The 57,671-nt window shown below is 56.4% G+C and carries 49 protein-coding genes (2 of these 49 running past the window's edge); 39 read left to right on the top strand and 10 right to left on the bottom strand.

The genetic code is table 11. From position 1 onward, the window contains the following. The 3 genes from IMW75_RS10385 to IMW75_RS10375 form a co-directional block, all read left to right on the top strand. On the top strand, window positions 1-578 hold the 3' end of the coding sequence (locus IMW75_RS10385; RefSeq protein WP_205892557.1) for an MFS transporter. It extends 613 nt beyond the left edge of the window; only the last 578 of its 1,191 coding nucleotides appear in the window; the start codon falls outside the window, past its left edge; it ends in the stop codon at window positions 576-578. Window positions 579-691: 113 nt separating this feature from the next. Then, a complete protein-coding gene (locus tag IMW75_RS10380) occupies window positions 692-1,828 on the top strand; it encodes a TDT family transporter (RefSeq protein ID WP_205892556.1) in 1,137 nt (378 codons plus the stop codon). A gap of 112 nt (window positions 1,829-1,940) precedes the next feature. Continuing rightward, window positions 1,941-3,815, top strand: a complete 1,875-nt coding sequence (locus IMW75_RS10375) for an MFS transporter (protein ID WP_205892555.1) — start codon at window positions 1,941-1,943, stop codon at window positions 3,813-3,815. Between the two features lie 44 nt (window positions 3,816-3,859). Here the strand turns inward: IMW75_RS10375 and IMW75_RS10370 are convergent, their stop codons facing one another. From IMW75_RS10370 to IMW75_RS10350, 5 genes are all read right to left on the bottom strand, one after another. Then, window positions 3,860-4,786 (bottom strand): GGDEF domain-containing protein, encoded by a 927-nt coding sequence (locus IMW75_RS10370; protein WP_205892554.1) that lies wholly within the window; start codon window positions 4,784-4,786, stop codon window positions 3,860-3,862. Window positions 4,787-5,160: 374 nt separating this feature from the next. Further along, a complete protein-coding gene (locus tag IMW75_RS10365; RefSeq protein ID WP_205892553.1) occupies window positions 5,161-5,901 on the bottom strand; it encodes a YciK family oxidoreductase in 741 nt (246 codons plus the stop codon). Window positions 5,902-6,009: 108 nt separating this feature from the next. After that, window positions 6,010-6,681, bottom strand: a complete 672-nt coding sequence (mupP, locus tag IMW75_RS10360; protein WP_122838019.1) for an N-acetylmuramic acid 6-phosphate phosphatase MupP — start codon at window positions 6,679-6,681, stop codon at window positions 6,010-6,012. Between the two features lie 4 nt (window positions 6,682-6,685). Further along, complete coding sequence (ubiG, locus tag IMW75_RS10355; RefSeq protein ID WP_045060585.1) at window positions 6,686-7,384, bottom strand: bifunctional 2-polyprenyl-6-hydroxyphenol methylase/3-demethylubiquinol 3-O-methyltransferase UbiG; 699 nt, start codon at window positions 7,382-7,384, stop codon at window positions 6,686-6,688. 57 nt (window positions 7,385-7,441) lie between these two features. Beyond that, window positions 7,442-8,776: a TRZ/ATZ family hydrolase gene (locus tag IMW75_RS10350; RefSeq protein WP_205892552.1), complete on the bottom strand. Its 1,335-nt coding sequence runs from the start codon at window positions 8,774-8,776 to the stop codon at window positions 7,442-7,444. Between the two features lie 107 nt (window positions 8,777-8,883). On the opposite strand from IMW75_RS10350, the gene mtnA reads away from it, so the two are divergent. The 26 genes from mtnA to IMW75_RS10220 all read left to right on the top strand — a co-directional run bounded on the left by mtnA (window position 8,884) and on the right by IMW75_RS10220 (window position 40,845). Continuing rightward, window positions 8,884-9,960, top strand: a complete 1,077-nt coding sequence (gene mtnA / locus IMW75_RS10345; RefSeq protein WP_122838021.1) for an S-methyl-5-thioribose-1-phosphate isomerase — start codon at window positions 8,884-8,886, stop codon at window positions 9,958-9,960. 424 nt (window positions 9,961-10,384) lie between these two features. Then, window positions 10,385-13,042 (top strand): DNA gyrase subunit A, encoded by a 2,658-nt coding sequence (gene gyrA, locus IMW75_RS10340; RefSeq protein WP_045060588.1) that lies wholly within the window; start codon window positions 10,385-10,387, stop codon window positions 13,040-13,042. 264 nt (window positions 13,043-13,306) lie between these two features. Further along, a complete protein-coding gene (gene serC, locus IMW75_RS10335; protein WP_045060589.1) occupies window positions 13,307-14,392 on the top strand; it encodes a 3-phosphoserine/phosphohydroxythreonine transaminase in 1,086 nt (361 codons plus the stop codon). After that, window positions 14,392-15,486 (top strand): prephenate dehydratase, encoded by a 1,095-nt coding sequence (gene pheA / locus IMW75_RS10330; protein WP_205892551.1) that lies wholly within the window; start codon window positions 14,392-14,394, stop codon window positions 15,484-15,486. The genes serC and pheA overlap by 1 nt, the downstream gene beginning before the upstream one ends. A gap of 12 nt (window positions 15,487-15,498) precedes the next feature. Continuing rightward, window positions 15,499-16,611: a histidinol-phosphate transaminase gene (gene hisC / locus IMW75_RS10325; protein ID WP_205892550.1), complete on the top strand. Its 1,113-nt coding sequence runs from the start codon at window positions 15,499-15,501 to the stop codon at window positions 16,609-16,611. A gap of 28 nt (window positions 16,612-16,639) precedes the next feature. Further along, on the top strand, window positions 16,640-18,847 hold the full coding sequence (locus tag IMW75_RS10320; RefSeq protein WP_237142258.1) for a bifunctional prephenate dehydrogenase/3-phosphoshikimate 1-carboxyvinyltransferase: 2,208 nt from the start codon (window positions 16,640-16,642) through the stop codon (window positions 18,845-18,847). Further along, a complete protein-coding gene (cmk, locus tag IMW75_RS10315) occupies window positions 18,844-19,533 on the top strand; it encodes a (d)CMP kinase (protein WP_045060592.1) in 690 nt (229 codons plus the stop codon). The genes IMW75_RS10320 and cmk overlap by 4 nt, the downstream gene beginning before the upstream one ends. A gap of 119 nt (window positions 19,534-19,652) precedes the next feature. Next, the gene (gene rpsA / locus IMW75_RS10310) at window positions 19,653-21,347 is read left to right on the top strand and encodes a 30S ribosomal protein S1 (RefSeq protein ID WP_045060593.1); all 1,695 of its coding nucleotides are present in this window, start codon (window positions 19,653-19,655) and stop codon (window positions 21,345-21,347) included. Window positions 21,348-21,684: 337 nt separating this feature from the next. Then, on the top strand, window positions 21,685-21,963 hold the full coding sequence (locus IMW75_RS10305) for a hypothetical protein (protein ID WP_205892548.1): 279 nt from the start codon (window positions 21,685-21,687) through the stop codon (window positions 21,961-21,963). 151 nt (window positions 21,964-22,114) lie between these two features. Next, complete coding sequence (ihfB, locus tag IMW75_RS10300) at window positions 22,115-22,411, top strand: integration host factor subunit beta (protein ID WP_003218804.1); 297 nt, start codon at window positions 22,115-22,117, stop codon at window positions 22,409-22,411. Window positions 22,412-22,438: 27 nt separating this feature from the next. Further along, the gene (locus IMW75_RS10295; protein WP_205892547.1) at window positions 22,439-22,675 is read left to right on the top strand and encodes a lipopolysaccharide assembly protein LapA domain-containing protein; all 237 of its coding nucleotides are present in this window, start codon (window positions 22,439-22,441) and stop codon (window positions 22,673-22,675) included. A 227-nt stretch (window positions 22,676-22,902) separates the two neighbouring features. Continuing rightward, a complete protein-coding gene (rfbB, locus tag IMW75_RS10290; RefSeq protein ID WP_205892546.1) occupies window positions 22,903-23,979 on the top strand; it encodes a dTDP-glucose 4,6-dehydratase in 1,077 nt (358 codons plus the stop codon). Continuing rightward, window positions 23,976-24,869, top strand: a complete 894-nt coding sequence (rfbD, locus tag IMW75_RS10285; RefSeq protein ID WP_205892545.1) for a dTDP-4-dehydrorhamnose reductase — start codon at window positions 23,976-23,978, stop codon at window positions 24,867-24,869. Before rfbB ends, rfbD begins: the two co-directional genes overlap by 4 nt. Next, window positions 24,866-25,756: a glucose-1-phosphate thymidylyltransferase RfbA gene (rfbA, locus tag IMW75_RS10280; protein WP_205892544.1), complete on the top strand. Its 891-nt coding sequence runs from the start codon at window positions 24,866-24,868 to the stop codon at window positions 25,754-25,756. Before rfbD ends, rfbA begins: the two co-directional genes overlap by 4 nt. Before the next feature lie 381 nt (window positions 25,757-26,137). After that, window positions 26,138-27,184 (top strand): LPS O-antigen chain length determinant protein WzzB, encoded by a 1,047-nt coding sequence (locus IMW75_RS10275; protein WP_205892543.1) that lies wholly within the window; start codon window positions 26,138-26,140, stop codon window positions 27,182-27,184. A 224-nt stretch (window positions 27,185-27,408) separates the two neighbouring features. Further along, a complete protein-coding gene (locus IMW75_RS10270) occupies window positions 27,409-28,710 on the top strand; it encodes a flippase (protein WP_205892542.1) in 1,302 nt (433 codons plus the stop codon). Continuing rightward, the gene (locus IMW75_RS10265; RefSeq protein ID WP_205892541.1) at window positions 28,695-29,513 is read left to right on the top strand and encodes a glycosyltransferase; all 819 of its coding nucleotides are present in this window, start codon (window positions 28,695-28,697) and stop codon (window positions 29,511-29,513) included. Before IMW75_RS10270 ends, IMW75_RS10265 begins: the two co-directional genes overlap by 16 nt. After that, window positions 29,506-30,723 carry a putative nucleotide-diphospho-sugar transferase gene (locus tag IMW75_RS10260; RefSeq protein ID WP_205892540.1) on the top strand — a complete coding sequence of 406 codons (1,218 nt, stop codon included), beginning with the start codon at window positions 29,506-29,508 and terminating at the stop codon, window positions 30,721-30,723. Before IMW75_RS10265 ends, IMW75_RS10260 begins: the two co-directional genes overlap by 8 nt. A 146-nt stretch (window positions 30,724-30,869) precedes the next feature. Continuing rightward, a complete protein-coding gene (locus tag IMW75_RS10255) occupies window positions 30,870-32,138 on the top strand; it encodes a hypothetical protein (protein WP_205892539.1) in 1,269 nt (422 codons plus the stop codon). Between the two features lie 37 nt (window positions 32,139-32,175). Then, the gene (locus IMW75_RS10250; protein WP_205892538.1) at window positions 32,176-33,210 is read left to right on the top strand and encodes a polysaccharide biosynthesis protein; all 1,035 of its coding nucleotides are present in this window, start codon (window positions 32,176-32,178) and stop codon (window positions 33,208-33,210) included. Between the two features lie 3 nt (window positions 33,211-33,213). After that, window positions 33,214-34,332 (top strand): UDP-2-acetamido-2,6-beta-L-arabino-hexul-4-ose reductase, encoded by a 1,119-nt coding sequence (wbjC, locus tag IMW75_RS10245; protein WP_205892537.1) that lies wholly within the window; start codon window positions 33,214-33,216, stop codon window positions 34,330-34,332. Window positions 34,333-34,353: 21 nt separating this feature from the next. After that, the gene (gene wecB / locus IMW75_RS10240; protein ID WP_205892536.1) at window positions 34,354-35,484 is read left to right on the top strand and encodes a non-hydrolyzing UDP-N-acetylglucosamine 2-epimerase; all 1,131 of its coding nucleotides are present in this window, start codon (window positions 34,354-34,356) and stop codon (window positions 35,482-35,484) included. 14 nt (window positions 35,485-35,498) lie between these two features. Beyond that, window positions 35,499-36,752, top strand: a complete 1,254-nt coding sequence (locus IMW75_RS10235; RefSeq protein WP_205892535.1) for a glycosyltransferase family 4 protein — start codon at window positions 35,499-35,501, stop codon at window positions 36,750-36,752. Further along, complete coding sequence (locus IMW75_RS10230) at window positions 36,752-37,720, top strand: UDP-glucose 4-epimerase family protein (RefSeq protein WP_045059625.1); 969 nt, start codon at window positions 36,752-36,754, stop codon at window positions 37,718-37,720. The genes IMW75_RS10235 and IMW75_RS10230 overlap by 1 nt, the downstream gene beginning before the upstream one ends. Further along, a complete protein-coding gene (locus tag IMW75_RS10225) occupies window positions 37,717-38,751 on the top strand; it encodes an MraY family glycosyltransferase (protein WP_045059622.1) in 1,035 nt (344 codons plus the stop codon). Before IMW75_RS10230 ends, IMW75_RS10225 begins: the two co-directional genes overlap by 4 nt. Before the next feature lie 99 nt (window positions 38,752-38,850). Further along, window positions 38,851-40,845: a polysaccharide biosynthesis protein gene (locus IMW75_RS10220; protein WP_045059626.1), complete on the top strand. Its 1,995-nt coding sequence runs from the start codon at window positions 38,851-38,853 to the stop codon at window positions 40,843-40,845. Between the two features lie 127 nt (window positions 40,846-40,972). On the opposite strand, the gene rfbC is transcribed toward IMW75_RS10220, so the two are convergent. Together rfbC and IMW75_RS10210 are read right to left on the bottom strand one after the other, a co-directional pair. After that, window positions 40,973-41,518 (bottom strand): dTDP-4-dehydrorhamnose 3,5-epimerase, encoded by a 546-nt coding sequence (gene rfbC, locus IMW75_RS10215; RefSeq protein ID WP_205892534.1) that lies wholly within the window; start codon window positions 41,516-41,518, stop codon window positions 40,973-40,975. 312 nt (window positions 41,519-41,830) lie between these two features. Continuing rightward, complete coding sequence (locus IMW75_RS10210) at window positions 41,831-42,934, bottom strand: acyltransferase family protein (RefSeq protein WP_205892533.1); 1,104 nt, start codon at window positions 42,932-42,934, stop codon at window positions 41,831-41,833. Between the two features lie 500 nt (window positions 42,935-43,434). On the opposite strand from IMW75_RS10210, the gene IMW75_RS10205 reads away from it, so the two are divergent. From IMW75_RS10205 to fabF, 3 genes are all read left to right on the top strand, one after another. Next, window positions 43,435-43,770, top strand: a complete 336-nt coding sequence (locus IMW75_RS10205; RefSeq protein WP_205892532.1) for a ComEA family DNA-binding protein — start codon at window positions 43,435-43,437, stop codon at window positions 43,768-43,770. Window positions 43,771-43,972: 202 nt separating this feature from the next. Next, window positions 43,973-44,767, top strand: coding sequence for an SDR family NAD(P)-dependent oxidoreductase (locus IMW75_RS10200; RefSeq protein ID WP_205892531.1), 795 nt, complete (start codon window positions 43,973-43,975; stop codon window positions 44,765-44,767). A gap of 22 nt (window positions 44,768-44,789) precedes the next feature. Further along, window positions 44,790-46,064 (top strand): beta-ketoacyl-ACP synthase II, encoded by a 1,275-nt coding sequence (fabF, locus tag IMW75_RS10195; RefSeq protein WP_205892530.1) that lies wholly within the window; start codon window positions 44,790-44,792, stop codon window positions 46,062-46,064. Here the strand turns inward: fabF and IMW75_RS10190 are convergent. Further along, a complete protein-coding gene (locus IMW75_RS10190) occupies window positions 46,061-46,618 on the bottom strand; it encodes a TetR/AcrR family transcriptional regulator (RefSeq protein WP_045058925.1) in 558 nt (185 codons plus the stop codon). The two genes, fabF and IMW75_RS10190, sit on opposite strands and share 4 nt — an antisense overlap. Before the next feature lie 186 nt (window positions 46,619-46,804). Here IMW75_RS10190 and IMW75_RS10185 point away from each other — a divergent pair, with 186 nt between their 5' ends. After that, window positions 46,805-47,656: an urea carboxylase-associated family protein gene (locus IMW75_RS10185; RefSeq protein ID WP_045058924.1), complete on the top strand. Its 852-nt coding sequence runs from the start codon at window positions 46,805-46,807 to the stop codon at window positions 47,654-47,656. Window positions 47,657-47,714: 58 nt separating this feature from the next. Here IMW75_RS10185 and IMW75_RS10180 read toward each other — a convergent pair whose 3' ends face one another. Continuing rightward, complete coding sequence (locus tag IMW75_RS10180) at window positions 47,715-47,882, bottom strand: DUF2897 family protein (RefSeq protein ID WP_082069155.1); 168 nt, start codon at window positions 47,880-47,882, stop codon at window positions 47,715-47,717. Window positions 47,883-48,111: 229 nt separating this feature from the next. Beyond that, the gene (gene eat / locus IMW75_RS10175) at window positions 48,112-49,476 is read right to left on the bottom strand and encodes an ethanolamine permease (RefSeq protein ID WP_205892529.1); all 1,365 of its coding nucleotides are present in this window, start codon (window positions 49,474-49,476) and stop codon (window positions 48,112-48,114) included. 405 nt (window positions 49,477-49,881) lie between these two features. Between eat and kdpF the strand changes: the two genes are divergently transcribed. The 6 genes from kdpF to IMW75_RS10145 form a co-directional block, all read left to right on the top strand. After that, window positions 49,882-49,971, top strand: a complete 90-nt coding sequence (kdpF, locus tag IMW75_RS10170; RefSeq protein WP_007899818.1) for a K(+)-transporting ATPase subunit F — start codon at window positions 49,882-49,884, stop codon at window positions 49,969-49,971. Between the two features lie 8 nt (window positions 49,972-49,979). Continuing rightward, the gene (gene kdpA / locus IMW75_RS10165; protein ID WP_205892528.1) at window positions 49,980-51,674 is read left to right on the top strand and encodes a potassium-transporting ATPase subunit KdpA; all 1,695 of its coding nucleotides are present in this window, start codon (window positions 49,980-49,982) and stop codon (window positions 51,672-51,674) included. A 10-nt stretch (window positions 51,675-51,684) separates the two neighbouring features. Next, a complete protein-coding gene (gene kdpB, locus IMW75_RS10160; protein WP_205892527.1) occupies window positions 51,685-53,742 on the top strand; it encodes a potassium-transporting ATPase subunit KdpB in 2,058 nt (685 codons plus the stop codon). A gap of 162 nt (window positions 53,743-53,904) precedes the next feature. After that, complete coding sequence (kdpC, locus tag IMW75_RS10155; protein ID WP_045058920.1) at window positions 53,905-54,450, top strand: potassium-transporting ATPase subunit KdpC; 546 nt, start codon at window positions 53,905-53,907, stop codon at window positions 54,448-54,450. A gap of 90 nt (window positions 54,451-54,540) precedes the next feature. Continuing rightward, window positions 54,541-57,192, top strand: a complete 2,652-nt coding sequence (locus IMW75_RS10150) for a sensor histidine kinase (protein ID WP_205892526.1) — start codon at window positions 54,541-54,543, stop codon at window positions 57,190-57,192. A gap of 36 nt (window positions 57,193-57,228) precedes the next feature. Next, a protein-coding gene (locus IMW75_RS10145; RefSeq protein ID WP_045058992.1) for a response regulator crosses the window boundary here: on the top strand, window positions 57,229-57,671 show its 5' portion. The gene runs 256 nt beyond the window's last position; the window shows 443 of its 699 coding nt (coding positions 1-443); it begins with the start codon at window positions 57,229-57,231; the stop codon falls past the right edge of the window.

Genomic DNA, 57,671 nt, shown 5'->3' with positions numbered 1-57,671 from the left:
CCCGGCGCACCTTGTGGATGGTGTTGCCGATCAACACAGCGGTCTGGGCCCTCGGTGGTTTCTACGCATCCCTGGCCCCTTCGCTGGTGCGCACCGCGACCGGCTCGACGTCGAACCTGATTGGCGGTGCGACGGTTGCGGCATTGACGGTGACCGGAGCGCTGATGATCTACTGCCTGCGCAACCGGCCAGGCGACAAGGTGCTGCAACTGGGCGCCACCCTGCTGCCAGCGGGCGTCGCGTTGATTCTGATCGCCGTGCACACTGCCAGCCTGTCGCTGTTCTTTGTCGGCACCCTGGTGGCAGGGTGCGGTTTTGGCGCGGGTTTTCTTGGCGCGGTGCGCAGCCTCGTACCGCTGGCCTTGCCCCACGAGCGGGCCGGTTTGATGTCGGCGTTCTATGTGCTCAGCTATCTGGCGTTCTGCCTGCCGGCGTTGCTGGCCGGCAGCCTGACTCGCACCTTTGGCCTGGTGGCCTCCACCGACGGCTATGGTGCGGTATTGATAGTCCTGGCGCTGGGGGCGTTGTTTACGCTGGTGCGCCAGCGGCCAGTGAAAGTGTGTAGCGAGGTCCGGTAACCGCTATGGTCTATATCTGCAAAACAGATAACAGTTAGAGATATTACCCGTTATATAGATATTCGATTCGGATCTACCATGAATTCCACCTCACCAGAGGACAGGAGTTCGCCATGACATGCACCACCCTCAAGCCCTTCACTCAGTTGCAGCACCCCCGCGAAGTCGTTCGCCAGTTCACGCCGAACTGGTTCGCCGCCACCATGGGCACCGGCGTATTGGCCCTGGCGCTGGCTCAGCTGCCATTTAACGTGCCGGGCCTGCGCGCTGCGGCCGAAGCGCTGTGGCTGTTCAATATCGGTTTGTTCGCGTTGTTCACCGTACTGTACGCGGCGCGCTGGACATGGTTTTTTCACGAGGCGCGGCGCATCTTCGGGCATTCCACGGTATCGATGTTCTTCGGCACCATCCCCATGGGCCTGGCGACCATCATCAACGGCTTCCTGGTGTTCGGCCTGCCGCGCTGGGGTGAGGGCGTGATTCAACTGGCCGAGGCGCTGTGGTGGCTGGACGTGGCGATGGCGCTGGCGTGCGGGGTGTTGATTCCCTACATGATGTTCACCCGGCAAGAGCACAGCATCGACCAGATGACCGCCGTCTGGCTGTTGCCGGTGGTCGCGGCGGAAGTGGCCGCGGCCAGTGGTGGCTTGCTTGCACCGCACCTGGCCGACGCGCATTCGCAGCTGGTGGTGCTGGTGACCAGCTACGTACTCTGGGCCTTCTCCCTGCCAGTGGCCTTCAGCATCCTGACCATCCTGATGCTGCGCATGGCCCTGCATAAACTGCCTCACGAAAACATGGCCGCTTCGAGCTGGCTGGCGCTGGGCCCCATTGGTACCGGTGCGCTCGGCATGTTGCTGCTGGGCGGCGATGCGCCGGCGATCTTCGCGGCCAATGCAATGGGCGGCATCGGTGAAATAGCCGCTGGCCTGGGCCTGATCGCCGGGATCACGCTGTGGGGGTTCGGCCTGTGGTGGATGCTGATTGCGCTGCTGATCACGGTGCGCTACCTGCGTGCGGGCATTCCATTCAACCTGGGCTGGTGGGGCTTCACCTTTCCCCTCGGCGTGTATGCCCTGGCTACCTTGAAACTGGCCAACGTCCTGAGCCTGATGTTCTTCAGCCTGTTCGGTTGCCTGCTGGTGGCCATGCTCGCGGCGATGTGGCTGATCGTCGGTAAACGCACGGTGCAAGGCGCGTGGCGCGGCGAGCTGTTCGTCTCACCTTGCATTGCAGGTTTAAGAAAATAAACGGCGAACACAGGTAATTTGTGGCCTGAAGCAGGATTTGTCATTCCAAGTACTGTATGCACTGGTTTAGACGCCACTCATTACCCAAAATCATCACGGGGACACACGGAAGATGAGTCATCCCTCACAGTTCACTTTGCTGCGCACCCGGCGTTTCCTGCCGTTTTTCGTGACACAGTCCCTCGGGGCATTCAACGACAACATATTCAAGCAGTCGCTGATCCTCGCCATCCTGTACAAGCTGACCATCGATGGCGATCGCTCGATCTGGGTCAATCTGTGTGCGTTGCTGTTTATCCTGCCGTTTTTCCTGTTCTCGGCGCTGGCTGGTCAGTTCGGCGAGAAGTTTGCCAAGGACGCGCTGATCCGCCTGATCAAGCTCGGGGAAATCGCCATCATGGCGGTCGGCGCGGTGGGTTTCATGTTCGACCACCTGTGGTTGATGCTGCTGGCGCTGTTTGCCATGGGCACTCACTCCGCGCTGTTTGGTCCGGTGAAATACTCGATCCTGCCCCAGGCCTTGCGCGATGAGGAGCTGGTGGGCGGCAACGGGCTAGTGGAAATGGGCACCTTCCTGGCGATTCTCGCGGGCACCATCGGCGCCGGCATCATGATGTCGTCCAGTCATTACGCACCGATTGTTTCCACCGCGATCATCGGCGTGGCCGTGCTCGGCTACCTCGCCAGTCGCAGCATTCCGCGTGCTGCCGCGTCATCCCCGCAGATGCGCCTGAACTGGAACATCTTCAGCCAGTCCTGGGCGACTTTGAAATTGGGCCTGGGGCAGACTCCGGCGGTGTCGCGTTCGATCGTCGGCAACTCGTGGTTCTGGTCTGTCGGCGCAATCTACCTGACGCAGATCCCGGCTTACGCCAAGGAATGGATGCACGGCGACGAGACCGTAGTGACGTTGATCCTGACGGTGTTTTCGGTGGGCATCGCGCTTGGCTCGATGCTGTGCGAGAAGCTCTCGGGGCGCAAAGTCGAGATCGGTCTGGTGCCGTTCGGCTCGTTTGGCCTGACGGTGTTCGGACTGTTGCTGTGGTGGCATTCCGGCGGGATTCCGGACAGCGTCACGGGCCACGGCTGGCTTGAAGTGCTGGGGTTCGCCCATACCTGGCTGGTGTTGATCGACATCCTGGGACTCGGCGTATTTGGCGGTTTTTACATCGTTCCGCTGTACGCGCTGATCCAGTCGCGCACGCCGGAGAACGAGCGGGCGCGGGTCATCGCTGCCAACAACATCCTCAACGCGCTGTTCATGGTGGTCTCGGCGATTGTCTCGATCGTTCTGCTGAGCATGGTCGAGCTGTCGATCCCGCAGCTGTTCCTGGTGGTGTCGCTGCTCAACATCGGCGTCAATGCCTACATCTTCAGCATTGTTCCCGAGTTCAGCATGCGCTTCATGATCTGGCTGCTCAGCCATTCCATGTACCGCGTCGAGCATCGCAACCTGGAGCAGATTCCTGATGAAGGCGCGGCATTGCTGGTGTGCAACCACGTATCCTTTGTTGACGCCTTGCTGATTGGCGGGGCGGTGCGCCGGCCGATTCGCTTTGTGATGTACTACAAGATCTACAACCTGCCGGTGCTCAATTTCATCTTTCGCACAGCCGGGACGATCCCGATCGCCGGGCGCCAGGAAGATATCCAGATCTACGAGAAGGCCTTCACGCGCATTGCTCAATACCTGAAGGAGGGTGAACTGGTGTGCATCTTTCCGGAAGGCAAGCTGACCGTCGATGGCGAAATCAACGAGTTCAGGGGCGGTTTGACGCGCATTCTCGAAGAAACACCGGTGCCGGTGATTCCGCTGGCGTTGCAGGGGTTGTGGGGGAGTTTCTTCAGCCGCGATCCGGGCAAGGGATTATTTCGTCGATTGTGGTCGAGGGTGACCCTGGTGGCTGGGGCCGCAGTGCCCGTCGAGGACGCCGAGCCGGCCAAGCTGCGAAACCTGGTGGGCGAGCTGCGTGGTGCGGTGCGCTAAAACAGTCGCCGCGGGCCGCATCATCAGCGTGCCCGCAGGCGAACTCAGCCGGCCATGGCCAGCCGGTTACGGCCTTCGCGCTTGGCCACGTACAGCGCGCTATCGGCCCGGCGCAACAGGCTCTCGGCGGATTCGCCGGGCAGCAAGGTCGAACAGCCAAGGCTCACCGTCAATTCAATGGATTTACCGTCCGCCAGGTACTCCCTGGTCTGGGTGGCAAAACGCAGGCGCTCGCCGACCATGGCCGCCGCTTCACGGCCGGTGTTGGACAGCAGGATCAGAAACTCCTCGCCGCCATAGCGGAACACCATGTCTACATTGCGCAACTGGCCCTTGATCGAGGCAGCAACGGCCTTGAGCACTTCATCACCAGCGCTGTGCCCATGAGTGTCGTTGATGCACTTGAAGTGGTCGATGTCCAGCATCAATAGCGAAAGCGGCTGCAAATGCCGGCGCGACATGTCGATTTCCCGCTGCAGCGTCTGGTCCATGGCGACACGGTTGCCGGTGTCCGTCAGCGGATCGCGCAAGGCGCTCTGCGTGGCCACTCGGTAGAGCAGGGCGTTGCGCATCGGAAACAGCAGTGCAGACAACAGTGATTCGAGGTTGCCCTGCTCCTGTTCGGTGAAGCGCTGATTGCGGCGGAACGTCAGCTCGCCCAGATGTTCGCCCTCATGGCTCAGGCTGTAGCTGATGGAGTGGTGGCCGCGCTGGCCGAATTCCAGGCGCAGGTCGCTGGCCTTGTGCTGGTAGCTCAAGGCGTCGAGTGTCACGAGTCGCTGGATCTCGCGGAAGAAGAGCCCGAGTATGCGCTGTGGTTCCAGGCTGGTTTGCAGTTGCAACACCAGCTGCTGGCGTACTTGCGCAAGACTGATGGGCCTTTCCAGAATCCGGGGCTGTTGACCAAAGCCCAGGCGTTGCAATTTGGCACTGTCGAAGTCAATTGCGTTGGTCTGGGAAGGTGATTTCATATTGCATGCGCCCCTGAGCAGTAAGACTGTCTTACAAGCTGGGTGAGAGCGGCTTGTGGGCTGCGCGTCATACTGATCCGTCAGTCCCGTAGGACATCTGTGCCAAGTCTAGTCCGCTTTGCCGACGATTAGTAACCTATCGACTGGAGCCCTGCCCCTATCTGCTATCACTCGCGTGTCTGAGCAAAGTTAGAGCGAAACTCATGCCATTCGGTTCATTTGAATAAAAATTACTTTAAATCAACGGGTTATCTGCTGGCTAAGGCGTTTGGTCAGGAATCGGTGACGGATGTTTGACTTAAATAAGGCTCAGTTGCGTCGCCTGACAGGTGCCGCGGCGAAAAGCCGGCGCGGCACGAAGGCGACGTGCGGTATTACTGGGCGTTAAAAGCCTGACCGTTGACCCCGGAACTGTCCGGGCCCATCAGGTACAGATAGACCGGCATGATCTCCTCGGGGGTCGGGTTGTTCAGCGGATTTTCCCCAGGGTAAGCCTGGGCGCGCATGCTGGTGCGGGTCGCGCCCGGGTTGATGCTGTTGGAGCGCACTGGCGCAACGGTATCGACCTCGTCGGCCAGCGTTTGCATCAGGCCTTCGGTGGCGAACTTGGACACACCGTAAGCGCCCCAGTACGCCCGGCCCTTGCGCCCCACGCTGCTGGAGGTGAACACCACCGAGGCGTCCTGGGACAGCTTGAGCAGCGGCAGCAGGGTGCTGGTGAGCATGAACATGGCATTGACGTTGACTTGCATGACGCGCATGAAGTTTTCGCCCGACAGCTGTTCGATCGGCGTACGCGGGCCAATGATCGAGGCGTTGTGCAGCAGGCCGTCGAGGTGGCCGAACTCGGTTTCGATCATCGCCGCCAGTTCATCGTATTGATGGGGCAGGGCGGTTTCGAGGTTGAACGGGATGACGGCCGGTTGCGGGTGGCCAGCGGCTTCGATCTCGTCGTAGACCTGGGTCAGGTTGGCTTCGGTCTTGCCCAGCAGCAGTACGGTTGCGCCATGGGCTGCGTAGGTTTTCGCAGCCGCAGCGCCAATGCCGCGACCTGCGCCGGTGACCAGAATGACCCGGTCCTTGAGCAATTCAGGGCGGGCGGAATAATCAAACATGAGAACCTCGAACAAAAACCATTAGCGAGCCCAAAATATCGCAGCCTGCGGCAGCTCCTACAGTGGTCGGCGTAGGAGCTGCCGAAGGCTGCGATCTTTTGACTTTAATCAGCAACTACACAAAGCGCTATCAAGCACCTTGCGCAACTCCAGCGGATGATCCACCACCACATCCGCACCCCAGTGCCGCGGGTTATCGTCCGGATGAATGTAGCCGTAGGTGACCGCCGCAGTGCGGGTCCCGGCATCACGGCCGGACTCGATATCGCGCAGGTCATCGCCCACGAACAGCACGCTGGCCGGGTCCAGGTCGAGCATCTTGCACGCAAGGATCAACGGCTCCGGGTCCGGCTTGCTGTTCTTCACATGATCCGGGCAGATCAGCAGTGCCGAACGCTCGGCCAGGCCCAGCTGCTGCATGATCGGCTCGGCGAAGCGCACCGGTTTGTTGGTGACCACGCCCCAGATCAGGTTGGCTTTCTCGATGTCGGCCAGCAGTTCGCCCATGCCGTCGAACAGCTTGCTGTGCACCGCACATCCCTTGAGGTAGCGCTCGAGGAATTCCAGGCGCAGCGCTTCGAAGCCGGGCGCCTCCGGGTCCATGGCAAAGGTCGCTGCGACCATCGCCTTGGCGCCGCCGGAGATTTCGTCGCGGATGTACTTGTCATTGATGGCCGGCAGGCCGCGCTCGGCGAGCATGGCCTGGCAAATGGCAATGAAGTCCGGCGCGGTGTCGAGCAGCGTGCCATCCATGTCGAAAAGGACCGCTCTGATACGCATCGGCTTACTCCTCGCGCAGGGTCTGGATCATGTAGTTGACGTCCACATCGGAGGCCAGTTTGTAGTGCTTGGTCAGCGGGTTGTAGGTCAGGCCGATGATGTCCTTGACCGTCAGGCCGGCCATGCGGCTCCAGGCACCCAGTTCCGAGGGACGAATGAATTTCTTGAAGTCATGGGTGCCGCGAGGCAGCAGCTTCATGATGTATTCGGCGCCGACGATGGCGAACAGGTAGGCCTTCGGATTGCGGTTGATGGTGGAGAAGAACACCTGGCCGCCGGGCTTGACCATGCGGTAGCAGGCGCGGATCACCGAGGACGGATCCGGTACGTGCTCAAGCATTTCCAGGCAGGTAACGACGTCGAACTGCTCGGGCATTTCTTCGGCCAGGGCTTCGGCAGTGATCTGCCGGTATTCGACGGTGACACCCGATTCCAGCTGGTGCAATTGAGCGACCGCCAGCGGGGCTTCGCCCATGTCGATGCCCATGACTGTCGCGCCGCGCTGGGCCATGGCCTCACTGAGAATGCCGCCGCCGCAACCGACGTCGAGGACTTTCTTGCCGGCCAGGTTGACGCGTTCGTCAATCCAGTTGACCCGCAGCGGGTTGATATCGTGCAGCGGCTTGAACTCGCTCTCGCGGTCCCACCAGCGATGGGCCAGGGCTTCGAATTTGGCGATTTCGGCGTAGTCGACGTTGCTCATGGTTCAATCCTCTAAAACTTGAAAAATCCTGTTGCCCCGGAATCTGTTCCGGGGGGCTTACGATTCGGTGCGGCCGCTGATGCGCTGGCCCCAGGCCTTGGCGGTGGCACACAGGTGCTCTTCGTCAAGGCGGGTCAGGCGACGGTCGTCGAGCAATTGCTTGCCGGCGACCCACAGGTGTTTCACGCAGTCGCGACCGGTGGCATATATAAGCTGCGAAACCGGGTCATACACGGGTTGTTGCGCCAGCCCGGACAGATCGAACGCCACGATGTCCGCCGCCTTGCCGACTTCCAGCGAACCCACTTCGGCATCGATCCCCAGCGCCCGGGCGCCGTTGAGCGTGGCCATGCGCAGCGCGCGATGGGCATCCAGGGCGGTGGCCGAGCCGGCGACGGCCTTGGCCAGCAACGCAGCGGTGCGGGTTTCGCCGAGCAAATCCAGGTCATTGTTGCTGGCGGCACCATCGGTACCCACGGCGACATTGACCCCGGCCTGCCATAAACGCTCCACCGGGCAGAATCCGCTGGCCAGCTTGAGGTTCGACTCCGGGCAGTGGATAACGTTGGTATTGCTTTCTACCAGCAGTTGCAGGTCTTCATCGCTGATCTGGGTCATGTGCACCGCCTGGAAGCGCGGCCCCAACAGTCCCAGGCGAGCGAGCCGGGCCAGCGGGCGTTCGCCGCGCTGTTCTACCGACTGCTGCACTTCAAAAGCTGTCTCATGCACGTGCATGTGAATGGAGGCATCCAGCTCTTCGGCGATCACGCGGATTTTCTCCAGGTTTTCGTCGCCCACCGTGTAGGGTGCATGGGGGCCGAAGGTGATCCTGATGCGCTCATGGTGCTTGAGATCGCCAAACAGCTCCACGCCCTGACGAATGGCTTCGTCCGCCGTGCTGGCGCCGGGAATGGGGAAGTCGAGGATCGGAATCGCGATTTGCGCGCGAATACCGCTGTTGTGCACGCGCTCGCTGGCAACCTTGGGGAAGAAGTACATGTCAGAGAAGCAGGTGATGCCGCCTTTGATCTGTTCGGCGATTGCCAGGTCGGTGCCGTCACGCACGAATTCTTCATCGACCCACTTGGCTTCGGCGGGCCAGATGTGGTTTTCCAGCCAGGTCATCAGGGGCAGGTCATCGGCCAGGCCACGGAACAGCGTCATGGCCGCATGGCCGTGGGCATTGATCAGGCCCGGGCTGAGCAGCATGTCCGGCAATTCCCGTACTTCGCGGGCCTCAAGCTTCAATGCCGCGCTGCGAGGGCCGATAAATACGATGCGCCCGTCGCGGATGCCGATGGCGTGCTCCTTGAGGACTACGCCAGCGGGTTCGATGGGTACCAGCCAGGTCGGCAGCAACAACAGGTCGAGCGCAGCGGCAGTGTTCGGCATCGAGGATCGGTTCCAGGGCTTTTGTAAAGGATGGCGAAGTATACCCGAGCGTCTTGGCGGGGGGATCGCTATAATCGGCGGCTTTGTTTCTGAGTGCGGGGTGAATAATGCGCGATCGACTGTTGGCTGCGGAGAAAGTGAAGGCCATCGATTGGCGTGATGGCGCCCTGTACCTGCTGGATCAGCGTGTTCTGCCGTTCGAGGAAACCTGGATCGCCTATACCGACGCCGCCGGTGTCGCCGAGGCCATTCGCTCGATGGTGGTGCGTGGCGCTCCGGCGATTGGCATCAGTGCGGCCTATGGCATCGTGCTGGCGGCGCGCGCCCGGGTTGCCCAAGGCGGCGACTGGTATGCGGCGCTGGAAGAGGATTTTGCCCTGCTGGCCGACTCTCGACCTACTGCGGTCAACCTGTTCTGGGCACTGGGGCGCATGCATGATCGGCTTGATCGCGTGAAGAGTCAGGCTGACCCGCTGGCGGCGCTGGAAGCTGAAGCCATTGCCATTCACGAAAGTGATCGCGAAGCCAACCTGACCATGGCACAACTGGGCGTGGACCTGATCCGCAAGCACCAGGGTAACGCCCAGGCGATCCTCACCCATTGCAACACCGGCGCGCTGGCCACTGGCGGGTTCGGCACGGCGCTGGGGGTGATCCGCGGTGCGTTCATCGAAGGCATGGTCGAGCGCGTTTATGCCGACGAAACCCGGCCGTGGCTGCAGGGTTCACGGCTGACGGCCTGGGAGCTGGCAAATGAAGGCATCCCGGTGACGGTCAACGCCGACTCCGCGGCAGCGCATATCATGAAGACCAAAGGCATTACCTGGGTCATCGTCGGCGCTGACCGGATCACGGCCAATGGCGATGTGGCGAACAAGATCGGCACCTATCAGCTGGCGGTCAATGCCATGCACCACGGCGTACGCTTCATGGTGGTGGCGCCGAGTTCGACCATCGACATGCAACTGGCGAGCGGCGACGACATTCCGATCGAGGAGCGTGACGGGCGCGAGTTGCTGGAAGTCGGCGGCAAGCGGGTCGGCGCGGATGTCGATGCGTTCAACCCGGTGTTTGACGTGACGCCTGCGGACCTGATCGATGCGATCGTGACCGAGAAGGGCATTGTCGAGCGTCCGGACACCGCGAAGATGGCGCAGTTGATGTGCCGCAAGCGTCTGCATTGATTATTAGTGGCGTTCCACGGGACGCCATCGCCAGCAGGCTGGCTCCCACAGGGTTTGTGATCGATTCGGATCAATGTGGGAGCCAGCCTGCTGGCGACTAGGGTCTGAAAGTCAGTAAACCGTCGTAATTTGGCGCCTGATTCTGCATTTTCAGTAGCTCTGAGCCTCTCTCGTCCTCTTCAAGCCCGCCACCAGTCAACTAACTACACTCCATGCGCATCAAGGGGATAGGTGCGTGGCGGCTCTTGTGATAACATTCGGCGGTTTCCAAGGTAGCCCGATGCGGCTGTCTTTACTGCGCAGATCCATGCATAACTCGTGATTTGTCGTAAGTCGGTGCATGGCACTCAGCCTGCAGCGGCGAGCTTCGTTCGTCCCATATGGATGTGACGAGGTTTCACCAGAAAAAGGAATCAGGCTTCTCATGGGCGAACTGGCCAAAGAAATCCTCCCGGTCAATATCGAAGACGAGCTGAAGCAGTCCTACCTCGACTACGCAATGAGCGTAATTGTCGGGCGGGCACTGCCGGATGCGCGCGATGGCTTGAAGCCCGTGCACCGGCGTGTGCTGTTCGCGATGAGCGAGCTGGGCAACGACTTCAACAAGCCGTACAAGAAATCTGCCCGTGTTGTCGGTGACGTGATCGGTAAGTATCACCCGCACGGTGATACCGCGGTGTACGACACCATCGTTCGGATGGCGCAGCCATTCTCGCTGCGCTACCTGCTGGTAGACGGCCAGGGCAACTTCGGTTCGGTGGACGGCGATAACGCCGCAGCCATGCGATACACCGAAGTGCGCATGACCAAGCTGGCGCACGAGCTGCTGGCTGACCTGCACAAAGAAACCGTGGACTGGGTGCCGAACTACGACGGCACCGAAATGATCCCGGCGGTCATGCCGACCCGTATTCCCAACCTGCTGGTCAACGGCTCCAGCGGTATCGCCGTGGGCATGGCGACCAACATCCCGCCGCACAACCTCGGTGAAGTCATCGACGGTTGCCTGGCCCTCATCGACAACCCTGAGTTGACCATCGATGAGCTGATGCAATACATCCCGGGTCCGGACTTCCCGACCGCCGCGATCATCAACGGTCGCGCCGGCATCATCGAAGCCTACCGTACCGGTCGCGGGCGCATCTACATGCGTGCCCGCTCGACGATCGAAGACATCGACAAGGTCGGTGGTCGCCAGCAGATCGTCATCACCGAACTGCCCTACCAGCTGAACAAGGCCCGCCTGATCGAGAAGATCGCCGAGCTGGTCAAAGAGAAGAAGCTCGAAGGTATCACCGAACTGCGCGACGAGTCCGACAAGGACGGTATGCGCGTCGTGATCGAGCTGCGTCGCGGCGAAGTGCCTGAGGTGATCCTCAACAACCTCTACGCCCAGACCCAGCTGCAAGCGGTGTTCGGTATCAACATCGTCGCGCTGATCGACGGCCGTCCGCGGATCCTGAACCTCAAGGACCTGCTGGAAGCCTTCGTTCGTCACCGTCGCGAAGTCGTGACCCGTCGTACCGTGTTCGAGCTGCGTAAAGCCCGCGAACGTGGTCACATCCTGGAAGGTCAAGCGGTTGCCCTGTCGAACATCGACCCGGTCATCGCCTTGATCAAGGCTTCGCCGACACCATCGGAAGCCAAGGAAGCGCTGATCAAGACTGCGTGGGAATCTTCCGCCGTGGTTGCGATGGTCGAACGCGCCGGTGCTGACTCTTGCCGTCCAGAGACCCTGGACCCGCAATACGGTCTGCGCGAAGGCAAGTACTTCCTGTCGCCAGAGCAGGCGCAGGCCATCCTGGAACTGCGCCTGCACCGCCTGACCGGTCTGGAGCACGAGAAGCTGCTGGCCGAATACCAGGAGATTCTCAACCAGATCGGCGAGCTGATCCGCATCCTCAACAGCGCCACGCGCCTGATGGAAGTGATCCGCGAAGAGCTGGAAGTGATCCGCGCCGAATACGGCGACGTGCGTCGCACCGAAATCCTCGATGCCCGTCTCGACCTGACCCTGGGTGACATGATCCCGGAAGAAGAACGCGTCGTGACCATCTCCCACGGTGGCTATGCCAAAACCCAGCCATTGGCTGCGTACCAGGCCCAGCGTCGTGGCGGTAAAGGCAAGTCGGCCACCGGCGTCAAGGATGAGGACTACATCGCTCACCTGCTGGTAGCCAACAGCCACACCACGCTGCTGCTGTTCTCCAGCAAAGGCAAGGTGTACTGGCTCAAAACCTACGAAATCCCGGAAGCGTCCCGCGCTGCCCGTGGTCGTCCGCTGGTCAACCTGCTGCCGCTGGACAGTGATGAATACATCACCACCATGCTGCCGGTCGAGGAATACACCGAAGGTCACTTCATCTTCATGGCGACTGCCAAAGGCACCGTGAAGAAGACCCCGCTGGAATCCTTCAGCCGTCAACGCAGCGTTGGCCTGATCGCGCTGGAGCTGGACGAAGGCGACGTATTGATCAGCGCCGCGATCACCGACGGCGAGCGTGAAGTCATGCTGTTCTCCGACGGCGGCAAGGTCACTCGCTTCAAGGAATCCGACGTACGTGCCATGGGCCGTACCGCCCGCGGCGTGCGCGGCATGCGCCTGCCAGAAGGGCAGAAGCTGATTTCGATGCTGATCCCTGAAGAAGGCAGCCAGATCCTCACCGCTTCGGCGCGTGGTTACGGCAAGCGCACGGCGATCTCCGAGTTCCCTGAGTACAAGCGTGGTGGTCAGGGCGTCATCGCCATGGTCAGCAACGATCGCAACGGCCGCCTGGTTGGCGCGGTTCAGGTGCTCGATGGCGAGGAGATCATGCTGATTTCCGACCAGGGCACCCTGGTTCGTACCCGAGTCGACGAAGTCTCCAGCCTGGGTCGTAACACCCAGGGCGTGACCCTGATCAAGCTGGCCAGCGACGAAACGCTGGTAGGCCTGGAGCGGGTTCAGGAGCCTTCGGAAGTCGAGGGCGAAGAACTGGAAGAAGGTGAGGAAGGTGCAGTGTTCGACGGTGAAGTCGTGATCGACGACGCTGGTGAAGACCAGCAACTCGATGCCGCAGCCGACGAAGAACCGCAGGAATAAGCGGACACACAGGGGGGGCGGATGAAAATTCGCCCCCTTGTTGTTTCGCCTGTTTGAATATGGAATGTAGAACCCGTAGGAGCTGCCGAGTGAAACGAGGCTGCGATCTTTTGATCTTGCCTTGTCCGTACTATCAAAAGATCGCAGCCTCGTTTCACTCGGCAGCTCCTACAGATATCAACATGTCCAGATATCCAGAGTTTCCAGAGTCTTCAGTTTTCAGATTTATTGCGTGACTACCACCAAATCAGAGCGAGATTGGATGTGAGCAAGAGAGCCTATAACTTCTGTGCCGGTCCTGCGGCGCTTCCCGAAGCTGTCCTGAAGCGCGCTCAGGGTGAACTCCTTGATTGGCATGGCAAGGGCCTGTCGGTCATGGAAATGAGCCATCGCAGCGATGAGTTCGTGTCCATCGCCACCAAGGCCGAGCAGGATCTGCGTGATCTGCTCAATATCCCCTCCAACTACAAAGTGCTGTTCCTGCAGGGTGGCGCCAGTCAGCAATTCGCCCAGATTCCGCTGAACCTGCTGCCGGAAAGCGGCTCTGCCGACTACATCGACACCGGTATCTGGTCGCAAAAAGCCATCGAAGAAGCTTCGCGCTACGGTCACGTCAACGTTGCCGGCACTGCCAAGCCCTACGACTACTTCGCCATTCCTGGCCAGAACGAGTGGCAGCTGTCCAAAGACGCCGCCTACGTCCACTACGCCCCGAACGAAACCATCGGCGGCCTGGAATTCCAGTGGGTCCCGGAAACCGGTGACGTCCCGCTGGTTGCCGACATGTCCTCGGACATCCTCTCGCGTCCAATCGATGTGTCGCGCTTCGGCATGATCTACGCCGGCGCCCAGAAGAACATCGGCCCGAGCGGTATCGTGGTCAACATCGTTCGCGAAGACCTGCTCGGGCGCGCCCGTTCCCTGTGCCCGACCATGCTCAACTACAAGGTCGCGGCCGACAACGGCTCGATGTACAACACCCCGCCGACCTTGGCCTGGTACCTGTCCGGCCTGGTGTTCGAATGGCTCAAGGAGCAGGGCGGCGTCGAGGCCATCGGCAAGCTCAACGAAGTGAAACAGCGCACGCTGTATGACTTTATCGATGCCAGCGGCCTGTACAGCAACCCGATCAACAAGTCCGACCGCTCGTGGATGAACGTGCCGTTCCGCCTGGCGGACGACCGTCTAGACAAGCCGTTCCTGGCCGGTGCCGAAGAACGTGGCCTGCTGAACCTCAAGGGCCATCGTTCCGTGGGCGGCATGCGCGCCTCCATCTATAACGCCGTCGATATCGTTGCGGTCAACGCACTGATTTCGTACATGGCAGAGTTCGAGAAGGAACACGGCTAATGTCTGAGCAAGAACTCAAGGCACTGCGCGTTCGCATTGACGCCCTGGACACCAAGGTCATGGAGCTGATCAGCGAGCGTGCACGGTGTGCCCAGGAAGTTGCGCGAGTAAAGATGGCCTCCCTGGCCGAAGGCGAAGTGCCGGTGTTCTATCGTCCTGAGCGTGAAGCCCAGGTGCTCAAACGCGTGATGGAGCGTAACCAGGGGCCGCTGGGCAACGAAGAGATGGCGCGGTTGTTTCGCGAAATCATGTCCTCGTGCCTGGCCCTCGAGCAGCCGCTGAAAGTGGCCTACCTCGGCCCTGAGGGCACGTTCACCCAGGCAGCTGCCATGAAACACTTCGGCCATGCAGTGATCAGCAAGCCGATGGCGGCGATCGATGAAGTGTTCCGTGAAGTGGCGGCGGGGGCGGTGAATTTTGGCGTGGTGCCGGTGGAAAACTCCACCGAAGGCGCGGTCAACCACACCCTCGACAGCTTCCTGGAACACGACATGGTGATCTGTGGCGAAGTCGAGCTGCGCATCCACCACCATCTGCTGGTCGGTGAAAACACCAAGACCGACAGCATCAGCCGTATCTATTCCCATGCCCAGTCCCTGGCCCAGTGCCGCAAGTGGCTGGACGCGCACTACCCGAACGTCGAGCGCGTGGCGGTTTCCAGCAACGCCGAAGCGGCCAAGCGGGTCAAGGGCGAGTGGAACTCGGCGGCGATTGCCGGTGACATGGCCGCAGGCCTGTACGGTCTGACCCGCCTTGCTGAGAAAATCGAGGATCGCCCGGACAACTCCACGCGATTCCTGATGATCGGCAACCAGGAAGTGCCGCCGACCGGTGATGACAAGACCTCGATCATCGTTTCCATGAGCAACAAGCCGGGCGCGCTCCACGAGCTGCTGGTGCCTTTCCACGACAATGGCATCGACCTGACTCGAATCGAGACGCGTCCTTCGCGCAGTGGTAAATGGACCTATGTGTTCTTTATCGACTTCGTCGGCCATCACCGTGATCCGTTGATCAAGGGTGTACTGAAAAAGATCAGCCAGGAGGCCGTGGCGCTTAAAGTGCTGGGCTCCTACCCCAAAGCAGTTCTCTAAGGGCGATAGCACATGAGTGGTAACTTCCTCGCTCTGGCACAGCCGGGCGTGCAACAACTTTCGCCTTACGTTCCGGGCAAGCCCGTGGACGAACTGGCGCGCGAGCTGGACATCGATCCGGCCAGCATCGTCAAACTGGCGAGCAACGAAAACCCGCTGGGCGCCAGTCCCAAGGTCCTGGCCGCCATCCGCGAAGCGCTGGCCGAGCTCACCCGCTATCCGGACGGCAACGGTTTTGCCCTCAAGACCCTGCTGGCCCAACAGTGCCGCGTCGAACTTGATCAGGTGACCCTGGGCAACGGTTCCAACGACATCCTCGAACTGGTCGCGCGGGCTTACCTGGCGCCGGGCCTGAACGCGATATTGAGCGAGCACGCGTTTGCCGTCTATCCGATCGTGACCCAGGCCGTTGGCGCCGAGGCGCGAGTGATCCCGGCGAAAGACTGGGGGCACGACCTGACGGCCATGCTGGCGGCGATCGATGCCAATACCCGCGTGATTTTCATCGCCAACCCGAACAACCCGACCGGCACCTGGTTCGGCGCCGAAGCCCTGGATGAATTCCTCCAGGACGTTCCGGAGCATGTGCTGGTCGTGCTGGACGAGGCCTACATCGAATACGCCGAAGGCAGCGACCTGCCGGACGGCCTCGACTACCTGGCGGCTTACCCGAACCTGCTGGTGTCGCGTACCTTCTCCAAGGCCTATGGCCTGGCGGCGCTGCGCGTTGGCTACGGGTTGTCTACCGCCGTAGTGGCCGATGTGCTGAATCGGGTGCGCCAGCCATTCAACGTCAACAGCCTCGCCCTCGCCGCGGCCTGTGCGGCGTTGCAGGACAGCGACTACCTGGCTGAAAGCCGACGCCTGAACGAAGCCGGCATGCAGCAGCTGCAAGCGGGTTTCCGTGAGCTGGGGCTGAGCTGGATCCCGTCCAAAGGCAACTTCATCTGCGTGGACCTGGGTCGCGTCGCGGCGCCGGTCTTCCAGGGGTTGCTGCGTGAAGGGGTGATCGTGCGGCCGGTGGCCAACTACGGCATGCCGAACCACCTGCGCATCACCATCGGCTTGCCTGCCGAAAACAGCCGCTTCCTCGAGGCGCTGACCAAGGTTCTGGCCCGTGGTTGATGTCACTGCACTGCAACCTGCGGCGCCTATGATCGGGCGCGTGGTGGTGGTCGGCCTGGGCTTGATCGGTGGTTCCTTTGCCAAGGGGTTGCGCGAAAGTGGCCTGTGCCGCGAAGTGGTGGGGGTCGATCTTGATCCGCAGTCGCGCAAACTGGCGGTTGAGCTGGGTGTGGTGGATCGCTGCGAAGAAGACCTGGCGCTGGCCTGTCAGGGTGCCGACGTGATCCAGCTCGCCGTGCCGATCCTGGCCATGGAGAAAATGCTCGCCCGGTTGGCCGGCATGGACCTGGGCCAGGCGATCCTGACCGATGTCGGCAGCGCCAAGGGCAACGTGGTGCGTGCGGCCACCGAGGCGTTCGGCGGCATGCCGTCGCGCTTCGTGCCGGGGCATCCGATCGCCGGTTCCGAGCAGAGCGGGGTGGAAGCCTCCAATGCCGAGCTGTTCCGTCGCCATAAAGTCATCCTGACGCCGCTTGCGCAAACGGATCCGGCCGCTTTGGCGGTGGTCGATCGCCTGTGGCGCGAACTGGGTGCCGATGTCGAGCATATGCAGGTCGAGCGTCACGACGAAGTACTGGCGGCTACCAGCCATTTGCCGCACCTGCTCGCCTTCGGTTTGGTCGATTCATTGGCCAAGCGCAATGAAAATCTTGAGATCTTCCGTTACGCTGCCGGCGGTTTCCGCGATTTCACGAGAATCGCGGGCAGCGACCCGGTCATGTGGCACGACATCTTCCTCGCCAACCGCGAAGCTGTCCTGCGCACACTCGATACATTTCGCAGCGACCTCGACGCCTTGCGCGACGCGGTCGATGCAGGGGATGGGCACCAATTGTTGGGCGTATTCACTCGCGCCCGGGTTGCCCGCGAACATTTCAGTAAAATCCTGGCCCGCCGGGCTTATGTGGACGCTATGAACTCCAACGACCTGATTTTCCTGGCACAACCTGGTGGCCGCCTGACTGGGCGGATTCGAGTACCAGGCGACAAATCGATTTCCCACCGTTCGATCATGCTTGGCTCCCTCGCCGAAGGCGTCACCGAAGTGGAAGGTTTCCTCGAGGGCGAAGATGCCCTGGCGACCTTGCAAGCCTTCCGCGACATGGGCGTGGTGATCGAAGGTCCGCACCACGGGCGCGTGACCATCCATGGCGTCGGCCTGCATGGCCTCAAGCCTGCACCGGGCCCGATCTACCTGGGTAACTCCGGTACTTCGATGCGCCTGTTGTCCGGCCTGCTGGCTGCGCAGGACTTCGACAGCACCCTGACCGGCGATGCCTCGCTGTCCAAGCGCCCGATGAACCGCGTCGCCAACCCGCTGCGCGAAATGGGCGCAGTGATCGAGACGGCGGCCGAAGGTCGTCCGCCGATGGTCATTCGCGGTGGCAACAAGCTCAAAGGCCTGACCTACACCATGCCAATGGCCAGTGCCCAGGTTAAATCCTGCCTGCTGCTCGCTGGCCTGTACGCCGAAGGCAAGACTACCGTCACCGAGCCGGCACCGACTCGCGACCATACCGAGCGCATGCTGCGTGGCTTCGGCTACCCGGTCAGCGTCGAGGGCGCTACCGCGTCGGTCGAGTCCGGGCACAAACTGACCGCTACCCACATTGAAGTGCCGGGCGATATCTCGTCCTCGGCGTTCTTCCTGGTGGCGGCGTCGATCGCTGAGGGCTCTGAGCTGGTGCTCGAGCACGTCGGCATCAACCCGACCCGTACCGGCGTGATCGACATCCTGCGCCTGATGGGCGCCGACATCACCCTGGAAAACCAGCGTGAAGTGGGCGGCGAGCCGGTGGCGGACCTGCGCGTTCGTGCAGCTAAGCTCAAAGGTATCGAGATTCCCGAAGCGCTGGTTCCACTGGCGATCGACGAGTTCCCGGTATTGTTCGTCGCAGCTGCTTGCGCCGAAGGTCGGACCATCCTGCGTGGCGCCGAAGAACTGCGGGTCAAGGAGTCGGACCGGATCCAGGTCATGGCCGACGGCCTGTCGGCGCTGGGTGTGAAATGCGAACCGACCCCGGACGGCATCATCATCGACGGCGGCCTGATTGGCGGCGGCGAAGTGCACGGTCACGGCGACCACCGGATCGCCATGGCCTTCAGCGTTGCCTCCCTGCGCGCCACCGCGCCGATTCGCATCCATGATTGCGCGAACGTCGCGACCTCGTTCCCCAACTTCCTCGCGCTGTGCGCGCAGGTCGGCATCCGCGTTGCTCAAGAGGCTCAGTCGTGAACATCAAGCCACCGGTCATTACCATCGACGGCCCAAGCGGGTCGGGCAAGGGCACCATCGCCGGCATACTGGCCAAGCGCCTGGGCTGGTGCCTGCTGGATTCCGGTGCGCTTTACCGCCTGCTGGCTTTTGCCGCACGCAACCACGGTGTCGACCTGACGAATGAAGAGTCGCTGAAGCTGCTGGCCGCTCATCTGGACGTGCAGTTCGTCGGCGCAACCGAAGGTCATCCGCAGCGCATCATCCTCGAAGGCGACGATGTGACCGATGACTTGCGCAACGAACAGGTCGGCGCCTGGGCTTCCCAAGTGGCCGCCTTGCCGGCCGTGCGCGACGCTCTGCTGCAGCGCCAGCGGGCTTTTCAGGAAGCTCCGGGGCTGGTAGCCGATGGCCGCGACATGGGTACGGTGGTTTTTCCGGACGCGCCATTGAAGATTTTCCTCACCGCCAGTGCCGAGGAACGTGCGCGCCGTCGATACTTGCAGTTGAAGGGCAAAGTCGATGGTGTTAGTCTGTCGAGTCTGCTAGATGAGATACGTGTCCGCGACGAGCGTGACACCCAGCGAGCGGTAGCCCCGCTCAAGCCGGCGGCTGACGCCATACAGCTGGATTCCACGGAATTATCCATCGACCAGGTGCTGCAACGCATCATGAGCGAGATCGCCATTCGCGATATCGCCGGGTGACCAAGAAGCGCAACAGGGGACCAGTCATAGTCCTGCAGTGCTTCTTTAAATGAACGTAACCCACGTCGTCTGGGATGTGGAGATGGGCGTATTCTTCGCCCTTATACTCAGGAATTAAAATGAGCGAAAGCTTTGCGGAACTCTTTGAAGAAAGCCTAAAAACCCTGAACCTTCAGGCAGGCTCCATCATCACCGGTGTTATCGTTGATATCGATTACCAAGCTCGCTGGGTAACCGTTCACGCTGGCCTGAAGTCTGAAGCACTCATCCCGCTTGAGCAGTTCTACAACGACGCTGGCGATCTGACTATCAATGTCGGTGACGAAGTTCACGTTGCTCTGGATTCGGTAGAAGACGGTTTCGGTGAAACCAAGCTGTCCCGTGAAAAAGCCAAGCGCGCTGAGTGCTGGATCGTTCTGGAAGCAGCCTTCGCAGCTGAGGAAGTGGTCAAGGGCGTTATCAACGGTAAGGTTAAAGGCGGCTTCACTGTCGACGTTAACGGCATCCGTGCGTTCCTGCCAGGTTCCCTGGTTGACGTCCGTCCTGTGCGCGATACCACGCACCTGGAAGGCAAAGAGCTGGAATTCAAGGTCATCAAGCTTGACCAGAAACGCAACAACGTTGTCGTTTCCCGTCGTAGCGTCCTCGAAGCCGAGAACTCCGCTGAGCGTGAAGCTCTGCTGGAATCCCTGCAGGAAGGCCAACAAGTCAAAGGTATCGTCAAGAACCTCACCGATTACGGCGCATTCGTCGATCTGGGTGGCGTCGATGGCCTGCTGCACATTACCGACATGGCTTGGAAACGCATCAAGCATCCATCGGAAATCGTCAACGTTGGCGACGAGATCGATGTCAAGGTTCTGAAGTACGATCGCGAACGCAATCGTGTTTCCCTGGGCCTGAAGCAGCTGGGCGAAGATCCATGGGTTGCTATCAAAGCCCGTTACCCAGAAAGCACTCGCGTTACCGCTCGTGTAACCAACCTGACCGACTACGGCTGCTTCGCTGAGCTGGAAGAAGGCGTTGAAGGCCTGGTACACGTTTCCGAAATGGACTGGACCAACAAGAACATCCACCCTTCGAAAGTCGTACAAGTCGGCGACGAAGTGGAAGTTATGGTTCTGGACATCGACGAAGAGCGTCGTCGCATCTCCCTCGGCATCAAGCAGTGCAAATCTAACCCATGGGAAGATTTCTCTGGCCAGTTCAACAAGGGCGATAAAATCTCCGGCACCATCAAGTCGATCACCGATTTCGGTATCTTCATTGGTCTGGACGGCGGCATCGACGGTCTGGTTCACCTGTCCGACATCTCCTGGAACGAAGTGGGCGAAGAAGCCGTTCGCCGCTTCAAGAAGGGCGACGAGCTGGACACCGTTATCCTGTCGGTTGACCCAGAGCGCGAGCGCATCTCCCTGGGCATCAAGCAACTGGAAAGCGATCCGTTCTCCGAGTACGTTCAAGAGAACGACAAAGGCGCAATCGTTAAAGGCATCGTGAAGGAAGTTGACGCTAAAGGCGCCATCATCACTCTGGCCGACGATATCGAAGCGACTCTGAAAGCCTCCGAAATCAGCCGTGACCGCGTTGAAGACGCGCGCAACGTTCTGAAAGAAGGCGAAGAAGTAGAAGCCAAGATCATCAGCGTTGACCGCAAGAGCCGTGTAATCCAGCTCTCCATCAAGTCGAAAGACGTTGAAGAAGAGAAAGAAGCAATCCAAAGCCTGCGCGACAAGCCAGCTTCGGATACCGCTGCTCCTGGTCCTACCACTCTGGGCGACCTGTTGCGTGCACAAATGGAAAAACAGAACTAAGTTCTGTCAGACCATAGAAAAAGGGCGACTTCGGTCGCCCTTTTTTACGCCTGCGATTCAGCAAACCCCCATTCCCCAATTCCCCTCCAAATCCCGAATATCCCCAATCCCCCCCCGTAGGAGCTGCCGAAGGCTGCGATCTTTTGATCTTTTGATCTTTTGATCTTTTGATCTTTTGATCTTTTGATCTTTATCGGCCCCACGCGCATCATCCGCTGAACCAACACCCCCACCAAACTGTCCCTTTCTTTAACAGGATCAATCGCTTATTTGCAGCTACTCTAGAGCATAGGGCGCAAGCACCCTCCGGTAGGGTGCCTGACTAATAAGGAAGTGCATGAACAAGCTCATGGTCGCCATAGCAGTACTGGCACTGGCAGGCTGCACCACCAGCGCCAAGACCCATGCGGTGCGTGGTGTCAGCGGGATAGAGATCGATTGCTCCGGCCTGGGCTCGGGTTGGGAGAAATGCCGCAAGCGCGCCGACAAGGAGTGCAAAGCGGCAGGCTACAAGGTTATTGCAAGGTCGGATGACGCCAAGGACGAGGATGAATACCCATTCGGTTTTAATCCCGCAGGCTACCTGACACGCACCATGGTGGTGATTTGCAGGTGACTGAACAAGCGGCCCGCCAGCTTGAGACGCCCGCAAATAGGGCGACTCAAAGCCGGTAACGATATGTCAAATCTTGGACTGTTCAAATGGCTCCGAGCGTGCTAAAACCTTTGAAGCGCTGATCTAGCTGCTTGAAAAAGAAGGGAAAAATATGACGAAGTCGGAGTTGATCGAACGAATTGTCACCCATCAAGGGCTGCTCTCATCCAAGGATGTGGAGCTGGCCATCAAGACCATGCTTGAACAAATGTCCCAATGCCTGGCCACCGGGGATCGAATCGAGATCCGAGGTTTTGGCAGCTTCTCATTGCACTACCGCGCACCGCGGGTAGGGCGCAATCCCAAGACCGGGCAGTCGGTTAGCCTGGATGGCAAGTTCGTTCCGCATTTCAAGCCGGGGAAGGAGCTGCGGGATCGGGTTAATGAGGATGAGGAGGAGGGGGTTTGACAGCCTTTGATTTTCGAGGAGTTGCTGATGCGTAACTTGAAGCGCGTGGTGCTGGCCGTATTTGTTCTGTTGCTGGTTCTGGCGACTCTCGCATTCGTGCTCGAGAATCAGCAGTCGGTTTCTCTCTTGTTCCTTGGTTGGTCAGGGCCACAGCTACCTGTATCACTGGCGATGCTTTTCGCCCTTCTGATGGGAATGTTGATCGGACCTTTGCTCGGTTGGTTCATCAAGCGTAAATCCTTACGGTCCAATTATCCCGGTTGAGCACGGCCCGTATCGAAAAATGTGTTTTCCTTTAGCCGCTGCTTGTCTACATCCATTAGTAAAATAGTCATTAAGCTGTAAAATGCTTCGCTTGTCCGAAAGCGGCTGGTTCCGAGGTCGGGCAGACTGACTCTGCAAGTAGCCTCGGGTCATTGCCGGCTTTTGCATTAATGGATTAGACAGTGCTCGGTTGGCGGCCCTGTCAGTAACTCAAGGGTATGTTTCGCGTGAAAATTCTAGTAACCGGCGGCGCCGGATTCATTGGTTCGGCGGTGATCCGTCACATCATCTCCAACACTTCCGACTCAGTCGTGAACGTCGATAAGCTCACTTACGCCGGTAACCTTGAGTCTTTGGCAGGGGTCAGCCAAGACTCCCGGTATGTATTCGAGCGCGTTGATATTTGTGACCGTGACCAGGTCGATAGGGTTTTGCGCGAACACCAGCCGGACGCGATCATGCACCTGGCCGCAGAGTCTCATGTCGATCGTTCAATCTCCGGCCCGTCTGAATTCATCCAGACCAATATCATCGGCACATACACCTTGCTGGAAGCCGCACGGCATTACTGGCTGGCGTTAGACGATACGCGTAAAGCCAGTTTCCGTTTTCATCATATTTCAACTGATGAAGTATATGGAGACCTGGAAGGTCCCGAAGATCTTTTCACCGAAACGACACCCTACCAGCCAAGCTCGCCGTACTCCGCCAGCAAGGCCAGTTCCGATCACCTGGTACGTGCTTGGGCGCGCACGTACGGTCTGCCAACACTGGTGACCAATTGCTCGAACAACTACGGCCCGTGCCACTTCCCTGAGAAATTGATCCCGCTGATCATCCTCAATGCGCTGGACGGAAAGCCTCTCCCTGTTTACGGTAAAGGTAATCAGGTACGTGACTGGCTTTACGTCGAGGATCATGCCCGTGCACTTTATAAAGTCGTCACTGAAGGCGTAATTGGCGAGACGTACAACATCGGCGGACATAACGAAAAGCAAAACATCGAAGTGGTGCACACCTTGTGCGCATTGCTCGATGAACTGCGTCCAGACTCCGCACATCGTCCGCATGCCAGCCTGATCACCTACGTTCAGGACCGTCCTGGGCATGACCAGCGCTACGCTATCGATGCCAGCAAAATACAGCGGGAGCTGGGCTGGACGCCGGAAGAGACCTTCGAAACCGGCATTCGCAAGACGGTTGAATGGTACCTGGGTAATACGGAGTGGGTAGAGCACGTTAAAAGCGGAAGCTACCAGCAGTGGATCGACCAGAACTACTCGGATCGCTCGGGCAAAGCATGAAAATCCTCCTGTTGGGCAAAAACGGTCAAGTCGGATGGGAGCTCCAACGTTCCCTCGCTCCACTGGGTGAGCTGATCGCACTGGATCGTCAAACACATGATGGCTTGTCGGGCGACCTGTCTGATCTCGACGCATTGCGCGCGACGATTCGTCAGGTCAAGCCTGACATCATCGTCAACGCCGCCGCGTACACCGCCGTGGACAAGGCAGAGTCGGAAACGGAATTGGCAGACACGGTTAACGGTCTGGCAACTAAGGTCATGGCAGAAGAAGCTGCAGCCATGAGTGCCTGGCTGATTCACTACTCCACCGATTACGTCTTCAACGGGCAGGGCTCTACGCCTTGGCAGGAAACTGATGCCGTCGCCCCCGTAAATCATTACGGCTCCAGCAAGTTGGCGGGAGAGCAAGCGGTCATTGAATCCGGATGCAAGCATCTGATATTCCGCACCAGTTGGGTATACGGCGCTCGTGGAAGCAACTTTGCCAAGACCATGCTTCGACTGGCTAAAGATCGCGAAACATTAAATGTCATCGCTGACCAGATAGGGGCGCCCACGGGCGCCGATCTGATTGCAGATGTGACGGCGTTAGCGATCCAGCAAGTTGTGCTGCGCCCAGAACTGTCAGGTCTATACCACTTGGCAGCAAGCGGTGAGGTTTCATGGCATGGCTACGCAACTTACGTGATCGAATTCGCCAAGGCCAACGCCCAACAGCTGGCTGTCAAAGCTGTAGATCCCATAGATACTACCGCGTACCCAACGCCTGCACGCCGTCCTTTGAATTCGAGACTGAATACTCGGAAGCTGCGTGACAATTTTTCTTTGCACTTGCCGGATTGGCAAAGTGGCGTATCCCGAATGCTTATGGAAGTTCTGAACAAATGACTACAACAAATCGTAAAGGAATCATTCTCGCAGGCGGCTCAGGCACTCGGCTCCACCCACTTACGTTGGGTGTTTCGAAGCAAATGCTACCGATTTACGATAAGCCGATGATTTTTTATCCGCTTTCGGTACTGATGCTTGCGGGTATGCGTGAGATCCTCATCATTTCGACACCTGAAGACCTTCCGTGCTTCAAGAAGCTTTTGGGTGATGGGAGTCTTTACGGGATCAAGCTCTCCTATGCTGAGCAACCTAGCCCCGACGGGTTGGCACAAGCTTTCATCATCGGTGAAGAGTTCATCGGTAAGGACCCTTGCTGCCTGATTCTTGGAGATAATATTTTCTACGGTCAGCACTTTTCCGACAACTTGCGCTCAGCCGCCTCCCAGCAACAGGGCGCAACGGTGTTCGGCTACCATGTTTCCGATCCGGAACGCTTTGGTGTTGTCGAGTTTGATAAGTCTGGTCGAGCTTTAAGCATCGAAGAGAAGCCGCTTAAGCCAAAATCCAGCTACGCAGTCACGGGTCTGTACTTCTACGATAACGAAGTCGTGGAAATTGCAAAGAGCATTAAACCTTCTGAGCGTGGTGAGCTGGAAATCACCGATGTGAATCGTGCCTATCTTAAGAAAAACGCCCTGAATGTTGAAATGCTGGGCCGGGGCTTTGCTTGGTTGGACACAGGGACTCACGACTCCCTGCTTGAGGCAAGCCACTTCGTGCATACAATTGAGCAACGGCAGGGCCTGAAAGTCGCTTGTCTCGAAGAAATCGCTTACAACAGCGGTTGGATCACGGCCAACCAGTTGGCCGCTCAAGCAACGGCATTGAAGAAAACGGGCTATGGTCAGTATTTGCAGAAATTGCTGGATAATCCTTCCCATTGAATCGAGAGACTTGATGTCTGAGCGGTTATCCAAGTCGCTAAGCACCGACGTGTGTAGTAATCCATCTCTGTGACAAGGTTCCCTGGAATGGATTACTGCACGCAGTCGATGATGGTGACGTCTTGGTGGATAAAAATTCCGGATATGTATTGCCTGTATCGATGATCTACGGGAAGCAACAGAACCCGCTATTGATCTCAAATCATCGAGTTTTACCGATTTTTGGAGGATGCCAGTGCGCTTCTTCCATTGTTCGATTCTCGCCCGCAAGGAATCTGATGGCAGTGCGTCAGAAGGGGGAGGCAGAAGCTGATAAATGGATGCTGAAGAGGATGACATTTGCATCCAATCCACCGAAATATTGAAAAGGTTAAACCTGATATGGCGAACAACCCGGCAAACACGCAGGGCATGAATGAGATCAACCTGTATGAACTGGTTGTGGCGTTGTGGGCTCAAAAATTTCTGATCGTGGGCGTTGCCTTGGTCGTAACACTGGCAGCTGCAACGTATGCATTCGTCACTAAGCCTGTCTATGAGGCCCGCGTTTATCTCCAGCCGCCTACCTTGAACGGAATTGCCGATTTTAACTACGGGCGGACCAGAGACTCAGAACTGACACCTATTACGATCAAAGATGTCTATGACGTGTTCACACGCTGCCTGCAGAGCGAAACATTACGTCGCGCCTTTTTTAAGGACACTTACCTGCCTTCACTCTCAGAGTCAGAGCGCGGTGGTTCGCAAGATGTACTGTATTCCAAATTCTTGAGAGAGCTGACTATCGGTTTTCCTACCAAGGAGCAGCCAGATCGCTATTCAATCGCCGCAGAGGGTGAGGACGCCGCTCAAGTCACCGATTGGGTGAAAACATTTGCAGCCACGGCGGGTAGTGCTGCCGAGAACGAAATGATAAGAAACACTACGCGCGAAGCTGAGGTCCGGGCCCGGAACCTCGGTCAGCAGATCAGCACCATTCAGGAGACCGAGAGCCGAATCCGCCAGGACTCTATTACGCGGTTGCGAGAAGCGCTTACGATTGCCGAGGCAATTGGTCTGCAAAACCCTCCCATTATTTCTGGCAATCTGTCCGCTGAGGTGTCTGCCGCAATGGATGGACAGTTGACTTACATGCGTGGTAGCAAAGCGCTCAAAGCTGAAATCGAAAACCTGGAAAATCGTAAGTCTGATGACCCCTTCATCGAAAAGCTGAGAGCGTTGCAGATCAAGCAAAGTTTTTATCAAGATCTGCAGGTTAGTCCAGAGACCGTTTCTGTTTACCGGCAAGATGGTCCGATCGAACAACCAGACCGCCCCATCAAGCCAAAGAAAGGCCTGATCATTCTGCTGGGACTGCTGCTGGGTACGATACTGGGTGTCATGATTGCATTGATTCGTTATTTGGTACTGACCAAAAAAAGTGCGTAGTTTTGTCCTAGCTTCACGCAATTATCCAACTCTTAGAGAAGATACTGAAGAGGTCCCAGTATCGCGTGAGAATATCTGGTCGGCGAGGCGGGCCTGTCAGATTGGCAGAGATCTGACAAAATAAGGTTTGCCGCCGACTCGACGGTAATCCGGAGGAATGCAATCCACGCCGGGACTCTCGAGTCGTTCGGAGGCCGCATGATTTCATTACGTGAGCTATTAGAATGTCTCTTAGAAAAAATACATTGTGGAACTTGCTAGGCAGCGGAGCCCCATTTTTGTTGGGGGCTATGACTATACCCTTCTTGCTGAACAGGGCGGGTGTTGAGATATTCGGAATTTTAACTCTTGTCTGGGTTTTGATAGGCTATTTTAGCTTGTTTGATTTCGGTCTCGGTCGTGCGTTAACTCAAACCGTTGCCAAAAAACTCGCGGGTGGGACGAAGGAAGAAGTTTCAAGAATTATAAATCTCGGTCTTGTCATGGTTTTGGCGGCCGGAGTTTTTGGCGGGGTACTCCTTGCGTGTACAGCATTTCCATTGGGGATGCGATGGTTGAGTGTCAGCCCTGAGTTACAGCATGATGTTGTCATCTCTCTCTTGATAGCCTCTGTGGGCATACCTTTGACTACACTGACGTCCGGTCTGAGGGGGGTGCTGGAAGCCTATGAAGAGTTTGGCAACGTCAATCTTTTGAGAGTGTTGCTTGGGTTGGCAAATTTTGGCATGCCGGCTATTACAGTCCTGATTTGGGGGCCAATGTTAGAATGGATGGTAGCGAGTCTGGTCTTGTCTAGATTTATCGTTTTCTTGGCGCACGCCTATTTGGTTCGTCAGAAAACAAAATTCTATTGGATCAAACCAAAATCCCATCCTGAAGAGGTGAGGGGGTTGCTGACGTTCGGTTCTTGGATGACTTTATCGAATCTCATCAGCCCGTTAATGGTAACTGCGGACAGATTTGTTATTTCATCTGTTGTGGGCGCCAGTTTGGTGGCTTATTACACTGTGCCATTTGAAGTCTTGATCAGGTTTTTAATACTTCCAGCGGCGTTAACTGCTGCGCTGTTTCCCAAGTTGTCGGCGCTGATTGCGGTAGATATCGCGGCTGCGGAAAGGCTTTTCAAAAAATCCGCATTGCTCATCGCAGTTGTGATGTTGGTTATATGTTCTGTTGCTTCCGTAGGGTCACTGTGGGGAATGACGCTGTGGCTGGGGCAGGATTTTGCCGAGCACTCCTGGCGTCTCGCATCGATATTGGCTGTCGGGATTCTGTTCAACTCGATCGCACAAGTTCCTCATGCCGCCGCGCAAGCGGCAGGAAATGTGAAGGGCACCGCGCTCGTGCATTTGGCAGAATTTTTTATATATTTCCCCTGCCTATTTATCTTTGTGCATAATTTCGGCCTGATCGGAGCGGTTGTGGTCTGGGTGATGAGGGCATTCATTGATATGTCTTTAATGTTTGTGCTAGCGCGCATTGTGTTTTCAGGGAACAAGAAGGGGGCCATATGGGCCGCGAAGTAGCCATAGGGATAGTTGTATACAACGCTGGTGAAAATCTGCTGGGTCGGCTGAAGATGGCCGTGGCAGCAGGCCACAGCGTATATATATTCGACAATTCACCTTCTAATGATTCTGTAAAGCAGTTAGCTAAAAATCAAGAAGGTATCGAGTATTTTACATGTGGCAATAATGTCGGTTTGGGGTATGGCATTTCTACAGTTTGTGCTCAAGCGGAGGCAGATAATTTCCAAGCTTTGATGTTTTTCGATCAGGATACGGGATTTAGCAAAGAAACTTTGGATTTCGTCGAGCAATTTTATTCAGATAAAAAACATCTTGTTTCGGAATACAGCGCCTTCTTATTCAACGCCAAAAATGTCGGCGAAGGTGCTACGAATCACGGTGGACTGAGAGATGTCCTTTTGGCCATCAATAGCGGAAGCCTTTATTTTTTAAAGAACCTTAAAAAATTGGGATGGCATGACCATAGCTATTTCGTTGATGGTGTTGATTATAAGTTTTGCCTTGATTCCTCCAAGAACAATATGAAGATCGGGGAGTGCTCTTACACGCCAGGTTTTGATCATGTTACGGAGCAAGAAGATAGTATTTACTCATTCCTAGGAAAAGACTATCAGTTCAGGCCTTATTCTTTCAAGCGTATCGTAGATACTTCTGTTTCCAGCGTCAGGTTGATTACTTACTCGCTGCTGAATGGTGAGTGGAAATTTTTGAAGGTCTTCGTTCGGTTGTTTTCTATTTATCTCGTTACTCAAGTTTATGTGCGGGTTGCCAATTTCTGGAGGCGTAATAAAAATGTCTAATTCAGACAGCGTAGAAAATGCAAGTTACAAAGTTTTCACCGTCTGTAATTTGGCTTATTTGCCGAAAGCTTTGGTGTTGGCTGAGTCACTCGCGGCTTTCAATCACACGAAGCTGAAAATCTTTATATTTGATAAGAAAATTGAAGGCGATCTGCCGCATGATTTGGCAGATTTTGAATGGGTTGAGGATCTTGGTTTAGAAAACTTCAGTCATTATGCATTTAAATATGATATTACCGAGTTTAGTACAAGCTTGAAGCCCTGGTTAGCGCTAAGGCTACTGGAGTCTGCGCAGAAAGTAATATTTTTGGATCCTGATACGTGCTTGTTTAACTCGCTTGATCCTATTCTGAATCTTCTTGATAAAGAAGAAGTAATTCTTACGCCACATTATGTAACTCCTCATCCAGAAGGTGATGTGGGCATGATGCGTTTTGGCTCGTTTAACTTGGGTTTTTTTGCAGTTAATAGTTCGTCAGAGAGTGTCAGATTCCTGAATTGGTGGAACGAGCGCTGTCTTGATCTTTGTTATTTTGAAACTCAATTTGGATTATCAACTGATCAAAAGTGGGTGAGTATTGCTCCGTGTTTTTTTCCGAAGCTTCATATCTCCTTTGATCTTGGTTTTAATGTGGCCTTCTGGAATGCGCATGAGCGTGTAGTTTCCGTAAATCCGCAGGGCGGGTACTTGATTAATAACCAATACAGTCTGATTTTTTTCCACTTCAGCTCCTTTGACGAAAAAAATCCAGACTTGTTGAGCAAGCGCGAATTTGCCGACAGAGAGACTGGGCGAACTGACTATTCTGAACTGGCTCATCGCTACAATAAGTCATTGCAGCGTTTGAAAATTCCGATTTCAAAAACCAGATATGGTTTTGACTATATGTCTAATGGCGATTATGTATCGCCAACTTTGCGACGTGCATATGCGAGTGTTTTGAATGACCTGCCTCGTGGTCATGATCCGTTTGATTCGAATGGACCTGTAGCAGCATTTGCAAAGAAGAACTATTTGATCAGCGACAAGTCGGGGTACCAGCCGACTGGTTTTGGTGATATTGAAAGTAACAGAAGCAAGTTTGTGATAGTTAACAAGCTAATGAAAATGGCACTTTACGCTTTGGGGCCAAACCGATTCATGAATTTTTCTCGCCTGCTCGTATATCTTTCGAGCTTTAGGCTGAATCGGGATATGTGGAAACTGTAACTGCAGGTGGCTTTCAGTAGTGAGGGTTGGTTAAGTAGCGCCGGCTTTTAAGACTGTTAAGTAAGGCTGAACGCGCCTGAGGGGGGAAGCCCCCTCTTTAAGCTCAGTCCTACAGTTTTTTATATCTGAATCGCGCGGATCTGACATTGAATATTCAAGCTGAAATTTCCAAGGCACCAAAGCTGGGCATTTTATCAATTTATTTGCTGTGGATTGCCTGTCTGTTTGATCCGATAGGCCAAATTTATCACATCAAGTTTGCGGCGATAGCCCTTGTCTATGTTGTTCTCGGATTAACAGTTGTCCTAGAAAGCGCGAGAATGCGCTTAGATGCATTTTATATTTTTGCATTTGTTTTATTTGTTCTTTACCTCCCTGCTTATGGCTTGTTAATGGCGGTCTTGCGAGGGGGCGTATCTGGGGTATTCATAGATACATCTTATATTTCAGCTGCTGTTTATATGGTTTGTTCACTGTTGTATCTGGCGCCCGGTTATCTATGGTGGGCATATCGCGCACTCGTGGTATCGCTGCGGCTTTTAAGTGCTGTAATTCTAGTTAGCTTCCTATTTATTGCTACAGATACGTTCACTGACTTTGTCTACTTTTTTGTTGCTAATGGTGTGGCTTACGTTGGTGAGAGAGAATACGCAGGTGTAGCGTTCTACTATATATATTTTATAGCATCGCCAATGCTGATTTTTCTACTTTGTCATGAAACATGGAAGATGTTGGACAGGCCGTCTCTTAAAGCTGCTGTGTTTCTAATGCTTCCTGTATTTGCATTATTTCTGTCAGGTACCCGTGCGAGTATAATTTTATCTCTGTGCGCTCCTATTTTTGTATGGATGTGGCACCGGTTTGGACGAGGTGCCATCGCATTGATATTATTGTCGATCATCTTGGCTTTTACCGCTTTATTGTTCATCGATGTACCTATCGTAAATGAGATGTTTGGAGCCGGGGAACAGAGTAATGCGACGAAGATAGGATATCTGGGAAGTTATGGCGAAATTTTCGCCAGTCCTCAGGTGGTATTGTTCGGTCAGGGATTCAACGCGCATGTGTGGTCACCAGTTCTTCAGAACATGTTGCCAGAGGGGGCTAGTAAGACAGAGCTAACGTACGTGGAGCTCCTTCGAGTATTTGGTTTGTCCGGTACCGCGATGCTGGTTTTTCTGCTTGCATTTCTGTCGCTCAGTGGAAAGGTAGCGAAGTCTGGGTATCCATGGATTGCCCCTTCGATATTTCTATATTCTGCGATATCAGCGATCAATCCATACATATTTTCCTCAAATGGGATGCTTTTGATTGGTTTCGCGACTGCGGCCATTGCATTTGCGCCGTCTGTAACCACGCTGGATTCATTGCCAGGTGAGAGTGATAATGGAACGCTTGCCTCTGATGGGCTATGATTATGCCGGCAAATATTGACTTTATAAGGGCTTGGTGATGTTCGAAAATAAAACGCTGCTTATCACTGGAGGTACGGGTTCCTTTGGGAATGCCGTTCTGAAAAGATTTCTTTCTACAGATATCAATGAAATTCGGATCTTTAGTCGGGATGAGAAAAAGCAAGATGATATGCGCAAGCGCTATGCCAGTCCGAAACTGAAATTTTATATAGGTGATGTTCGTGATTACCAAAGTGTTTTAAATGCGACTCGTGGGGTGGACTATATTTTCCATGCCGCAGCACTGAAACAAGTGCCTTCCTGCGAGTTCCACCCGATGGAAGCAGTTAAAACCAACGTGATCGGCACTGATAATGTGCTCGAAGCTTCGATTCAGAACGAAGTAAAGCGTGTAGTGTGCTTAAGCACCGATAAGGCGGTATATCCAATTAACGCAATGGGTATTTCGAAAGCGATGATGGAAAAAGTCATGGTCGCGAAATCTCGAAATGTCGATGAAACCAAGACTGTCATATGCGGCACGCGTTATGGAAATGTGATGGCCTCGCGCGGTTCGGTTATTCCGTTGTTTATTGACCAGATCCGAGCAAGCCAAGCGTTGTCCATTACCGATCCAAATATGACACGCTTTATGATGACGTTAGCCGATGCGGTGGATCTTGTATTATATGCGTTTGAACATGGTAATAACGGGGACCTATTCGTCCAGAAGGCGCCAGCTGCTACAGTAGAGACTCTTGCGCTTGCGTTGACTTCAATGTTGGGACAGCCCGAGCATCCTATTCAGATAATAGGTACCAGGCATGGTGAAAAACTGTACGAAGCTCTATTAAGCCGCGAAGAAATGGCCTGTGCGGAAGACATGGGTGAATATTTTAGAGTGCCACCTGATTTGCGTGATTTGAACTACAGCAAATTCGTAGAGCAAGGCGAAGAAAAGATTTCCACGATGGAAGATTATAATTCGCACAACACCGTGCGTTTGGACGTCGAAGGTATGAAGAAACTGTTGTTGAAACTCGATTTCATGCGTGCCATCCAGCGCGGCGAACATGCAGTGCCTGAGGAATAAAGAATGAGAGTCTTGATTACCGGTGCGAATGGATTTGTAGGCAAAAACCTTATCGCTCACTTACAGGAGCGCAAAGACGTTGAGGTGCTCCGATTTTGCCGAGAAGACAATGTAGCCAGTCTGGACTCGCTCGTATCTGAAGTGGATTTCATTTTCCATTTGGCCGGTGTCAATCGCCCCGAGCATGTTGAAGAATTCAAGGTCGGCAACGCCGATCTGACTCAGGCGCTATGCTCAGCAATACAGTCCAGTGGGCGTAAGGTCTCTGTTCTATATACTTCATCAATCCAAGCTGAGTTTGGCAACGCTTACGGCGACAGTAAGCGTAAGGCTGAAGAAGCGTTGCTCAATCTGTCGGCCACTTCTGGCAATCAAGTGCATCTGTTCAGGTTGCCGAATGTATTTGGTAAATGGGCTCGGCCTAATTATAATTCTGCTGTAGCAACGTTTTGTCATAATGTTGCGCATGACTTGCCAGTTGTTATCAATAATGCTGACGCGACAATTTCCCTTGTCTATATCGATGATGTCGTTAAAAAGTTCATTTCTGTGATGGATGGGGCGGAATTCGCTGGTCCATTTTTGCAAGTTGAGCCTAATTACAGTATAACTGTGGGTGATCTTTCATCACAAATCTACGCTTTCAAAAATAGCAGGGAGTCGATGATAACTGAGCGCGTTGGTACCGGTCTGGTCCGCGCTTTATATTCGACGTACCTCAGCTATCTACCACCTGAATCTTTTACTTACCAAGTTCCTAAGCATGGAGACGCTCGCGGAGTATTCGTCGAGATGCTCAAAACCAAGGATTCTGGTCAGTTCTCATACTTTACTGCGCATCCGGGTATAACCCGCGGCGGCCATTACCATCACACAAAAACCGAAAAATTTCTTGTTATCTCTGGTAAGGCTTGCTTCCGATTTCGTCATATAGCTTCGGGCGAGTTCTACGAATTATACACTGACGGCGAAACGCCAGAAATTGTAGAAACCGTACCTGGCTGGAGTCATGACATTACCAACGTTGGCGAAACCGAAATGATCGTGATGCTGTGGGCTAACGAGATCTTTGATCGTGAGTTTCCGGACACCTACACGATGCCAGTGGGCACCGAAGCCTGATCGAATTAGGAATTTATCAAAATGAAGAAGTTGAAGATTGTTACTGTTGTCGGCACCCGTCCAGAAATCATTCGCTTGTCGCGCGTTATCTCAGCGCTGGATAAGTATTGTGATCACGTTCTGGTGCACACAGGCCAGAACTACGATTACGAATTGAATGAGATTTTTTTTCAAGACCTTGGGATCCGCAAACCCGATCATTTTCTAAATGCAGCAGGCAGCAGCGGTGCTGAAACCATCGGGAATGTGATCATTGCTGTGGATCAAGTGCTTGCCGCTGTTCAGCCAGAGGCGTTGCTGGTTTTAGGTGATACCAATAGTTGCATGGCTGTCATCCCTGCCAAACGACGTAAAATTCCAACTTTTCATATGGAAGCCGGTAATCGTTGTTTCGATATGCGGGTGCCTGAAGAAATCAATCGGCGAATCGTAGATCATACGGCTGATATCAATCTTACTTATAGCACTATCGCTCGCGATTACTTGCTAAAAGAAGGTCTGTCTCCTGATATGGTGATTAAGACCGGTAGTCCAATGTTTGAAGTTCTTAATTATTATCGCGATGGCATAGAGTCTTCTGACGTGTTGGCACGTTTGGGGCTCGTATCCGGTAAGTTTTTTGTAGTTAGCGCGCACCGTGAAGAAAATATCGATTCTGATAAGAATCTTCTGAAGCTGGTCGATGTTCTGAATACCGTGGCGTTGACATTTGGTTATCCGGTCATTGTTTCGACTCATCCACGCACTCAAAAGCGTGTTGATGCGATGGGTATTGTATTCCACGACAACGTAAAATTGCTTAAGCCATTGGGCTTCAAAGATTACAACAAACTGCAGTTGGAATCCAAGGCGGTACTTTCTGATAGCGGTACAATCAGCGAAGAGTCTTCGATACTTAATTTTCCGGCATTGAATATCCGTGAGGCCCACGAGCGTCCAGAAGGCATGGAAGAAGCTGCAGTGATGATGGTCGGGCTCGAAGTTGAACGGGTGTTGCAAGGGTTGATGGTATTGGATTCACAAGCCTCTGGGGTGGAGCGAACGTTGCGCTTAGTTGAAGACTACAGCATGCCCAATGTGTCCGAAAAGGTAGCCAGGATCGTACATAGTTATACTGACTATGTGAATCGCATCGTCTGGAAACGTTACTAATTCGAGTTGTGATCATGCCTGAGAAGAAACTGAGAATCCTGGTAGTAACGCAATATTTTTGGCCAGAAAATATGCGTATAAACGACTTGGTTCGCGATTTTACCGACAAAGGACATTCGGTCTCCGTGCTCACGGGGCTGCCTAATTATCCTGAAGGGACCGTATTTGCTGAGTTCCAGGCGGCGCCTGAGCGTTTCGGGGATTACCATGGTGCCGAAATTGTCAGGGTGCCAATGTTGCCGCGGGGTAAACGCAGTATCAATTTGGCACTGAATTATCTCAGTTTCTTCACCAGCGCTTCAGTTGTCGGGGCGTACAAATTGCGGGGTAAAGAGTTCGATGCAATTTTCGTGTATGCGGTATCACCTATCATGGCAGCCATACCCGCGATAGTAATTGGCCGACTGAAAAAAGCGCCGGTGTTCGTTTGGGTCCTGGATCTTTGGCCTGAGACGCTCAGAGCTGTCGGCGTTATGAAAAAGCCTGCATTGCTGGCAATGGTTGGTAAAATGGTTTCATGGATTTATAACCGTACTGATTATTTGCTACTGCAGTCCCATGGTTTTTTTGAAAATGTGCAGAGATACTGCACAAGAAATATTGCTTCCGAGCGTCTGGTCTATTTTCCGAGTTGGGCCGAAGACGATTTTTCCGCAGTGGACAATCGAACTACCTCCTTGCTTTCACGTGATGAAACAGTATTCACTGTTGTGTTCGCGGGCAATCTGGGTGAAGCGCAAGATCTGCCTGCTGTGCTAGACGCAGCCGAAAGCTTAGTTAACAAGGTTTTTGTGCGTTGGGTAATTGTCGGCGATGGGCGTATGAGTGAGTGGCTAAGTCAACAGGTCCATTCCAGAGGGCTTGGAAATGTTTTGCTGCTAGGTCGACATCCTCTTGAGGAAATGCCAGCTCTATTCGCGTGTGCGGATGCTTTGCTCGTCTCGCTCAAAACCAATGACGTATTCGAAAAGACTATTCCCGGAAAGGTGCAGGCTTATCTTGCCTCAGGCAGGCCGTTGCTAGGCATGATCAATGGTGAGGCGGCACGAGTGATTGGGGAGTCGGGCGCCGGTCTGACATGCTCTTCCGGCGATTCGAACGGTTTGGCGGAAATAACGTTGGCTCTTGCGCAATCAGACGCGAGTCAATTAAGGGCAATGGGTGAATCCGGGCGTCAGTATTACTTGGATAACTATTCGAAGAATCGACTTTTAACTCAACTGGAAGATCTTTTTAGAAATGCAACTTTAAGAAAGGCCAGCCAATGATGCGGCACTCAATCTTATTGACCGGGGCGACTGGTTTCGTAGGCGGCGCTATTCTTAAACGTTTACTCAACGAAAAGACGCATAGTGTTTCTGCCGTTGTCCGACAAGAATCTCAGCTCAACGTACAGGACGTACCTACACTGCGAATTGGCTCGTTTGATGGCGACACTGCGTGGACAGGAGATCTCACAAAATTTGATGTGATTATTCACTCCGCGGCGCGAGTTCACGTCATGAATGATGTCGAATCGGATCCATTGGCTGCGTTTCGTAAAGTGAATGTCGCTGGTACGTTGAATTTCGCTCGTCAGGCGGCTGCCGCTGGTGTTCGACGATTTATCTTTATCAGTTCAATCAAGGTCAATGGCGAAGGTACGAAACCAGGTGGTTTCTACACCGGCGACGATTCTCCTGCTCCTGCCGATCCTTATGGCATTTCGAAAATGGAGGCAGAGCAGGGCCTGCGCCAACTGTCGACGGAAACCGGAATAGAGGTGGTCATTGTCCGCCCTGTTCTCGTCTACGGACCAGGCGTCAAAGCAAACTTTTTAAGTATGATGCACTGGTTGGATAAGGGCATTCCCTTACCTTTTGGCGCCATACATAATAGCCGTAGCCTCGTCGCGCTGGATAACCTGGTCGATCTTGTCGTGACCTGCATTGATCATCCAGCTGCCGCCAATCAGACGTTTCTTGTGAGCGATGGAGAGGATTTATCTACGACCCAATTGTTGGCCAGAATGGCCAAGGCACTTCACAAGCCAGCGCGACTTATTCCAGTTCCCAGTTGGATGCTTGAAGGAGGCGCAGCGATGCTGGGCAAGAAAGCACTTTCCCAGCGTCTCTGTGGATCTTTGCAGGTAGATATTACAAAGACTCGCAATCTTCTGGGCTGGACGCCACCAGTGAGCGTCGATGAGGCATTGGCGGCAACCGCATTACATTTTAGGGACAATCAACAACAATGATTTACTTGTGGCTAGTACCTGCTATCGCCTTGCTTGCCTTGTCGCTGACTGCAGCCTTACGTCGTTATGCGCTAAGTCGCAGCATTATCGATATCCCTAATGCCCGGAGTTCGCATTCAATCCCAACGCCGCGTGGTGGGGGAGTGGCGATCGTCATCGCTTTCCTCATATCGCTGCCTGTTCTTGGTTATGTGGGACTGGTTGAATGGTCTCCGCTGATTGCTGTAGGCGGCGCGGGTATTTTGGTCGCTGTGATAGGATTTATGGATGATCATGGTCACATAGCTGCCAGATGGCGGTTACTGGGCCATTTTGGCGCTGGGATATGGGCACTGGTGTGGATGGGAGGGTTTCCTCCCATAGTCATCTTCGGAATGAGCATGGAGCTTCGTTGGTTTGGGTATGTGCTGGCTGCCATCTACCTGGTCTGGCTTTTGAATCTTTACAATTTCATGGACGGAATTGATGGGATTGCCAGCATTGAAGCCTTGTGTGTTTGCCTTGGCGCATGTTTCCTGTATTGGCTCAACGGTACTCCGGCGCTGATATGGGCACCGCTGGTATTGGCAATGGCGGTTTTGGGGTTCCTCTACTGGAACTTTCCCCCCGCACGCATTTTCATGGGGGATGCCGGTAGTGGGTTCCTTGGGATTGTGTTGGGAGTGCTGTCGATTCAGGCCGCCTGGGAGTCTTCCGCTTTGTTTTGGTCATGGTTGATTCTTCTCGGCGTATTCATAGTCGACGCTACGTTCACGCTATTGCGGCGATTGATACGAGGTGACAAGGTCTATGAAGCTCATCGCAGCCACGCTTACCAGTTTGCATCGCGGCGATTTGGCAGGCATTTGCCAGTGACTATAGCTGTGGGTGCAATTAACTTATTCTGGTTGCTACCTATTGCTTTATGCGTCACTTACTGGGGGCTGGACGGCGCCTGCGGCCTTGTGATGGCCTACATTCCATTGATCATTATCGCTGTGAAATTCCATGCAGGGGCGCTTGAGAGCTCGGTTTCTCCCTCTGCCAGTTAAGCTATGCGAATTGATTTAACGAGTGTTGTAGTTGTCCGAATGGGTACAATGATTGCGTCATATCCAGTTTAGGAGCGGGACAAGGTGTTTGAAGCGTTTATGGAGAGGATACGGGCTCTGTTGCTGGGGCTGCCACGCCGCCAAAAGCGACTGATACAGGTTTCGGCCGACGTCGTCCTGGTTTGGGCTGCCCTCTGGTTGGCGTTTGTGGTCCGACTTGGTATCGATGAAATGGTAAATCCGTTTCTCGCGCACACCTGGCTCTTCCTCATCGCTCCGGTGGTGGCGATACCCTTGTTCATCCGCTTTGGGATGTATCGGGCGGTCATGCGCTATTTTGGCAACGATGCACTGATCGCTATCATCAAGGCTGTAAGCCTGTCTTCGCTGATCCTAGGCGTCATCGTTTACTGGTACAGCAACCATCAGAATATCGTGCCTCGTTCAATCATCTTCAACTACTGGTGGTTGAGTCTTATCATGATTGGCGGATTACGTCTTGCGATGCGCCAGTACTTCCTGGGCGACTGGTTTACGGCAGTGCAGCACGTGCCTTTTGCCAGCAGAGATGACGGTCTTCCAAGAGTTGCGATTTACGGCGCGGGCGCTGCAGGAAATCAGCTTGTTGCGGCCCTACGCATGGGCCGGGCGATGCGTCCGGTAGCATTCATTGATGACGATAACAGCATTGCCGATCGCATCATCTCGGGCCTGCATGTGTACAAGCCCAAGCACATTCAGAGAATGATCGATGTTACAGGTGCGCAGGAAGTCCTTCTTGCGATCCCGTCATCTAACAGGGGCCGTCGTCGTGAAATCCTGACCTTCCTCGAAGGCTTTCCACTGCACGTTCGAAGTGTACCGGGCTTCATGGATCTGGCCAGTGGCAGGGTCAAGGTCGATGACATACAGGAAGTGGATATTGCTGACTTGCTCGGTCGTGACTCCGTACCCGCGCAGGGAGAGTTGCTTGAGCATTGCATCAAAAATCAGACTGTTCTGGTTACCGGAGCGGGTGGTTCAATTGGATCGGAACTTTGCAGGCAGATTCTGGCTTTAAGGCCAACAACGCTTTTACTTCTTGATCATAGTGAGTTTAATCTCTATAGCATTTTGTCGGAGCTAGAGCAGCGCGTTACACGGGAATCGCTACCGGTTCGACTGTTACCAATCCTTGGTTCCGTACGCAATCCAGAAAAATTACTGGACGTAATGAAAACCTGGCACGTTGATACGGTTTATCATGCCGCGGCCTACAAACATGTGCCAATGGTGGAGCACAACATCGCCGAAGGCGTTCTTAATAATGTGATCGGTACACTCAATACCGCTCAGGCTGCTCTTCAGGCCGGGGTTGCTAACTTCGTTTTGATCTCTACGGACAAAGCTGTGCGGCCCACCAATGTGATGGGTAGCACGAAGCGTCTCGCGGAACTGACGCTGCAAGCGCTCAGTCGCGAGGTGGCCCCGGTACTTTTTGGTGATACTGGTAATGTGTCGCGGGTCAATAAAACCAGATTTACCATGGTCCGCTTTGGTAATGTTCTGGGATCTTCAGGTTCGGTGATTCCGTTGTTTCACAAACAGATCAAGTCCGGCGGGCCACTGACTGTTACTCACCCGAAAATCACCCGTTATTTCATGACCATTCCCGAAGCTGCGCAGCTTGTAATTCAGGCGGGGTCAATGGGGCAGGGTGGCGACGTTTTTGTGCTCGACATGGGTGAACCCGTGAGAATTGTAGAGCTGGCAGAAAAGATGATTCATCTATCTGGCTTGAGTGTCCGTTCCGAGAAGAACATTAATGGCGATATCTCCATCGAATTCACTGGATTGCGCCCGGGTGAGAAGCTCTATGAAGAGTTATTGATTGGTGACAACGTTGTTTCCACTCGGCACCCTATGATCATGAGTGCCAATGAAGATCATCTACCGTGGGAAGTGCTCAAAACCAAGTTGACAGAATTGCTCTTGGCAGTTGAGCACGACGACTACACGCGAGTCCGACAGTTGCTGCGCGATACCGTCAGCGGATACGCTCCTGATGGAGAAATTGTTGACTGGATCTACCAGCAACGCCGACTCGAGCCGTGACCTGTTAAAAGTTGCAGCAAGGTCGTTTAGCAATAAGCGCGGCACTGTACGATGTTTCAAGCAGCTTCCTGGAAGCTGCTTTTTCTGAGACTTGAACTGTTGTCTCACAACGTCAGGGCCGCACTGCTTAGGGAAACAGATCCGCTTCCTGCAGGGTTTTACCTGCTTGGTCCTTAGCCGACAGTTGTGGGGTTTCATTGAGCTGCCAATCGATTGCCAGAGTCGGATCATTCCAACGAATGTAGCGCTCGGCGGAGGGGGTGTAATAATCAGTAGTTTTGTAAAGAAACTCGGCGAAGTCGCTCAGGACAACGAAGCCATGTGCGAAGCCTTCCGGAACCCAAAGCTGACGGTGATTTTCAGCCGATAGTCGAACGGCTACCCACTTTCCGAAATGCGGTGAGCTACGCCGAATATCCACCGCCACGTCAAGAACCTCTCCCACTGTGACACGCACCAGCTTGCCCTGAGTATTCTCAAGCTGATAGTGCAAGCCGCGAAGCACACCTTTTTGCGAGCGGGAATGATTGTCCTGAACAAATTTAGTGTTTAGACCAGTCGCTTCTTCGAAAGCCTTGGCGTTGAAGCTTTCATAAAAGAAGCCGCGCTCGTCACCAAACACCTTGGGTTCGATAATCAGAACACCGGGTAAGTCAGTGGTGACTACATTCATTGGTTTTCTCCAGATTTAGTGAAAAGTAAGAGACTTCGGTCCGTACTGACCAAAATGTACATATTAGAGCAAAGCCTGCGTCAGGTAATCGTATATGTGAACTCACCGACATACGCGATTGCCTATTTTCAGCTGGATCTACCAGTGACGCCACTTCGAACCCTGATTGTCTAGTTGAGGTGCCGGTGGTGCGGGCGTGCTGGGTAATCCGGCACCGCCAGCGTGGTAGATCCAGGAACCGTCAAACTCTGAGTAGCTTATGGATTGTCTGTTTTCGATTTTGCACCGCGATCATCGCCGACTAAGCATCCCTCAATGCGCTACAGGCGTATGTGAAGAATGTCGGTCGTCCGTAATCTGGTCAGACGGCACGATAACCTGTTCGCGCATAATCGATTTGGAACGTGCCCATGCTTTCAGGAGAGGCTCTTCCAGGTAGCGCCAGGAAACGTCGGCGATAGGTATGGCCACGATGATGCCGACCACAAGCAATTGCTTGGAGTCGAAACCGTTCGAATACATTAGCGCTGCAATAGGATAGTGGTACAGATAAAGTCCGTACGATATTTTTCCGAAGTACCGCATTGGGATATTATCGAAAATATTGTTATAGATTGAGTCGTAGTTAATCGTGAAATACAAAATCGCAATCATCGTCATGACCGATACTACTGTTTTTGGTGGCAGTGTCGTGTATGGCTGGGCATAATGGAATACGAAGGCCACCATCACAAGAATAGCCGGGCAAAAAATCAGGAGGCCGGAGAATCGGTTTTTGAAAAGCCTAACAATGAATTTGTAATCTTTTATAAGTGGGATTAGCGACCCGAGAAGAATTCCATCGAACTGCAAGAATCTGTCGCCAGCCATCCGCAGAATCCAGATTGTGAGGATCGCCGCGCAGATTAAAACTGCCAGTAGCGATTTTGTCTTAATTCCACATTTCGCAAGCGTTAGCAAAATAATTGGCCATGCGATATAGAACTGCCACTCTACCGCCAACGTCCACGTATGCTGGAGGAAAGGGATGGGGTGCAGATCTTGTGCTAAGTAAATATTCGCCATGAAAATCATGCTGAGCATGGTCGTCATGTCGGCTGTTTCATTTGCTGGATAACTGTATTTTCCAAAGCAGTAGTAAATCGCCAAGTAAAGTACGCACACGGCGAGAAATGCAGGGATCAATCGGACGATGCGATTGAGATAGAACTTGACGATATTTATGGTATTTGTTCTTTTGATCTCATTAAAAATTTGGGAAGAGATTAAAAAACCGCTCATTGTAAAAAATATGTCGACGCCGATGTCGCCACTCAATTGGATACCAAGCGTGTGATAAACAAATACTACTAAAACTGCGAATCCACGCAGCCCGTCAATTGGTGTTATTCGTGACTTTTTGGCAGTATCATTCATCAGTTAAAATACCTTCCATTTTTTTCAGAATGAGTTGTCAAAACCTCCTAGCTTAATTCATCGCGAATGATGCCACCTTATGGATGCATTGAGAAGCGGAGCGTCGGGCTACGGAACGGCATACGCATGGAAGTCAAAAGAATGTCAATGATGGCGCTCCTGAGTCTGTCGCGTCGGATTGAAGTCGCCGACCGATCGTCAGTATTATTGGAGTGATCCACGCGCTGTCTTGGTGTTGCGGGGAGGTTTCATTGTTGTTTAGAGAGATATATTTTTTCGACTTATGCGTCGGAACGCATCATGGCGAGCTCGCTGCTGGGGGAATTTGCAGCACGGCATCCGGGATCAGCTAAGCGCTTTACATGCGGGGTCGTTAAGAGTTTGCAATTATCTCACATCCCGCAACAGACACACTTTTGACAGTCTCCATACATCGCCTAAATTTGGAAGGCAGCTTCGGAGAAGCTGCTTTCCCAAATCGATGACATGGAGCTTCAACTATGCGTACTGGCTATCTATCCTCTCTGGTTTTTGCATTCCTCACCAGCCTCTCCCTCGCCACCCATGCGGCCCCCGCTCCGAGAGCCGAGACTGGCGCGACCACCGCAACTCAGGAAATCGCCCCTAAGCCACAGGCAGTCAAGGTCGATCTCAACGCAGCCGATGCAATCACTCTACAGCGTGACTTGGTGGGTATAGGCGAAGCCAAGGCCCAAGAGATTGTTGCGTATCGTGATATGAACGGTCCATTCGCTACGGTGGACGAACTGCTCGAAGTCAAAGGGATTGGTAAGGCGATCCTGGATAAAAACCGCGAAAGGCTGGTCGTGAACTAAGCTAAACAGCGAGCTTGCAAGGCCGGTCATTGACCGGCCTTTTTGCATTCTGGCCATCGTGATTGTTCTCTCCTTTCGTCGGCTCATTTAAAATTACGACTATCATATTATCTTTAGATTATGCATATAATAAAACGGTCGCCAGTTAGCGAGCGCCATTCTCGGCCTTCCACCACTCTGAAATCCCCACAGGAGTACACCGATGACCTCCCCCCAATCCCAAGGAACAGCCCTCATCACCGGCGCCTCTTCCGGCATCGGTGCCATCTACGCCGAGCGCCTCGCCGCCCGTGGCTTCGACTTGCTGCTGGTAGCCCGCGACCAGGAACGCCTGGAAGCCGCGGCGACCAAACTGCGCGCAAGCCACGGTGTGCAGGTTGAAGTGCTGAAGGCAGACCTGACGCAAAAAGACGAAGTGCTGAAACTTGAACAACGCCTGCGCAGTGACTCCAGCATCAGCCTCCTGCTAAACAATGCCGGTGTCGCGGCGGATGGGCTGTTGGCCAATTCCGACCTGGATCAACTTGAGCGCCTTATCCAACTCAACATAACCGCCGTCACCCGGTTGGCTTCAGCAGCGGCAGCCGGTTTTGCCAAGGCGGGTCGTGGCACGATTATCAATATCGCCTCGGTCGTGGCGCTGTTCCCTGAGCGCTTCAACGCGACTTACAGCGCCAGCAAGGCATATGTGTTAAGTCTGACCCAGTCCTTGAATGCGGAACTGGATGGTACAGGCGTCAAAGTCCAGGCCGTTTTGCCGGGTGTAACCCGCACTGAGATCTGGGAGCGCTCCGGCATTGATGCGTCGCAGATCCCGGAGGACATGGTGATGGAGGCGGGGGAGATGGTTGATGCTGCTCTGTCAGGTCTCGATCAGGGTGAGCTTGTCACCATTCCTTCGTTGCCCGACGCGGCGGATTGGGATGCCTTTGTAGCGGCGCGTCATGTGATGGCGCCGAATTTGTCCAAGAGCAAAGCTGCCGCACGTTACAAGTGAGGCGGCTTGAGGTGTTTGCAGTATGAGTGATCGTCGAGTGGTTGTAACAGGCATGGGCTTGGTGTCGCCTTTGGGCACGGGTGTCGACGCGGTTTGGGCGCGGCTGTTGGCGGGTCAGTCCGGGTTGCGCACGTTGCCGGACGCTGTGGTGGCCGATTTGCCGACCTCGGTCGGTGGTGTGGTGCCGTCGCTGGCTGATGATGCCGAGGCGGGGTTTGACCCGGATCGGGCGACGCCGCCCAAGGAGCAGAAGAAGATGGACCGCTTTATCGTGTTTGCGATGGAAGCGGCGCGTCAGGCGCTGGAACAGGCCGGCTGGCAGGCGCTCGATGCCACTGCACAGGAGCGCACGGCGACGATCATCGGCTCGGGCGTGGGTGGTTTCGGGGCGATTGCCGATGCGGTGCGTACCACGGACAGTCGTGGGCCGCGGCGTTTGTCGCCTTTTACCATTCCGTCGTTCCTGGTCAACCTTGCGGCCGGCCATGTGTCGATTCGGCACGGCTTCAAAGGCCCGTTGGGTGCTCCGGTGACGGCGTGTGCGGCCGGGGTGCAGGCGATTGGTGACGCGGCGCGGCTGATCCGCTGTGGTGAGGCGGATATTGCAGTGTGTGGCGGGGCGGAAGCCTCGATTGATCGCGTCAGTCTTGCCGGTTTTGCGGCGGCGCGGGCCTTGTCCAGTGGTTATAACGAGACCCCCGAGCGCGCTTCGCGGCCGTTCGACAGTGGCCGTGACGGGTTTGTCATGGGCGAGGGCGCCGGTCTTCTGGTGATCGAATCCCTGGAACATGCCCTGGCCCGGGGTGCTCAGCCCTTGGCGGAACTGGTGGGTTACGGTACCAGCGCGGATGCTTATCACCTGACCGCCGGCCCGGAAGATGGCAGCGGGGCGCGCCGGGCAATGGCCTTGGCATTGGCGCAGGCGGGTATCACTCCGGATCAGGTGCAACACCTGAATGCCCATGCGACTTCAACGCCGGTCGGCGATCTCGGGGAGCTGGCGGCTATCAAATCGTTGTTCGGCACCGAGAACAAAATCGCGGTAACAGCGACCAAGTCGGCTACCGGGCATTTACTGGGTGCTGCGGGCGGGATCGAGGCGATTTTTACGTTGTTGGCGATTCGTGATCAGGTGGCGCCGGCCACGCTGAATTTCGACGACCCGGACCCGGCCACCGAAGGCGTGGACATTGTCCATGGCGAGGCGAGGCCGATGGCGATTGAATACGCGCTGTCCAACGGCTTCGGCTTCGGCGGGGTCAATGCCAGCGTGCTGTTCAAGCGCTGGCAGGACTAGTCCCGGGACTGCTTCAAGTGTTCGCGCGTGACGTCGAGGATCCGCTGGGCCAGCCCGGGGTTCTCGACGCTGCGTGATAACAGCAGTGCTCCTACCAGGGTCGACATGATGACGATGCTGCGGTCGTCGGCATGTTCGCCCTCCAGCGTGCCTTGCACTTGTTCAAGCCTTGCGTTGAGAACGGCATCGGTTGTCGGGCTCGGCTGCCCGCGCAAGCCCAGTTCGGATGACATGGTCGGCAGCGGGCAGCCCTGTTGGGGCGAGGTTTGGTGCCACTCGGACAGGTAACTGTCGATGAAGGCGTCCAAGGGACGATCTTCGGCGAACAACATGGCGCACTGCGCGTCGAGTTCTTCGCCCGCCGCCTGCAGGGCTTTCTCCACCAGTTCGTCCTTGGAGGAAAAGTGTGAGTAGAAACCGCCGTGGGTCAGGCCCAATGCTTTCATCAGGGGTTGCAGGCCGGTCGCGCCAATCCCGTCACGTCGGAAGCGTGCAGCGGCTTCCTTGATGATGCGTTGATGGGTTTGGGCTTTGTGATCCTGCGAGTAACGCATCTGAAATCTCCACGGCAATACATCATCTTAACCAAGGAAGCTCAGATGGTGACTGTCTTCTATTCCTAAAAAAGCACCCGGATGCTTCAAAGCGCAACCTGGCATGAATAGTGTTTGCTCGCCTGCAGACTTTTATTAATCGGGGACCGCTGAGCCTTGGCGGTCCGCCTGAGCGAGGAGACGATCATGTTCAAAGATTACCCAGCGGCCTATCAGGTCAGCAAAGGCGCGGCTTTGCAGGTGGACACTGTGTTTTACAACCGAATTCGTGAGGCGCAGGACGCTCGCACGCTGATCGAGCAATTTGAGGTCCCGATCCGCACCGGGCGCGCGTGGCATGTCCCTGCTGGGCATGTGTTTCGAGTTACCACACCGGTCGGCCCGCAAGTGGGTGATTTTAACGTCTGGAATGCCAACGATCCCCGCGAACGCCTGTGGGCGGCCCGCACCCGGCAACTGCAAGGCGCGCATGTCAGTACCCATGACCGGCTGTGGTCGAACCTGCCCTTTTTGCGGCCATTGGTGACCATCACCGATGACAGCCTGGCCGCTTATGGCGTCGACGAGCACGGTGGCCGCTTGCATGACTTGCTGGGCACGCGTTGCGATCCCTATGTGAACAAAATGCTCACGGGCGAGGACTTTCACCATCATTGCCATTCGAACCTGACCCGAGCCGTGTTACCTCATGGTCTTACCGAGTTTGACGTGCATGACGTGTTGAATATTTTCCAATGCACAGGCCTCAATCATGACGACATGTACTTCATGAAAGCCTGTCCGGCGCAGAAGGGCGACTACCTGGAATTCTTTGCCGAGATTGATTTGCTGTGTGCGCTGTCGACCTGCCCGGGAGGGGATTTGTCTTTGCCGATGTGGGGGCCGGACGCGCAGGATCCGTTGAGCGTATGTCGTCCGCTTGGAGTGGAGATTTATCGGTTGGAAGATGAGTTGCTGGAAGGTTGGAGCCAGCCCGAGCGTGCTGCATACAACGGAATGCACGGCCTGCACATCGCCAAGGCAGACTGGGAAAAATAAAAAAAGATCGCATCCCCGGTAGGAGCTGCCGAAGGCTGCGATCTTTTGATCTTAGTGTTCAGCGATCTTTCGCTTCCTTGGCGTCCATGTCCGCATTGCGTTCAGCGACGCGTTTACGTTGCTCGTCGGTGAGTTCGACCTTGTTGGCAGTGTCACGCAACATCATAAGACCACCAACGATCGAGCCGATTGCAACAACCAGAATCAACCAGGCATACCAGGGCATAGGGCTCTCCTTGAGGGGCAGGCCGGCAGGCGGATTTCGCCGGCCGATCGTGCATACCACTTTGAGCGATTGTTCTTCGCAGTGGTTCCATTGTAGGCCTGTTATGGCGGGTACGTAGGAGCTGCCGCAGGCTGCGATCTTTTGACTTTTGCGTCATTACGAACGCCGAAGATCAAAAGATCGTCCGATCGCGGCCCGAACCTCCGGCAGCTCCTACCGGGAGGATGGCTTATAACCCGGTCAGCATCGTATCGGCCGGCGCATCGGCGCGCAGTTGTGCCGTCAGCATGAAGTACACGAACCCCACCGCCATGAAGCCGAGGAAGATAAGACCGATCAAGGTGTTGAACCAGGTCATCGCCACCAGGCACACCAGCGCCAGCAGCAGCGCAATCATTGGCACCAGCGGGTAGCAGGGCGCGCGGAATGTGCGCTCCAGGTTCGGCTCGGTTTTACGCAGTTTAAACAGGCTGAGCATGCTCATGATGTACATGACGATTGCCCCGAATACCGCCATGGTGATCATCGCGGCGGTGAGCGTCATCCCGCCGAGGTTGATCAGGCCATCGCTGTAGATCGCCGCGATACCGATCACACCACCGGCAATAATTGCGCGGTGTGGAGTCTGGAAGCGTGACAGTTTTGCCAGGGACTTGGGCAAATAACCGGCGCGCGCCAAGGCGAAGAACTGGCGCGAATACCCAAGGATGATGCCGTGGAAACTCGCCACCAGGCCGAACAGGCCAATCCACACCAGCATGTGCAGCCAGCCGGAGTTTTCGCCGACCACGGTTTTCATGGCTTGGGGCAGAGGATCGTTGATGTTGGACAAGGTGCGCCAGTCGCCAACGCCACCGGCAAAGAACATTACGCCCATTGCCAGCAACACCAGGGTCAGGATGCCGCTGATGTAGGCCTTGGGAATCGTGCGCTTGGGGTCCTTGGCTTCTTCGGCGGCCATGGCTGCACCCTCGATGGCGAGGAAGAACCAGATGGCGAACGGGATGGCGGCAAACATGCCGGCGATGGCCGGGGCGCCGAATACATCCGAACCGGCCCAGCCATTGAGTGCGAAGTTGCTGAAGCTGAACGCCGGTGCGACCACCCCCATGAACACCAGCAGCTCGGCAACGGCCAGCACGCAGACGACCAGCTCAAAAGTCGCGGCCAGTTTCACCCCGAGAATGTTCAGACCCATGAACACGATGTAGGCACCGACTGCCGCGTGCTTGGGATCGAGCGCCGGGAATTGCACGTTCAGGTAAGCGCCAATCGCCAGGGCAATGGCCGGTGGGGCGAAGACGAATTCGATCAACGTCGCCAACCCGGCGATCAATCCGCCTTTTTCGCCGAAGGCCCGGCGGCTGTAGGCAAAAGGTCCGCCGGCGTGGGGAATGGCGGTGGTTAGCTCAGTGAAGCTAAAGATGAAGCAGGTGTACATGGTGGCGACCATGAAGGAAGTCACCAGAAACCCCAGCGTCCCGGCGACGCCCCAGCCGTAACTCCAGCCGAAATATTCTCCGGAAATCACCAGCCCGACCGCAATGCCCCACAGGTGCAGCGTACCCAGCGTGGGTTTGAGTTGTGTATTCATGCGTTTGCTCCCTGAACGGTTTGGAAAGCTCGGGGGAGGGCGCGTGCAGTGGGCGTGCCAGTGTGGTGATTGCAGTCGTAAAGAGCGAAAAAACGTCGCATCAAGGATGTTTGTTGCTGAATGTGTGCTGGTGGTGCGCCAGTGAGGGGCGATGCTGGCAGTTATGCCGCCTTCGCGGGCAAGCCCGCTCCCACAGTTGGGCTGCGTCAGTCCTGACACCGCGAGCCCCCGTGGGAGCGGGCTTGCCGGCGAAGGTGCCGGTGCAGACACAGCTGTAACGCCCGCATAAACCCACTCTTTACGTTTTCTTTATCCCCCGCCACCCCCCTCGATCTCGTTCCTTTACAGCCTCTCTCCCGACAATACCTCCACACGCGGCAATACGCCGTAACACGGAGAACTTCCATGAGCGTTCTGGACGGAGTGTCACTGCTGCTGGCAGTGGGGCTGTTCATTTATTTGTTGGTTGCGCTGTTGCGCGCGGACCGGAACTAGGAGCGGGTATGCACAGTTATGACTATTGGCTGATCCTCGCATTCTTCGCGTTGGTGCTTGTGCCTGCGCCGTTTCTGGGTCGGTTCTACTACAAGGTGATGGAAGGGCAGCGCACCTGGCTGACGCCGGTACTTGGGCCGGTGGAGCGCGGTTGTTATCGGGTGGCGGGAGTTGATCCGCAGGCCGAGCAGAGCTGGCAGAAGTACGCGCTGGCGCTGCTGGCGTTCAACCTGGCGGGCTTTGTGCTGTTGTTTGCGATTCTGCTGTTCCAGGACTATCTGCCGCTCAACCCGCAGCAGTTGCCGGGCCAGGAGTGGACTCAGGCGTTCAACACCGCCGTCAGCTTCATGACCAACACCAACTGGCAGTCCTACAGCGGCGAGGCGACGCTCAGTTACCTGAGCCAGATGGTCGGCCTCACCGTGCAGAACTTTGTCAGCGCCGCCACCGGCCTGGCTGTGCTGGTGGCCTTGTGTCGTGGTATTGGGCGCAAGTCCACCAAGACCCTGGGCAATTTCTGGGTCGACATGACCCGTGCCACCCTTTACGGCTTGCTGCCGCTGTGCCTGCTGCTGGCGCTGTTCCTGGTGTGGCAGGGCGTGCCGCAGACCTTCGCTCACTACGTGAATGCCGTGACGATGCAGGGTGTCGATCAGGTGATTCCATTGGGCCCGGCCGCCAGCCAGATTGCGATCAAGCAGTTGGGCACCAACGGCGGCGGCTTCTTTGGCGTCAACTCGGCGCATCCGTTCGAGAACCCGACAGCGTGGAGCAATCTGTTCGAAGTGGCGTCGATCATTCTGATCCCGGTGGCCCTGGTCTTCACTTTCGGCCATTACGTGAAGGACCTGCGTCAGAGCCGCGCGATCATTGCCTGCATGCTGGCGCTGTTCCTCATTGGTGGCGCCACCTCATTGTGGGCCGAGTACCAGCCGAACCCGAGCCTCAACAACGTGGCTGTTGAACAGACCGCGCCGCTGGAAGGCAAGGAAGCAAGATTCGGCACCACGGCGACAGTGCTCTGGTCGGTCACTACGACTGCTGCCTCCAACGGCTCGGTTAACGGCATGCACGACAGCCTCAACCCTCTCAGCGGCATGGTCGCGCTGGTCAACATGATGGTCGGCGAGGTGATCTTCGGCGGTGTGGGGGCCGGTCTCTACGGCATGTTGCTGAACGTGTTGATCGCGGTGTTCCTGGCGGGGCTGATGATCGGCCGCACGCCGGAATACCTCGGCAAAAAACTGCAGGCTCGGGAAGTGCAGTTGCTGGTGGTGACTTTGCTGGTGATGCCGGTCGGCGTACTGGTGCTGGGCGCGATTGCCGCCAGCCTGCCAGGGCCAGTGGCGGCGGTCACTAACCCGGGGCCGCACGGTTTCAGCCAGTTGCTCTACGCCTACACCTCGGCCAGCGCCAACAACGGCTCAGCCTTCGCCGGCTTCGGCGCCAACACGCCGTTTCACAACCTGATGCTCGGCCTCGGCATGTTGATCGGTCGCTTCGGCTACATCCTGCCCGTGCTGGCGCTGGCTGGCAGCCTGGCGCTGAAGAAAGCCGCGCCGGTCAGCCCGAACAGTTTCCCCACCCATGGCCCGCTGTTCGTGACCTTGTTGACGGTGACCATTTTGCTGGTGGGTGGCTTGACCTTCCTGCCGACCTTGGCACTGGGGCCTATCGCCGAACACTTGAGCCTGGGTTTCTAAGGAGCTGATGATGAATATGCCCGCAACCAAACCGGCTGCCGTCAAGGCGCCGGAACAACCGAAAACCGCGATCTCGGCCCTGTGGCGCCCGGCGCTGGTGCAAGCCTTCGTCAAGCTTGACCCGCGCCAGTTGCAGCGTGCGCCGGTGATGCTGGTGGTGGAACTGACCGCCATCCTGACCACCGTGCTGTGCTTCATTCCGGATCCGGCAGTGCCGACGTTTGTCGCCGCGCAAATTGCCCTGTGGCTGTGGTTCACCGTGCTGTTTGCCAACTTCGCCGAAGCCTTGGCCGAGGGTCGCGGCAAGGCTCGCGCCGACAGCTTGAAGGCAGGCAGCGAGGGCCTGAGTGCCCGGCGCAAAACCGCCGATGGCAGCTTTCAAATCGTGCCGGCCACCAGCCTGCGCAAAGATGACGTAGTGCGCGTCGAAGCAGGGGAAATGATCCCCGGTGACGGCGAGGTGATCGAAGGCAACGCGGCGGTCAACGAGGCGGCGATTACCGGTGAGTCGGCGCCGGTCATTCGCGAGTCTGGGGGAGATCGTTCGGCGGTGACCGGCAATACCCGGCTGGTATCGGACTGGTTGCTGGTGCGGATCACGGCCAACCCCGGGGAGTCGACGCTCGATCGCATGATTGCCCTGGTCGAAGGCGCCAAACGCCAGAAAACCCCGAACGAAGTCGCCCTCGACATCCTGCTGATCGGCCTGACGCTGATCTTCCTGCTGGTGGTCGTGACCCTGCAACCCTTCGCGCATTTCGCCAATGGCAGCCTGCCGCTGGTGTTCCTCGTGGCGTTATTGGTCACGTTGATTCCGACCACCATTGGCGGTTTGTTGTCCGCCATCGGTATTGCCGGGATGGACCGCCTGGTGCGCTTGAATGTCATCGCCAAGTCCGGTCGCGCCGTGGAAGCGGCGGGGGATGTACACGTGCTGTTGCTGGACAAGACCGGCACCATCACGTTCGGCAACCGTCGCTGCACGGCGGTGTATGCGGCGCCGGGAGTGAGCGGCCGGGAATTGGCCGAAGGTGCACTGTTCGCCTCCCTGGCCGATGACACGGCGGAAGGCAAGTCCATCGTCGAATACCTGCGTGGCTTGCATCCACAGCCAGAGCCGTCGCCCGAGACCCTGACGAGCGTGCCGTTCAGTGCCGAAACCCGACTGTCCGGCGTTGACTATCAGGGCCGCGTTTACCGCAAGGGTGCGGTGGATTCGGTGCTGGCGTTTGTCGGCCTGAAACGCGCCGACCTGGCACCGGCGCTGTCCCGGGAAATCGACAAGATCGCCCAAAGCGGTGGCACGCCGCTGCTGGTGTGTGCCGACGGCAAACTGCTCGGCGCCATCCACCTCAAGGACGTGGTCAAGCCCGGCATTCGCGAGCGTTTTGCCGAACTGCGCAAGTTGGGCATTCGCACGGTGATGGTGACCGGCGACAACCCGCTGACGGCCGCGGCGATTGCGGCAGAAGCGGGGGTCGATGACGTGCTGGCCGAAGCCACGCCAGAGAAAAAACTGGCGCGCATTCGGCATGAGCAGAACGACGGTCGGCTGGTGGCGATGTGCGGCGACGGTGCCAACGATGCCCCGGCCCTGGCCCAGGCTGATGTCGGTATGGCAATGAACGACGGGACCCAGGCGGCACGCGAGGCGGCGAACATGGTCGACCTCGACAGCGACCCGACCAAGCTGCTGGACGTGGTGCAAATCGGCAAGGAATTGCTGGTGACCCGTGGTGCGCTGACGACCTTTTCCATCGCCAACGACGTGGCCAAATACTTCGCGATCCTGCCGGCGCTGTTCGCCACGATCTATCCGCAACTGGGCGTGCTCAACATCATGCACCTGAGCAGCCCGCAGAGCGCGATTCTCTCGGCGATTGTGTTCAACGCCTTGATCATCGTGGTGCTGATCCCGCTGGCGTTGCGCGGTGTGCGGGTGCAGGCAGCCAGTGCGGCGGCGTTATTGCGGCGCAACCTGTTGATTTATGGGCTGGGCGGGATTGTGGTGCCGTTTGTGGGGATCAAGGCGATCGACATGCTGTTGACGGCGTTGCATCTGGTTTGACCGCTTGTGTGGGAGCCAGCCTGCTGGCGATGGAAGTTAACGATGACGCGTTCTGTCTGGATGAGCGCGTTGAGCTCAAGTTTTTCGCGAGCAAGCTCGCCCCTACAGGGGCAGTTTGCTCACGAACCACAGAATTTGTTACAGGAATTCGAGGAATCTGAAATGTCCACAATGATCCGCCCGGCCTTGAGCCTGCTCGTTCTCATGACCCTGATTACCGGCGTTGCCTATCCCCTGGTTGTCACCGGTGTGGCCCAGGTCGCATTCCCCAGCCAGGCCAACGGCAGCCTGGTGCAGGACGCCAGTGGCAAGGTGCGTGGCTCTGCACTGATCGCCCAGGATTTCACCGGTGACGCCTGGTTCCATCCACGACCTTCAGCCGGTGCCTTTGCCACGGTTGCCAGTGGTGCCAGCAACTTCGCGCCAAGCAACCCGGCGCTCGCGACCCGGGTGGTCGACGATGCCAACAAACTGCTGGTGCCCGGCCAGGGGCCGGTGCCCTTGGCGCAACTGACCACTTCCGGCAGCGGCCTCGATCCGCACTTGCCTCCTGCGGCGATTGCCTATCAACTGGCGCGTGTTGCGGCGGCGCGGCAGTTGCCGGTGTCGACGGTTGAGCAATTGATGAATGCGCATATCGAGCGACCGCTGGTGGGCCCGCCGGTTGTGAATGTGTTGGCGTTGAATATTGCGCTGGAAAAGCTGTAGATCAAAAGATCGCAGGCTGCGCCAGCTCCTACACGGAGCCTGCGATCGTTCGCGGTAACCCCCATTCCAAGTCGAACAAGGCAATAACAGATGAGCAACTCCGGCCGCGCCGACGCACTGCTAGCAGACCTGCCCCGCGACGGGCGTGGCCGGCTCAAGGTTTTCCTTGGCGCCGCCCCGGGTGTCGGCAAGACCTACGCCATGCTGCAAGCGGCCCATACCCAGCTGCGCCAGGGCGTGAAAGTCATCGCCGGGGTGGTCGAAACCCACGGCCGCGCCGAAACCGAAGCGCTGCTCGGCGGCTTGCCGCAGCAACCGTTGGTGCGCTCGGAATACCGTGGCGTCATGCTCGAGGAAATGGACCTCGACGGCCTGCTCGCGGCCAAACCCAAGCTGGTGCTGGTGGACGAACTGGCCCACAGCAACGCCCCCGGCAGCCGTCACGCCAAGCGCTGGCAGGACATCCAGGAACTGCTCGCCGCCGGCATCGACGTGTTCACGACCGTCAACGTCCAGCACCTGGAAAGCCTCAATGACCAGGTGCGTGGCATCACCGGCGTGCAGGTCCGCGAGACTTTGCCGGACTGGGTGCTGCAGGAAGCCTATGAACTGCTGCTGATCGACCTGCCGCCGCGGGAATTGCTCGAGCGTCTGCGCGACGGCAAAGTCTATGTGCCGGAGCAGGCACGGGCGGCCATCGATGCATTCTTCACCCAGACCAACCTCACGGCCTTGCGTGAACTGGCGATGCAGACTGCCGCCGCGCAAGTCGACAATGACCTGGCCCAGGGCTATCGCCAACTCGGCCAGGATGCGCCGGCTGTGCGCGGTCGGTTGCTGGTCGGGGTCGATGGCGATGAGCAGGCCGAGCGCCTGGTGCGGCATGCCAGCCGGGTCGCCCAGCGTCGCCACCTGCCGTGGAGCCTGGTGCATGTGGATAACGGCAGCACGCGCGACGAGCAGGCACGCCTGCGCCTGCAAAGTGCCCAGCAACTGGCCGAGCGCCTGGGTGGCGAGGTGGTGTTACTGCGAGCTGGCGAGGTCGCGAAAACCCTGATCCAGCATGCCGGCGAACGTCGCGCCAGCCTGATCCTGGTGGGGCAATCCCGGCAGCGTTGGCGCCGGCGCCTGTTCGGTGGCGGCCTGGCGTCACGGCTGTTGCGCAACGCGCGCGGGCTGGAAATCAACGTGCTCGACAGCGATCACGCGCAACATTCGCCACGCGCGCGTTCGACCCAACCACTGGTGTGGTTCGACTATGCGCTGGCGCTGGTCGCGACCGTGCTCGCCAGTGCCTTGGCCTGGGCCGTAGCCAGTGTGTTGCCGCTGCCCAACATCTCCCTGGTGTTCCTCGCGGCCGTGCTGCTGGTGGCCGTGCGCAGCAGTCTTGGCCCGGCGCTGGCCTGCGCGGCGCTGTCATTCCTGACCTATGACTTCCTGTTCATTCCACCGAATTTTTCCTTCAGCATCCAGCGCGAAGAAGACGTGCTGACCTTGCTGTTTTTCCTGTTGATGGCCGCACTCACCGGCAACCTCGCGGCGCGTCAGCGTCGACAATTGCAGGCGCTGCGCGATACCCAGGAAGAGACCAGCGAACTGCTCGACCTGTCGCGCAAACTCACCGCGGCCACTGATCGCCAGGCGGTAGTCAGTGCGGCGGCGCAGCACCTCAACGGCTGGAGCGATGTGCAATTGTGCCTGCTCAATCGCGACGGGCAGGCGGGCTGGAAAGTTGAAACCGGTGGCCCGTTGACCTTCACCGAAGCCGAACGCGCAGCGGCCGACTGGGCCTGGCAACACGATCAGCCGGCGGGTGCGGGAACCGGGACTTTGCCGATGGGACGCTGGTGGTGGTGGCCGTTGTCGGTAGAGGATGGACCGCTGGCGCTGCTCGGCGTCTGCGCCAGGGAAGGCCATACCTTGAGCGGCCAGCGCCGCCGCCTGCTGACCGCCTTGAGCCAGCCACTCGCCCAGGCACTGGCCCGTGCGCAACTGGCCCAGGACCTGGAGGCGGCGCGTCTGCACGGTGAAACCGAGCAATTGCGCAGTGCCTTGCTGGCCTCGGTGTCCCACGACCTGCGCACGCCGTTGACCTCGATGCGCGGCAGCATCGACAGCCTGCTGGCGCTTGGCGAAGCGATTCCGCTGGAAGACCGCCGCGAACTGCTCGAAGGCACCCGCGACGAAGCCGAACGCCTCGATCGTTACATCCAGAACCTGCTGGACATGACCCGCCTGGGCCACGGTGCGTTGAAGCTGGCGCGGGACTGGGTGTCGCCGGCAGACATCGTCGGCAGCTCGCTCAATCGCCTGCGTGCGGTACTCGCGCCGCTGCAGGTCAGCACCGAGGTGCCCCCGGAGTTGCCGCTGCTCTACGTGCACGCGGCGCTGATCGAACAGGCGCTGGTAAACGTACTGGAAAACGCCGCGCGGTTTTCCCCGCCTCAGGGCCGCCTGCAGTTGAGCGCTGGCGCCAATGACAGCGAGTTGTTTTTCTCGGTCAGCGACGAAGGGCCAGGGATTCCGGAGGACGAGCGGGCAAAGATTTTCGATATGTTCTACACCGCCGCACGGGGTGATCGGGGCGGGCAGGGCACCGGGCTTGGCCTGGCGATTTGCCAGGGGATGGTGGGCGCTCATGGCGGGCGGATCAGTGTCGCGGACGGGATAGAGGGCCGGGGCACCTGCATTACCCTGCATCTGCCACTGCAAGAACAGCCGGAAGTTGAAAGTGAAGCCTGATACCCTTTGGATCCCCCTATGCCGCGATCAGAATTCATGAGCCAGACCGCGACCATCCTGGTCATTGACGACGAACCACAGATCCGCAAATTCCTGCGCATCAGCCTGGTTTCCCAAGGTTATAAAGTGCTGGAAGCCGGAACCGGTACCGAGGGGCTGGCGCAGGCCGCGTTGAGCAAGCCTGACTTGCTGGTGCTCGACCTCGGCCTGCCGGACATGGACGGCCAGCAGGTGCTGCGCGAGTTTCGCGAGTGGTCGACGGTGCCGGTGCTGGTGCTGTCGGTGCGTGCCGGCGAGGGGCAGAAAGTCGAGGCGCTGGACGGCGGTGCGAATGATTACGTGACCAAGCCGTTCGGCATCCAGGAATTCCTGGCCAGGGTCCGCGCGCTGTTGCGCCAGGCTCCAGCTGGGGAATCGCAGCAGGCGGCACTGAGCTTTGGGCCGCTGACCGTTGACCTGGCCTACCGCCGGGTACTGCT

This window comes from Pseudomonas gregormendelii, assembly GCF_017114825.1.
Lineage (GTDB): Bacteria > Pseudomonadota > Gammaproteobacteria > Pseudomonadales > Pseudomonadaceae > Aquipseudomonas > Aquipseudomonas gregormendelii.
The sequence above is the reverse complement of the archived record's forward strand: the minus strand, read 5'-3'. Positions and strand labels throughout refer to the sequence as shown.

Excerpts from the sequence above, each read along its gene's own strand:
- IMW75_RS10190 (WP_045058925.1), bottom strand. The coding sequence starts at position 46,618 with ATGCGTTACTCGCAGGATCACAAAGCCCAAACCCATCAACGCATCATC.
- ubiG (WP_045060585.1), bottom strand. The coding sequence starts at position 7,384 with ATGAGCAACGTCGACTACGCCGAAATCGCCAAATTCGAAGCCCTGGCC.
- rfbA (WP_205892544.1), top strand. The coding sequence starts at position 24,866 with ATGACTACAACAAATCGTAAAGGAATCATTCTCGCAGGCGGCTCAGGC.
- IMW75_RS10220 (WP_045059626.1), top strand. The coding sequence starts at position 38,851 with ATGGAGAGGATACGGGCTCTGTTGCTGGGGCTGCCACGCCGCCAAAAG.
- pheA (WP_205892551.1), top strand. The coding sequence starts at position 14,392 with ATGTCTGAGCAAGAACTCAAGGCACTGCGCGTTCGCATTGACGCCCTG.
- IMW75_RS10250 (WP_205892538.1), top strand. The coding sequence starts at position 32,176 with ATGTTCGAAAATAAAACGCTGCTTATCACTGGAGGTACGGGTTCCTTT.
- IMW75_RS10185 (WP_045058924.1), top strand. The coding sequence starts at position 46,805 with ATGTTCAAAGATTACCCAGCGGCCTATCAGGTCAGCAAAGGCGCGGCT.
- wbjC (WP_205892537.1), top strand. The coding sequence starts at position 33,214 with ATGAGAGTCTTGATTACCGGTGCGAATGGATTTGTAGGCAAAAACCTT.
- IMW75_RS10265 (WP_205892541.1), top strand. The coding sequence starts at position 28,695 with ATGGGCCGCGAAGTAGCCATAGGGATAGTTGTATACAACGCTGGTGAA.
- IMW75_RS10205 (WP_205892532.1), top strand. The coding sequence starts at position 43,435 with ATGCGTACTGGCTATCTATCCTCTCTGGTTTTTGCATTCCTCACCAGC.
- IMW75_RS10365 (WP_205892553.1), bottom strand. The coding sequence starts at position 5,901 with ATGTTTGATTATTCCGCCCGCCCTGAATTGCTCAAGGACCGGGTCATT.
- IMW75_RS10225 (WP_045059622.1), top strand. The coding sequence starts at position 37,717 with ATGATTTACTTGTGGCTAGTACCTGCTATCGCCTTGCTTGCCTTGTCG.
- ihfB (WP_003218804.1), top strand. The coding sequence starts at position 22,115 with ATGACGAAGTCGGAGTTGATCGAACGAATTGTCACCCATCAAGGGCTG.
- rpsA (WP_045060593.1), top strand. The coding sequence starts at position 19,653 with ATGAGCGAAAGCTTTGCGGAACTCTTTGAAGAAAGCCTAAAAACCCTG.
- hisC (WP_205892550.1), top strand. The coding sequence starts at position 15,499 with ATGAGTGGTAACTTCCTCGCTCTGGCACAGCCGGGCGTGCAACAACTT.
- kdpA (WP_205892528.1), top strand. The coding sequence starts at position 49,980 with ATGCACAGTTATGACTATTGGCTGATCCTCGCATTCTTCGCGTTGGTG.
- kdpF (WP_007899818.1), top strand. The coding sequence starts at position 49,882 with ATGAGCGTTCTGGACGGAGTGTCACTGCTGCTGGCAGTGGGGCTGTTC.
- gyrA (WP_045060588.1), top strand. The coding sequence starts at position 10,385 with ATGGGCGAACTGGCCAAAGAAATCCTCCCGGTCAATATCGAAGACGAG.
- fabF (WP_205892530.1), top strand. The coding sequence starts at position 44,790 with ATGAGTGATCGTCGAGTGGTTGTAACAGGCATGGGCTTGGTGTCGCCT.
- IMW75_RS10305 (WP_205892548.1), top strand. The coding sequence starts at position 21,685 with ATGAACAAGCTCATGGTCGCCATAGCAGTACTGGCACTGGCAGGCTGC.
- eat (WP_205892529.1), bottom strand. The coding sequence starts at position 49,476 with ATGAATACACAACTCAAACCCACGCTGGGTACGCTGCACCTGTGGGGC.
- IMW75_RS10270 (WP_205892542.1), top strand. The coding sequence starts at position 27,409 with ATGTCTCTTAGAAAAAATACATTGTGGAACTTGCTAGGCAGCGGAGCC.
- mtnA (WP_122838021.1), top strand. The coding sequence starts at position 8,884 with ATGCGCGATCGACTGTTGGCTGCGGAGAAAGTGAAGGCCATCGATTGG.
- IMW75_RS10320 (WP_237142258.1), top strand. The coding sequence starts at position 16,640 with ATGATCGGGCGCGTGGTGGTGGTCGGCCTGGGCTTGATCGGTGGTTCC.
- rfbD (WP_205892545.1), top strand. The coding sequence starts at position 23,976 with ATGAAAATCCTCCTGTTGGGCAAAAACGGTCAAGTCGGATGGGAGCTC.
- IMW75_RS10180 (WP_082069155.1), bottom strand. The coding sequence starts at position 47,882 with ATGCCCTGGTATGCCTGGTTGATTCTGGTTGTTGCAATCGGCTCGATC.
- IMW75_RS10230 (WP_045059625.1), top strand. The coding sequence starts at position 36,752 with ATGCGGCACTCAATCTTATTGACCGGGGCGACTGGTTTCGTAGGCGGC.
- IMW75_RS10350 (WP_205892552.1), bottom strand. The coding sequence starts at position 8,776 with ATGCCGAACACTGCCGCTGCGCTCGACCTGTTGTTGCTGCCGACCTGG.
- IMW75_RS10295 (WP_205892547.1), top strand. The coding sequence starts at position 22,439 with ATGCGTAACTTGAAGCGCGTGGTGCTGGCCGTATTTGTTCTGTTGCTG.
- IMW75_RS10210 (WP_205892533.1), bottom strand. The coding sequence starts at position 42,934 with ATGAATGATACTGCCAAAAAGTCACGAATAACACCAATTGACGGGCTG.
- IMW75_RS10275 (WP_205892543.1), top strand. The coding sequence starts at position 26,138 with ATGGCGAACAACCCGGCAAACACGCAGGGCATGAATGAGATCAACCTG.
- wecB (WP_205892536.1), top strand. The coding sequence starts at position 34,354 with ATGAAGAAGTTGAAGATTGTTACTGTTGTCGGCACCCGTCCAGAAATC.
- mupP (WP_122838019.1), bottom strand. The coding sequence starts at position 6,681 with ATGCGTATCAGAGCGGTCCTTTTCGACATGGATGGCACGCTGCTCGAC.
- kdpC (WP_045058920.1), top strand. The coding sequence starts at position 53,905 with ATGTCCACAATGATCCGCCCGGCCTTGAGCCTGCTCGTTCTCATGACC.
- rfbC (WP_205892534.1), bottom strand. The coding sequence starts at position 41,518 with ATGAATGTAGTCACCACTGACTTACCCGGTGTTCTGATTATCGAACCC.
- IMW75_RS10235 (WP_205892535.1), top strand. The coding sequence starts at position 35,499 with ATGCCTGAGAAGAAACTGAGAATCCTGGTAGTAACGCAATATTTTTGG.
- IMW75_RS10370 (WP_205892554.1), bottom strand. The coding sequence starts at position 4,786 with ATGAAATCACCTTCCCAGACCAACGCAATTGACTTCGACAGTGCCAAA.
- IMW75_RS10380 (WP_205892556.1), top strand. The coding sequence starts at position 692 with ATGACATGCACCACCCTCAAGCCCTTCACTCAGTTGCAGCACCCCCGC.
- kdpB (WP_205892527.1), top strand. The coding sequence starts at position 51,685 with ATGAATATGCCCGCAACCAAACCGGCTGCCGTCAAGGCGCCGGAACAA.
- IMW75_RS10200 (WP_205892531.1), top strand. The coding sequence starts at position 43,973 with ATGACCTCCCCCCAATCCCAAGGAACAGCCCTCATCACCGGCGCCTCT.
- IMW75_RS10375 (WP_205892555.1), top strand. The coding sequence starts at position 1,941 with ATGAGTCATCCCTCACAGTTCACTTTGCTGCGCACCCGGCGTTTCCTG.
- IMW75_RS10150 (WP_205892526.1), top strand. The coding sequence starts at position 54,541 with ATGAGCAACTCCGGCCGCGCCGACGCACTGCTAGCAGACCTGCCCCGC.
- IMW75_RS10260 (WP_205892540.1), top strand. The coding sequence starts at position 29,506 with ATGTCTAATTCAGACAGCGTAGAAAATGCAAGTTACAAAGTTTTCACC.